This window comes from Actinophytocola sp., assembly GCF_036002505.1.
GTDB lineage: Bacteria > Actinomycetota > Actinomycetes > Mycobacteriales > Pseudonocardiaceae > DASYTH01.
Map to the genome: position 1 here is coordinate 1 of NZ_DASYTH010000232.1, position 43205 is coordinate 43205.

Genomic DNA, 43205 nt, shown 5'->3' on the forward strand with positions numbered 1-43205 from the left:
GGCACGCTCACGATCAACGAGTTGAACACGATGCCCGGGTTCACCCCGACCTCGGCCTACCCGAAGATGTGGGAGGTCACCGGCGTCGACTACCCGACGCTGCTGGCCACGCTGATCGACACCGCGATCGCCCGGGGCACCGGACTGCGGTGAATGACCCATTCACTGCGTCAGGTGCAGTGAATGGGTCATTTATCGCACCCCGACCACCCGCCCGGCAACCTCCGAAACCCCTTGCAACACACCGGTTCCGGTGCCCACCGGCACGGTGAGCGCGACGTAGACACTGCGCTGGACCAGGTACCACGTGGTCGACCGGTCGCCCTCGATGGGGAGCCAGTTGACCCCGGAGATCAGCCGGAGCTGGGCGGTCGGGGTCAGCTCCGGCGGCCGGTTGAGCCCGCAGCGCAGCACCACCGGGTCGCCGCCGTCGCCCCAGGCCGCGGTCGCCGGCGGCGCGGGTGCCGCGAGCGGCAGCCGGTGCAGCGTGGTCGCGCCGCTGGTCAGCGCGTCCGGCAGGGCGCTCAGCAAGGACCCGCAGGCGGCGGAACCGGCGTCCGGGGCGTCCACCGGAACCAGTGGCACCGGGCCGGTGCGCGGCGCGGCCGGGGTCGACGAGGGTGCCGGGTGCGCGTCCGTCCCGGAGCCGAGCACCTGGGCGAGCACGACCACGCCGATGAGCAGCAGGGCGGCGAGGGCGACCGCGATTCCCAGGGCGGCACGGGAGAGGGGCACGCGGTCAAGGAGAACACAGGGTCAGATGTGCACCACGGGGCAGGTCAGGGTGCGGGTGATACCGTCCACGCTCTGGATGCGGGCGACCACGAGCTGGCCGAGCAGATCCACGTTGTCCGCCTCGGCACGCACGATCACGTCGTAAGGCCCGGTGACATCCTCCGCGGTCGTGACACCGGCGATCTCGGCGATCTTCTCGGCAACCACCGCTGCCTTGCCGACCTCCGTCTGAATCAGGATGTATGCATGGACCACGGCGCGCCCCTTCGTGTCTGACTGTGCCCAGGAGGTAGGAACGTGTTGGGCAACGTACCGCAGTTGACCATCGTTCGGCGATCCGACTTTTCGAGCAGGGAGGCATTATGCGGGCGGAACCTCCCGGCAAAGGCATGACGGTCGCCGACTTAGGCGAGTTCGGCCTGATCCGCCGGGTGACCGAGAGCCGCAGGCAGCCGGCCGGGACGCTGCTGGGGCCGGGCGACGACGCGGCCGTGGTCGCCGCACCCGACGGCCGGGTCGTGGCCAGCACGGACGTGCTGGTGGAGGGGGTGCACTTCCGGCTGGACTGGTCCAGCCCGGAGCAGGTCGGACGCAAGGCCGTCGCGGTGAACCTGGCCGACGTCGCGGCCATGGGTGCGGTGCCGACCGGTGTGCTGGTCGGGCTCGCCTGCCCGCCGAAGACGCCGGCCGGCGTGATCGACCAGCTGGCCGCCGGGCTCTGGGCCGAGGCGACGAGGGCGGGCGTCGGCGTGGTCGGGGGTGACATGACGAGCACAGGAAGCGGCGACGTCATGGTCGTATCGGTCAGCGCGCTGGGGGACCTCGAGGGCCGGGCGCCGGTGACGCGGGGCGGGGCGCTGCCCGGCGACATCCTCGCCGTGTGCGGCCGGCTCGGCTGGGCGGCGGCCGGGCTCGCCGTGCTGGGCCGGGGTTTCCGCTCACCGGTCGGCGTGGTCAACGCGCACCGGGTGCCGGAGCCGCCGTACGCCGCCGGTCCGCAGGCGGCGCTGGCCGGGGCCACCGCGATGATCGACGTCTCGGACGGGCTGCTGGCCGACCTCGACCACGTCGCGGAGGCCTCGAACGTGGCCATCGACGTGCAGACCAACCTGATCGAGGTGCCGCAGCGGCTGGTCGACGTCTCGTCCGCGCTCGGCGCCGACCCGCGGCACTGGGTGCTGACCGGCGGCGAGGACCACGCCCTGGCCGCGACGTTCCCCGACCCGCACGGGATCCCCGAGGGCTGGACCACGATCGGCACGGTCACCCGCGGCCGCGCGGTCACCGTGGACGGCAAACCGTACGAAGGTCCCGCCGGCTGGCAGCACTGGAGATGACACTTCACGTTAAATGGCTCGTGTGGACATTCGTGTAGTGGCCTATGACCACCCCGACGCGGCGGTGATGACCAAAGAGGTGCAGCAGGAGTACGTGGTCCGGTACGGCGGGCCGGACGACACGCCGGTTGATCCGGCCGAGTTCGCGCCGCCGCTGGGGTTGTTCCTGGTGGGCTACCTGGACGGGCAGCCGGTGAGCTGCGGCGGGTGGCGCGCGCACGAGGACGGAACCGTTGAGCTGAAACGAATGTACGTGCGCGCGTCGCTCCGGGGACGGGGCTTGGCCCGGGCCCTGCTGGCCGAGCTGGAGCTCACCGCCAAGCGCACCGGCCACCACCGGGTCATCCTGGAGACCGGCCGCGGCCAGCCCGAGGCGATCGCGCTGTACCGGTCCGCCGGCTACACCGACGTGCCCGAATTCGGCTATTACGCAGGTTGGCCGTTGAGCGTCCACCTCGGAAAGGACCTCGGGTAACCATTCGATAGGGTTTCGGCCCGTGGCACCACGACCGCTGTCCGAGATCGTCGAGACCGGCTGGGCGGAGGCGCTCGCTCCCGCCGCCGACCGAATCGCCGCGATGGGGGAGTTCCTCCGGGCGGAGGTCGCCGCCGGGAGGCGCTACCTACCGGCCGGGGAGAACGTGCTCCGCGCGTTCAAGCAGCCGCTCGCCGACGTCCGGGTGCTGATCGTCGGGCAGGACCCGTACCCGACGCCCGGGCATCCGATCGGGCTGTGCTTCTCGGTGGCGCCGGACGTGAAGCCGCTGCCGCCGAGCCTGGTGAACATCTTCACCGAGCTGCACGACGACCTCGGCTACCCGACGCCGTCCACCGGCGACCTCTCGCCCTGGGCCGAGCGCGGCGTGCTGCTGCTCAACCGGGCGCTGACGGTGGAGCCGCACAAGGCGAACTCGCACCAGGGCAAAGGCTGGGAGGAGGTCACCGAGCAGGCCATCCGCGCGCTGGCCCACCGGGGCGGCCCGCTGGTGGCCATCCTCTGGGGTCGCAACGCCCGCAATCTCAAGCCGCTGCTCGGGGTCGTGCCGTGCATCGAGTCGGCGCACCCCAGCCCGCTGTCCGCGCGCAACGGGTTCTTCGGCTCCAAACCGTTCAGCCGGGCCAACGCGCTGCTCGAGCAGCAGGGCGCCGAGCCGCTCGACTGGAAGCTGCCTTGACCTCTTCCTAACTTGAGGTCGCACCATGGGGGCATGTCCTTCACTCAAGCTGAGCTCGACTATCTGGGTACGCAGCGGCTCGGCCGCTTGGCGACCGTTGCCCCCGACGGCACGGTTCAGGTCAGCCCGACCGGGTTCTTCTACAACGCGACGCTGGGCACGATCGACATCGGCGGGCACGGCATGGGCGCCAGCAAGAAGTTCCGGAACATCGCGACGGGTGGCCGGGCGGCGTTCGTGGTCGACGACATCGTGTCGGTGGATCCGTGGCAGGTCCGAGGCGTCGAGATCCGGGGCAGCGCGGAGGCGCTGACCGGGCAGGAGCCACCCATGCCGGGTTTCTCCGGCGAGATCATCCGGATCCACCCGCGGCGGATCATCAGCTGGGGCGTCGAGAGCTCGAACCACTACCGCGCGAACGCCCGGAACGTCGGGGCGAACGCCTGACAACGCGAACCGGCGCCGGTTGAGCCACCGGCGCCGGTCGTTGTCTGTGAGCCGCTCTAACCTCGGGTGACCTTGCCCGCCTTGATGCAGGACGTGCACACGTTCATCCGCTTGCGGGTGGAGATGCCGATCTTGGCGTGCACGGTCTGGATGTTCGGGTTCCACCGCCGGCTGGTGCGCCGGTGCGAGTGCGAGACCGACTTGCCGAAGCCGGGCTTCTTGCCACAGACGTCGCATACGGCAGCCACGTCAACACTCCTTCTGTACTGCATGCGCCCCCACGGCATGCGCCTGCAAGCCCGTCCCAGATCGGGCAGTCAGTACAGGGTAACCGTCGCTCGTCGGGTGGTCCAAACCGGCCCCCGGCTACCCTGCCGGTGTGCTCGAGGCTCTTGACGCAGGTGAGGTGCGGCGCTGGGCCGCGGCCTGCGTGCAGGCGCTCGAGGCGCACCGGGACGCGATCGACCGGATCAACGTCTACCCGGTGGCGGACAACGACACCGGGTCCAACCTCCTGCACACGCTGCGGTCGGCGCTCGAGCACGTCGTGCACTTTCCCGGGGAAGGTACTGCGGGCGCGACACTTACTGCGCTGGCGAAAGGTGCCCTGGCCGGCGCGCGCGGCAACTCCGGGGTGATCATCTCCCAGTTCCTCCGCGGCCTGGCCGAGTCGACAGCCGACGCCACCGTGCTCACCGGGGCGGACCTGTGCGCGGCGCTCGCCCGCGGCGCGGTGATCGCGGGCGCCGCGGTCGCGGATCCGGTGCCCGGCACCATGCTCAGCGTGCTGGACGCGGCCGCGACCGGCGCCGGGTCCGCCGGCCCGGACACCCCGCACGCCGTGGTGGAGTCGGCGACCAGGGCCGCGGCCGAGGCGCTGGACCGGACCCCGTGGCAGCTTCCGGTGCTGGCCGAGGCGGGTGTCGTCGATGCCGGTGGCCGGGGCGTGCTCGTCCTGCTGGACGCGCTGCTCGCGGTGATCTCCGGGGAGCCGGCCGCGCTCGCCGCCACGGTCCGGGCCTCCGCGGAGCCGCCGGCCGCTGTCGCCGTTCCCGCCCGGGTACCGGAGCCGGACAGCTCGCTGGTCGCGCGCCGGGAGGGCGGTTCGGACCAGTACAGCTACGAGGTCATGTACTTGCTGGAGGGAAGTACCAACTCGGCGACAGTACTGCGCGATCGGCTGGTGGGGCTGGGCGACTGCGTGTCGGTGGCCGGCGACGGCTCCGGGCTGTGGACCGTGCACGTGCACTGCAACGACGTGGGCGCGGCGATCGAGCGCGGCGTCGAGGCCGGGCGGCCGCACCAGATCCGGGTGGCCCGGTTCGCCGACGCGCCCTCGCCGGAGGCCTCCCGGTTCACCCGGGACCGGGCCGTGGTCGCGCCGGTGCGCAGCGCCGAGCTGGCCGAGCTGCTGGCCGGCGAGGGCGTCGCCGTGCTCACGGTGACCGGTGGCGACGACCGGACCGCCTACCAGCTGCTCGAAGTGATCACCGGCACCGGCGCCGCACACGTCACCGTGCTGCCTGCCGACCGGGACCTGACCGCGGTCGCCGACGAGGCCGCGATCCGCGCCGTCGCCGCCGGCCAGGACGTCGTGGTGGTGCCATGCTCCTCACCCGTTCAGGTCCTCGCCGCGGTCGCCGTCCACGACCCGCGCCGCCGCTCCGGCGACGACGTGGTGCGCATGGCCGAGGCCGCCGCCGCCACCCGCCGCGGCGAGGTCACCATCGCCGCCGAGGACGCGATCACCTGGGTCGGCCCCTGCGCGGCCGGCGACGTGCTCGGCTTCGCCGACGGCGAGGTGGCCGTCATCGAACCCGGCCCGGCCACCCTCGACGCCCTCGACCTCGCCGCCCGCGCCGTCATCGACCGCATGCTCGGCATCGGCGGCGAGCTGGTCACCGCCCTCCTCGGCGCCGACGCCCCCGACGGCCTCGCCGGCGAGCTCGAGGACTTCCTCCGCCAGGAACACCCCGAAGCCGACCTCGCCGTCTACCGAGGCGGCCAAACCGACGCCGTCCTCATCCTCGGCGTCGAATAGCGCGGGGCCTGTGCCCGTATCGTGCCGGCATGTCGCGCATCCGGGTAGCCGTGTCGCGCGTTCGCGTAGCCATGACCCGCGTTCGCGTAGCCATGAATCGCGTTCGTGTAGCCGACTAGTTGGGTGATCGCCACACGGTGGCGCTGATTTCCCAGGCATCGTTCTGCTGGCTCAGAAAGGTCATGGCCACGATGCGGCCGCCCGGTGCGGTTTGGAGACAGAACTTGTCCTGCCGGTCGAACTTCGCGTCTTTGGTTCCGTGCGTGGCGAGCAGGTTGGCGCAGTCGGTGGCGGTTGGTTCGGCCGGTCCCGTCCACCGGGCCAGCCGGGACCCGGTAAAGGGCGATGCTTCGACGTTGTGGCTGGAGGAATAGGCGACCACGTTGACCGAGATGTCGTTGACCGTGCCCAGCTCGGGTGGATCGGCGGCGAAGTCGATTCCGCGGCTGCTCAGTAGAATTGTCTCTTGCCACAAGGGTTTCGCGGGAGCTGGTGGGCCGCCGCCCGGTTGTGCAGTGGTGGACGGTCCGCTGTCGGTGGTGGCGGTGGGCGACGTCGGATCGTCTCCGGCGGTCGCCTTGCCTCCCAGCGAGTCACCGTAGATTCCCAGGTATACGGCTCCCGCGCCGACCAGCCCGACCAGAATCTGAACCGTCCGCGAGGTGATCCCGGGAATTTCGAAGCCGGCGAGCTTCAAGCCACCGCCGACGAGAGCTGCGACGATGCACACGATTCCGATCGTCACCAGCTGGCCGTTCACCGAAACGGCACCCCCCGAGCTCCGATTTCCTCGGCCACGAGCCTACGGCATGCGGGATTACTCGCCGGTGGCGCCGTCGATACCCTCCCGGAGAAAGTCGGCGTGGCCGCTGTGGCGGGCGTATTCGGTGATCATTAGGAGCAGGATGCGGCGGAGGGAGACCGGTTCGCCGGTGCGTTCGCGGATGCCGGTGGCGTCGAGGGACCCGGTGCGGGCGACGATCTCGCGGGAGTGGGCGCACTGGGCCCGCCAGGTGGCCAGCGCGTCGTCGAAGTCGCCGGACAGGTCGCCGAAGTCCTGGTCGGGGTCGTCGTCGGAGTAGTAGAGGAGGTCGACGTCCTCGCCGGCGAACTGGCGGTGGAACCACCACCGTTCGACTCCGGCCAGATGCCGGACCAGACCGTGCAGGGTCATCGTGGACGGTGGCATGGTCTGCTCGGACAGCTTCTCCTTGGCCACGCCGGCGCACTTCAGCTCGACGGTCCTCCGGTAGAACTCGAGGTAGTCGATCAGCAGGTCGCGCTCGGTGCCGACGAAGGGCGGCTTCGGGCGCTCCTCGGTCGCCCAGAGCGGCGAGTAGTTGCCCTCCGGGACGGGTGTCTTCGCCATGCCGGCCAGCCTGCCACCGGGCACCGACAAACGCTGGCGTTGACGTATGGGTCAATGTTTAGCATCGGGTGTATGCGAATCGGGGAGCTGGCCCGCACGGCCGGCACGACGACCCGCGCGCTGCGGTACTACGAGACCCAGGGCCTGCTGCACGCGCCGCGCCGGTCGAACGGCTACCGCGAGTACGACGAGTCCCACCTGCGGCTGGTCCGGGAAATCCAGACGCTGCAGGCGGTCGGGTTCGCCCTGGAGGACACCCGGCCGTTCGTGGAGTGCCTGCGCGCGGGCAACGAGTCCGGCGACGCGTGCGCGGACTCGGTCGCGGTCTACCGCCGCAAGCTCGCCGAGGTGGACGCCTGCCTCGAACGGCTGTCCGAGGTCCGCGCGGAGATCGCGGCGAAGCTCGCCGCCTCGTCCCTCGGCGGCGAGCCAGTGTTGAATAGTTCGCTCCGCAAGCTTCGCTCAGTCACGAGAGCCTGCCACCAGAGGGAGGAAGCATGTCCACGCCGATCACGGTGACCGACGCGACGTTCGCCGAGCGGGTGCTCGAGAGCGACACGCCCGTGCTGGTCGACTTCTGGGCCGAGTGGTGCCCGCCCTGTCGCATGATCGCCCCGGTGCTCGCGGAGATCGCCGCCGAGCGCGCCGGCTCGCTGACCATCGCGAAGATCGATTACGACGAGAACCCGCTGATCGGGCAGAAGTACGGTGTCCGCGGACTGCCCACGCTGCTGCTGTTCGTGGGCGGCGAGCCGGTCCGGTCCTTCGTCGGCGCCCGCCCCAAGGCCCGGCTGCTCGCCGAACTGGACGACGCCCTCCGGGAGCCTGTCGCCTCCTAGCGAGATAATCGGGCTCGATGGTTTCCCTGAACGACCAACTCGAGCCGATCCTCGGCGGCAAGTCCGCCAAGGCGCTGGCGGCCGCGTTCGACATCCGCACCGTGCACGACCTGCTGCGGCACTACCCGCGGCGGTACGACGAGCGCGGCCAGCTCACCGACATCGCCGGGCTCGAGCTGGGCGAGCACGTGACGATCCTCGGCCGGGTGCTGAGGTCCGACCAGCGCCGGCTGGAGCGCAAGAAGGTCTGGCTCACCAAGGTCGTGGTCACCGACGGGCACCGGACGCTGGAGTGCGCGTTCTTCGGGCCCCGGCACCTGTCGAACGCGCTCAGGGTCGGGCGCAGCGCGCTGTTCGCCGGCAAGGTGTCGATCTTCAACAAGAAGCTGCAGCTCACCAACCCCGAGTTCCACCCGATCGACGGGGACACCGAGGACACCGACATCGAAGGGTTCATCGGCCTGATCCCGGTCTACCCGGCCACCGCGAGCCTGCAGACCTGGCAGATCGCCAAGTGCGTCCGCCAGGTGCTGGACATGCTCGACGAGGTCGAGGACGCGATGCCGATGGAGCTGCGGGCGAAGCTGAGCCTGGCCGACTACGGCGAGTCGCTGCGGGCCATCCACGTCGCGAAGGACTGGCCCGCGGTCCAGGCGGCGCGGGAGCGGCTGAAGTGGGACGAGGCGATGGCCGTCCAGCTCGCGCTCGCGTTGCGGCGCAAGGCGGCCGGTGCCCGGCCGGCGCCGGTCTGCCGGCGGGTCGACGGGGGCATCCGGGCCGCGTTCGACGAGCGGCTGCCGTTCACGCTCACCGCCGGCCAGGTCGAGGTGGGCGCGGCGGTCGCGGCCGACCTCGAGGTGGAGCACCCGATGAACCGGCTGCTGCAGGGCGAGGTCGGCAGCGGCAAGACGGTGGTGGCGCTGCGGGCGATGCTGCAGGTGGTGGACGCCGGGCGGCAGGCGGCGCTGCTGGCGCCGACCGAGGTGCTCGCCGCGCAGCACGCCCGGTCGCTGCGCGAGCTGCTGGGCGAGTTGGGCCGGGGCGGCGAGCTCGGCGGCGCGGAGAACGCCACCAGGATCACCCTGCTCACCGGTTCTTTGTCGACGGCCCAACGGAAGCAGGCGCTGCTGGACGCGGCGAGCGGGGCGGCCGGGATCGTGGTGGGCACGCACGCGCTGATCCAGGACCGGGTCTCGTTCGCCGATCTCGGCCTGGTAGTCGTGGACGAGCAGCACCGGTTCGGGGTGGAGCAGCGGGACGCGCTGCGGGCCCGGGCGGGGGAGAACGTCAGCCCGCACGTCCTGGTGATGACGGCCACCCCGATCCCGCGCACCGTGGCCATGACGGTGTACGGCGACCTGGAGACCTCGGCGCTGCGCGAGCTTCCGGCCGGGCGGTCCCCGATCGGCACCACAGTGGTGCCGGCCGCGGAGAAGCCGGCCTGGCTGGACCGGGCCTGGCAGCGTATCCGCGAGGAGGTCGCCGCCGGTCACCAGGCCTACGTGGTGTGCCCGCGGATCGGCGACGAGGACGAAGAGTCCACTTCGGACGATTTCGGCAACCGCCCGCCCCTGGCGGTGAACGACGTGGCGCCGATGCTGACCGAGGGTCCGCTGTCCGAGCTGCGGGTGGGGGTGCTGCACGGCCGGCTGCCCGCCGACGACAAGGACGCCGTGATGCGCGCGTTCGCCGCCGGCGAGCTGGACGTGCTGGTGGCCACGACCGTGGTCGAGGTCGGCGTGGACGTCCCCAACGCCACCGCCATGGTCATCATGGACGCCGAGCGGTTCGGCGTCAGCCAGCTGCACCAGCTCCGCGGCCGGGTCGGCCGGGGCTCCGCGCCGGGTATCTGTCTGCTGGTCACCGAGATGCCCGCCGGCACCGCCAGCCGTACCCGCCTGGACGCCGTGGCCTCCACAGTGGACGGTTTCGAGCTGGCCCGGCTGGACCTCGAGATGCGCCGCGAGGGCGACATCCTCGGCGCCGTCCAGTCCGGCCGCCGTTCCGCGCTGAAGCTGCTTTCCTTGCTGCGCGACGAAGACCTCATCGCCCGCGCCCGCGAGGAGGCGCAGGCCCTCGTCGCCTACGCCCCCTCGCTGGAGTACTTCCCTGGCCTCGCCCGCATGGTCGCCGACCTCGTCGACGACGACCGCGCCGAGTACCTCGAGAAAGCCTGACGGTTCCGTATCGCTCCCCGTCAGGCGAAGCCCTTTCGCCAAGCGCCGATGAATTCCCGGTACACGAATTTCTGGTACGAAGTCCGAGTCATGGCGAGCTTCTTGGTAAATATGAGACCACGCAGGAGAAGCGGTCGCATAATAGGCAACCCGATCGATGTGTCTCCCACCGAGGCGACGTCGCCGAGGATCTCCTTCTCGGTTTCGTTCAGCTCGGCAGCCTTGAGCCCCAGGTCGTGCAGGAGCCGCTCACGCACGCGATCGAGGTCCAGTTTGAAGCGGATCTTGTCCTCTTCAAGAATGCACCGAGATATTGCCCCGCCGTAAATTGGTCGCTCGGTCTCGGTACTCGTTCAACCGCCCGCAGGCCAGTTGCAGCCACCGCTCATCTTGATGGCGGCCCCGCTCTCTTGAGGTCCACAGCCGTCCGCCGAGGAGCGGAGGTTCCAGTTCGAGCAGGCGCAGCCGGTCCCGATGCCGGGTGGTGGATACCTCTGATCTGCCGTATGACGTCGAGAATCTCCTGGTCCGACGCTCCGCCGTCGACCAGGTCAAAAGTAATGCAGAAGTCGCGGCGTACCGGATGAGCCTGATAGACGATCTGCTTGACTCGTGCTCTGGCTTCGTAACGTAGTGACCGCGCCAATGTAGCTTGCCGAACTTTGCCATCTTGAAAGTTGCTCCAACTGGCAATCTTTTCCAGCATTGTCCGCGTGGCGCCCGCTGACTGCTGTTCGCGATCGCAGCTGGTAGTCGTGTCGATGTAGCTGCTGAGCAGGACGGCGCCTTTCGACTCGAGCGTATCGAACAGGGCACGTTCGGCGCTGTCCAGTACCGTCGCGTCGGTGGACGTGAAGGTGAGGGGCCGGACAATACCGAGCTCGAAGAGAAACTGGAGCATTCTCGGCTGAGGGCCGTAGTCTTCGGGCCGGGGATCAAGTCGGGTGGGGTGAGGTACCAAGACTTCGTCGAAGAAGATCAGTGACTGAACGACTTCTGCGTAGCATTGCCGGGCAAAGGGGTCCAGCGGTGCCTCGCCTCGGTTCTGGGTGAGCACGAACTCTTCGGCACTGATGAAGGACGTCACGTCTAGCACGGTGCGACTCAGTGCTGACATCACTCACCCAAGCTCTCCTCGGTCCGCGACAGCGTCAAGAACCACGCGACGCAGGCCGGGTCACCGGAGATCGTTTCATCGAAGGTCGGTTCCGGCTGCGCCAGGAACGCTGATGTCAGTGGTATCGGGTTTCCGCCATCACCGTTTTGCGCCGAACGGCCCATCATCACTGCCAGGCCGATGCCGGCCACTCCGTCCCACACCTTCTGGCGGTGTCGGTAGAAGACATCGAACTGGTCACCGGGTGTCCCCGTCCAGGTCGTGAGGTCGATGGCCGTGCGGACCATATCGAGTGTTTGGGAGGTGGTGCGCAGCTTCATCTCGCAGCCGGTGCGAGCAAGCTCGCGCTCGAAAGCGCGCGCGGGTGAGCCCTTGCTTCGGGTAACCGAGACTCGCACCGGCATGTCCCGTTGCGGCGGAGGCAGCGCGCGAGAGCCGTTGACCGTCACCCGCGTGGCCCAGTGAATGCTGATCGACTCGCCCCTGGCCAGTTCGGGTGCCAGCACATAGGCACCGGTGGGTGTTCCGTCGTCCAGCCGGCAGACAACACTGCAGAACTCCGGGCTCGACGGGTTCACGAACTCGGCGGTGCCGTCGATGGGGTCAATCACCCAGGTCGGACTTCCCTGCCGGGGAAGCCGGCTGTCTTCCTCCTCGGCGACGAAACCCGACCCGGGGAAGAGGCTCAGGATGGACTCGACGATCACGTCCTGAACCGCGACATCGGCCTCCGACAGCAGCGTCCGATCCGCCTTCTCGACCACGTTGAGGGTGGGGAGCCTCCGCCGGTAGTCGCGAAACAAGGGAAGCAGGCGGCCGTCGAGCGTCGTCCACAGGGAATCGAGATCCACGTTCGTCCTTCACCGGTCCCCCGACATCGAGATCGTCAGGGTACCGCCGGATGCCCCGCGGCGGCCGCAGCGGACACCCGGTCCCAGACGTTCATTGTCGAGTTGGTCAGGCAGACGGCGGACGACGTCGACCGGGTCCACGACCGGTGACGGTCAAACGGGGTCTGACGCGATGAATGCCTCATTCGGTGCGTCTGTCGCACCGAATGAGGCATTCATTCGCGGTAGGGCTACTTGCCGTTGGTGGGGGCTTTGACTTCGGCCGGCTTTGGTTGGCTGGTGGTGAGGGAAGTCTTGACGTCGGCGGTGACCAGTTTGCCCTGCTGGGCGAAATGGGTGCGGGCGTCTTCGAGGAGGCGGAAGGTGGTGTTGACCTGTTCGGAGACGTGGCGCTCGATGTCGGTGGCCTTGCGGACGCGTTCGGTCGCTTCGGCCAGGCGCTGCTCAGCATCTTCGATGATCTTGGCGGCGCGGATCTTGGCGTTGCCCTGCTCCTCGGCGAGTTCGCGTTCGATGCGGGCGCGCTTTTCGCCCAGCGCCTTGTCGCTGGATTCGCTGCGCTGCTTGGCGTCGTCGAGCAGCATGGCGGCCTGCTCGCGCGCGGCGGCCTCCTGCTTGGCCAGGACCGCTTCAACCGTGGCGCGCTTTTCGGTGATGGCCTGGTCGGCGGCGGCGCTGCGGCGTTCGGCGTCCTGGATGGTCTCGTCGGCGAGCTCGCGGGCGGCCGCTTGCTGGGCGGCCAGCTCGGTTTCGACCTTGGCGCGCTTGTCGGCGAGGGACTTGTCGCTGGCTTCGCTGCGCTGCTTGGCCTCTTCGAGGATGCGCGTGGCCTGCTTCTGGGCGGTGGCTTCGCGTTCGGCGAGCTCGCGCTCGAGCGTGGTGCGGCGGGCGGCCAGGGCCTCCTCGACCGCGGCGGCCTTGCGCTCGGCGTCGGAGGCGATCTGGGCGGCGCGTTCCTTGGCTGCGGCGGTCCGGGTCTCGAGCTCGGCCTCGAGCTCGGCGCGTTTCGCGGTCAGCGCGGCCTCGGTCTCGCGCTCGAGGACGGCGCGGCGCTCGGCGGCCTGGGCGTCGAGCACGCCGCGGGCCCCGGTGGCGTCGGCGTCCAACTCGGCCCGGCGTCCGGCGGCCTCGGCGTCGAGCGCGGCGATGCGCTCGTCGTTGGCGCGCGCCTGACGCTCCGCCTCGGCCCGGGCCTCGGCCAGGAGTTGGCCGTGCTCGGCCCGCGCGGCCGTGCGCAACTTCTCCTGCTCGGCCTGCAGCGCCGCCTGGCTCTGGGCGTGCTCCGCCTCGAGCTGGCCGCGTAGCTGCTCGGCCTCGGCCAGCAAGCCGTCGTGCCGGTCCTTCAGCTCGCGCGCATAGGACTGCGCCTGCTCGCGCACCCCGGCGGCGTACTCGTCGGCGGCGGACTTGGTGGCCACCACGTAGCCGTCGGCCTCGGCGCGGGCCTTGGCCGCGTGCTCGTCGGCGGCGGTGCGGGTGCCGGTGGCGTACTGGTCGGCCTCGCTGCGGGTGGCCGACGCGTGCGCGTCCGCCTTGGCGCGGGTCGACTTGCTGTAGTTGTCGGCGTCGCCGCGGGTGGTCCGGCTGTACTCGTCGGCCTTCGCCTTGAACTCGGCGATCTCCTCCTCGGCGAGCTGCATCATCAGCCGGACGCGCTCGGTCATGCCCTCGGTGCTGTTCGGGCTGGCGCTGATCCGGGCCAGGCGTGCGCGCGACTCCATGAGCTGCTGCTGCACGCTGCCGAGGGCCTTGGTCAACTCGGCCACTTTGGCGACGGCCTCGTCGCGGCCCTTCGCCGCATGGCGCAGGTCGTAGGTCAAGCGGGTAACCCGCTCGTTCACCTGGCGCTGGTTGTATCCACGGATAACGGTGTCGAAATGGGGCAAACGCGGAGTGGCGTCGGAGTCACCGGCAGGCATGTTGCCCCACTTTAGTAGGTCACCCCTAGGTGTAAAGACCGGGTCTGGTTAAGGCACCGTGAAGGCCACCCTGCCTGCGCCAGGCGGCAGGGTGGCCTTCGGTCGCGCTAATCACCTCACCGGTTGCGGTGACACCCATTCGATCTTCGGGCTGGCCGGCGGAACCTGCTGCGCCCGGCGCACCGCCCGGGACGGCCACCAGTTGGCCCTACCCAGCAGGCACATCAGCGACGGCAGCACCAGCACCCGGATGATCATTGCGTCGAGGAACACCGCGGTGGCGAGCCCGACGCCCATCTCCTTCATTTCCACCATGTCCAGGAACGCGAACACGGCGAACACGGACATCATCACGAACGCCGCGCTGGTGACCACGCCGGCCGAACGGGTCAGGCCGTACTCGACCGCGTCCCTGGTGGGCATCCCGCGCAGCGCCGCCTCGCGAATCCGGCTGACCACGAACACGTGGTAATCCATGGACAACCCGACGAGCACCACGAAAACAAACAACGGAATCCACGCGATGATCGCGCCGTTGGAGTGGAAGTTGAGCAGGCCCTCCGCCCAGGAGTGCTGGAACACCAGGCTCAGCACGCCGAACGCGGCGCCCGCGGACAGGGCGTTCAGCAGCAGCGCGGTCAACGCCACCGCGAGCGAGCGGAACGTGAACGCCATCACCAGGAACGTCAGCAGCAGCACGAATCCGACGACCAGCGGCAGCTTGTCCGACTGGTGGTCCTGGAAGTCGCGGTTCGTGGCGACGTCACCGCCGACTGCGTGCTCGACCCCGGCGACCGTGCCGATCGTGAGCGGCACCAGCTCGTCCCGCATCACCTGCAGCGAGTGGGCGGCCTCCGCCGAGTTCTCCTCGTGCGGGGTGCCGATCGCCACCGTGCTGACCCGGCCGTCCTTCGACGTCCGGACCTCCGGCCGGGTGTCCTGGGCGAACAGCGGGTTGCCGGTGGTGCGGTCCACCAGTGCGGTCAGCGCCGCGCGCACCTCGCCGGAGCGCTCCGCCGGCCCGCGCACCGCGACCACGTGGCTGGTTCCCTTGCTGGGGAACGCTCCCGTCATCCTGTCGTAAGAGGACACCACGGGAATGGTGCGCGGCAACGTGTCCGTTCCGGCCGAGCGCAGCGTGATGTTCAACGCCGGCACGGCGAGCGCCACCATCGCCGCGGTGGACAGCAGCAGCGTCACCGCCGGGTACTTCAGCGCCGGCTTCAGCAGCGCCGGCCAGACCCGCGGCGGGCCCTGCCGATTCGTCAGCCGCCACAGCAGCGGCACCCGCGGCCGGTCCACCCGCCGGCCGAGCTTGGCCAGCAGCGCGGGCAGCACGGTCAGCGAGCCGAGCATGGCCACCGCCACCACGATGATCGAGCCGGTGCCGAGCGAGGCGAAGATCGCGTCGTTGGCGAGGTAGAGCCCGGCCATCGAGACGATCACGGCCACGCCGGAGACGACCACGGTCCGCCCCGCGGTGGCGGCCGCCGCCTCCACGGCGGCCACGTGGTTACCGTTGCCCAGCCGCTCGCGTTCCTCCCGTTCCCGCTTCAGGTAGAACAGCGAGTAGTCCACCCCGACCGCCATGCCCATCAGCAGGATGATGCTGTTCACCGAGTCGATCGCCGGCACCACGTGCGAGGCCAGCGCCGAGAGCCCGATCGCCGCGGCCACCGCGCACATCGCCAGCAGCACCGGAACCCCGGCCGCGATGATCGCCCCGAACGCGATCAGCAGGATCAGCAGCGTAACCGGCAGGCTCAGCAGCTCCGCCCGGCCGAGGTCGTTACCCACCTGCTCGTTGATCCCCTGGCCCAGCGACGGTCCGCCGACCTCCTCGACCCGCAACTCCGGATGGGCTTTCTGAACCGCCGCCGTCGCGTCCAGCAGCGGGGTCACCCGCTTGCTCGCGGTGCCCCGGTCCCCGCTCATGGTGATCGGCACCAGCAGCGCTTCCCCACTCTTCGCCACCACCGGCGCGCCCACCTCGGCCACGTCCGGAAGCCCCCGCATCCGGTTCGTCACCTCCGCCGCCGCGGTCCGGGCCGCCGCCTGGTCGAGTCGCCCCGACGGCGCCGTGATCAGCACGTTCTCCCGCGCTGGATCGCCGAAGTTCCCGTCCTTCACGATCGCCGACGCCTGCCCCGACTCACCGCCCCAGGTGTCCTCCTCGCTCACCTGCCGGTTCCCCGCCATGCCCCCCACGGCAAAGCACACCGCGACGAACACCACCCACAACCCGATAGCCCGCCACGGATGCGTAGCACTCCACCGCGCCACCCGCACCGTTCCCGGCACTCGTTTTCCGCCCACCGCGCCAGCCCTTTCCCTCAGTCCGCCAAGTGTTTCGATCGTCGCGACACCGAGGGACCGGCACACGGGTGCACGCCCCCAAACCCGGGGTGGGGCCAGCCCTACCTTCTCCTAATCGGGCGAACCTGCCCACCGTGTTCGGCCGAGCACGGTACGCTACGGGCGTTGTCGCCGAGAGGGGAAATGACGGGCTTTCGGGTGCAACCCGAATGGATCACAAAATATGCCGACGTGATCCGCGCGCAGAGCGGGCATGCGGAAAAGCCCACGACTATGCAGACCAACATCTGGCCATGACCTGGCCGGAAGAGGGCCTGCTTTCGTACTGGTGGGGCCGCATGACCGGTTGCAGGCCGCGGCCGCAAACCACATGGCCGACTTGGCAAAAGTAAGTGACATGTCGCAGGGACAGTTACAGGCTACAGCCCGAGGGCAATCCGTGCGATCTTGCGAAGTTGGCGTCTCACGTCGGCGTGTTGGCCTGCTGCGTCGCTGTGTTGGCCGATCACGAGGGCAGCTGGTGACGTGCGGCCACCGGCGCGGAACCAGAAACCATCCGCATTCCCACCAGCGGCCAACACGCCAACGCCAGGTGCCAACACAGCGACGCCAGCGGCCAACACACCCGGATTACCGGGAGGCGATGGCGGTCCAGGTGGTTTGGTGGAACTGCTGGCCGGTGATGGGTGGGCGGGCGGAGACGTTCCAGACCAGGGCGGCGAAGCGGGGGGTGGCGGCGACGCCCATGTAGTCGCCGTAGAAGATCGCCGTGCCGGAGGCGAGGGCGGCCCACTGGACGGGGCTGGCCGGGCCGACCGTGTGCTCGAAGCCGAAGGTCCGTCCATTGTCGACGGAGGCGATGTAGTTCTGGTCCACAGTGGACGCGGTGCCGTTCTGTGCCCGGGTGCGGTAGGTGACGTGGACGGCGCCGGCCGCGGCGGCCACGTCGGGGGTGAACCGGTCGAGCCCGGCGACACGCGGGTCGACCTGGGCAGGGGCGCTCCAGGTGCGGCCGCCGTCGCGGGACACCGACAGCGCGATGTTGTTCAGGCCGTCCGGGTTGAACCGGGTGTCCTGCCAGGTGACGTACATCCGGTCGGTGGACGGGTCGATCGCCGCTGCGGGCAGGCCGCCGGTGCGCATGCCGGGCACCCCGGAGCCGCGGAACTCGCCGACGGTGACCGGCGCGGACCAGGTCAGGCCGCCGTCCCGGGAGGTCTGCGAGTTCTCGACGTCGGCGGTGCCGATGACCTGGTCGTAGACGACGGTCAGCGAGCCGTCGCGCTGCACCATCGGCAGCACGCCCTCGGTGTCGGCGTCCGGCGCGCTGATCGGGATCTGCGGGCTCCAGTGCTCGCCGCGGTCGTCGGAGAAGCTGACGATGCCGGGTGAGTGCGTGACGTCCCCGGTGGTGACGAACTTCGACCACACCGAGTAGAGCCGGCCCTGGTGCGGGCTGGCTGCCGAGTTGTCCACCACGAGCCAGTTCTTGTCGTGGAAGATGTTGATGTCGTTGTCATCCACGACCAGCACCGGCGGGCCGAAGGTGAGGCCGCCGTCGTCGGAGCGCTGCACGGTGACGGCGCTGCGCGGGTCGTTCGCGTTGAACGCGATGGTCTGCAGGTACACCGCACCGTCACCGCCGAACGTGACCACCGCGTCGGACGCCCGGTCGAACGGACCGCCCACGGCGATGGTCAGCAGCGGATAGTTGCCCGCCGCCCAGGTCTGCCCGCCGTCCTGCGAAACCGCGTAGCCGAGGTCGACGGATCCGCCGTCGCGGTACCGGCCCTGCTGGAACGTCGTGACGATCACGTTGGGGTTGTTGGGGTCGATGGCGACGTCCGGTTCCGTCTGGGTGTCCGGCTCGGCGCCGTTGATGGCCGGCAGGGTGTCCCGGCTGGCCCGCTGAACGTTGGTGATCTTGTCGAACCCGCCCGCGGCCTGACCGGCGAGCGGGCTCGTCGCCACCGCGGCGTGGGCCACCCGCCTCGCCTCCATGCGTTGCTGGAACGCCAGATGTGCCTTTTCGGCCGCTGCTCTTGCCGGGATCTGGACCGGTGCAGCGGTGGTGACCGCGGGTTGGACGAAGGCGGTGACGGCGATGACGGGAATGATCAATGAGAGCAGGCGAAGTGCACGCATGTCATCGCAGTCTGCTCTCCCCGTCCGTCCTTGGCCAACCCTTAACCGTTATGGCAAATGGTGAACGTTGCTCATCCTGACGAACCGGACTAGACGAATTTTATGGACAAACGCACAGCAATTGTCGGTGTCACAACAATTTTGGCGGCGGCCGTGGTGTCCGCTCCCGTGCCGGCCGCCGCCGAGCCCGTGTCGGGTTACGTCGTCGTGCTGCGCCAGGCCGGGCAGGCCCAGGCGCTCGCCCAGCGTGCCGGTGCCCGCGCCGATCACGTCTACGACGCCGCGTTACCCGGCTTCTCCGCGCGGCTGAGCCAAAGCCAGGTCAGGAGCCTGGCCAAGGACCCGGCCGTGTCCTACGTCGTGCCGGACACCCCGGTGCGCGCGCTCGGCGAGCAGCCCAACCCGCCGTCCTGGGGCCTGGACCGCATCGACCAGCGCAACCTCCCGCTCGACCAGCTCTACCGGTTCGCCAACACCGCCGACAACGTCAACGCCTACGTGATCGACACCGGGATCCGCGCCACGCACCGGGACCTCGCCGGGCGGGTCTCCGGCGGTGTGGACATCGTCGACAACGACAACAATCCCGACGACGGCAACGGGCACGGCACGTTCGTCGCCGGGATCATCGGCGGCGCCCAGTTCGGCGTGGCCAAACGGATCCACCTGGTGCCGGTCCGGGTGCTGGACAACTCCGGCGCCGGCACGATCGCCAACGTCATCGCCGGCGTCAACTGGGTCGCCCGCAACGCCCGCAAGCCGGCCGTGGTGAACATGAGCCTCGGCGGCCAGGCGAACCAGGCGCTGGACGACGCGGTGCGCGCCGCGATCGCCGCCGGCGTCACGTTCGTGGTCGCGTCCGGCTCCTCGGCCAGCGACGCCGGCAACTTCTCGCCGGCCCGGGTCCGCGAGGCGATCACCACCTCGGCCACCCGGATCGACGACTGCGTGTTCCCGCCGTCCAACTTCGGCCCGCTGATCGACCTCTACGCACCGGGCGCGAACATCACCAGCGACTGGTTCACCTCGGACACCGCCACGATCACGCTCAGCGGCACGTCCTGGTCGACCCCGCACGTGGTCGGCGGGGCGGCGCTGTTCCTGGCCACCAACCCCGCCGCCACGCCCGCTCAGGTGGCCAGCGCGCTGATCACCAGGTCCACCAAGGGAGTTCTCTGCAATGTGCCGGCGAACACGGCCAACCGCCTGCTCTACACCGGCCCCTGAGGTTCCCGCCACATCCGCCAGAAGGGCGGGCCGTCCGGCATGAAGAACGGCTCGCCCATGAGCCGGTATCCGTGCCGCAGGTAGAGATCGCGGGCCCGGGGGCTGCTGGCCTCCAGGTACGCCGGGGTGCCGGCCCCGTCGAGCCGCTGGTGATGTTGCCGCATCAGCAGCGATCCGACCCCGGCACTCTGGCAATCCGGTTGCACCGCAAGGAAAGCCAGGTGGTGGTGCGGGTCGTGCGGGTGGTGCGCCTCGAAGTGGTCGTCCAGGACCTGGAACCGGTCCAGCCATGGCCCGCACGCCGCCGCCACCCGCGCCGCATAGTCGGGCGGCGGCGGGTAGTCCGCGCCGTGGAACCAGACCGCGGCCGCCGTGACGTCCGCGGTGACCTCCACGTGCCCGTGCGTGAACGCGTGCTCGACGAAGATCAGGAAGTCCGCGGTGAGCCGGTCCAGCCGGTCGGCCGGGTCGGGCAGCAGCCAGGCGACCACCGGCAGTGGCAGGAACGCCTCGGCGATCAGCACGGCCACCCGCTCCGCCTGATCCGGCCCGGCGCGGACGACCTCGGACGCGGTGGTCACCGCGCGATCACCTCGGTGTCGGCGGACGCGCTCACCGTGACGCTGCGCGCGCCGAGCCCGATGGTGGCGTAGACCTCCGGCCGGCTGGACCGCAGCACCAGGCCCCAGATGATGCCGAGCAGCACCGTGATCAGGTACACGATCGGCACGCCCCAGCGCAGCGGGTGGTCCTCCGGAACCCCGAGCAGCGTGGCGAAGTTGCGCAGGCCGAAGAACACCACGATGGCCAGCGCCACGGTGGCCAGCCACGGTGCGACCGCACGCCGCCAGGTGGTCTCGCCGGACGGGTTGCGCGCGAAGAACACGCCCACCGCCACCGACGTGATCAGGATCAGCAGCAGCACGCCCATCCCGCCGGCGGTGCCGCCCCAGTAGAACAGGTTCACCACCGGGTTCCAGCCGCCGATCGCGTAGATGACGATCACCGCGAGCCCGACCGCGGTCTGGATCATCGAGCCGACCACGGGCGAGCCGGTCCGGTGCGAGGTCCGGCCCAGCGCCGGCGGCAGCACCCGCTCCCGCCCGAGCGCGAACATGTAGCGCGCGGTGGTGTTGTGGAAGGAGATCATCGCGGCCAGGATGCTGGTGACCAGCAGCGCGTGCCCGACGTCGGCGATCCAGGTGCCGATGTGCTGCGCGGCCAGGTTGAACGGCAGCTCGCTCTGCTGCTGGCCGGACTGCGCCACGATCTGGTCCGGCCCGACCGCCACGCTCATCGCCCACGAGCCGAGCGCGTAGAGCCCGGCGATCAGCGCAACCGACAGGTATGTCGCGGTGGGCACGGTGCGCCGCGGGTCCCGGGCCTCCTCGCTGAACACCACCGAGGACTCGAACCCGACGAAGCCGAGCACCGCCAGGGCCAGCACCGCGCCGATGCCCGAGGTGAACAGGTTCCCCGGCGCCAGCGTGTCGAACGTGATCGTGCCGCCCGCCGGGTTGCCCAGGTCGGCGATGCTGAACACGAGGATGACCAGGACCTCGGTGACCAGCAGCACGGCCAGCACCTTGCTGTTCACGTCCACCTGCTGCAGCCCGAGCACCGCCACGATGGCCCAGGCGACCAGCGCGATCACCCACCACTTGACGTCGAGGTCGAACCACTGCAGCAGCAACGGCTGGGTGGCCGCGCCGATCAGCCCGTACAGCCCGACCTGCAGCGCGTTGTACGCCAGCAGGGCCACCCACGAGCCGCCCACCCCGAGCGGTTTGCTGAGCCCCTGGCTGATGTAGGCGTAGAACGCGCCGGCGTTGACCACGTGCCGGGCCATGGCCACGTAGCCGACCGAGAACAACCCGAGCACGAGGCCGATGATGATGAAGGCCAGCGGGATGCCGATCAGCCCGGTGACCGCGAAGCCGGTGGTGACCACGCCGGCCACCACGGTCAGCGGCGTGGCCGCGCTCATCACGAAGAACAGCACGGACGGAATGCCCAGGCGGTCCTCGGCCAGCGCCAAGGACAAATTGCTCTGGGTTCGGGGATAGGACATGTGGGGACTCCAGGTGGTTGTCGGGGGAAGCTCTACATCCGGTGGTGCAGAACGGCTTCGCCGATGGCGGCCTCGGTTTCGGCGACGAGCACGCGCAGCGGCCCGGGCAGGCTGTTGATCAGCAGCCGCTGGTAATCGGCGATGTCGATGGCCGCCTCGGCTTTCAGGTACTTGTCCAGTCCGGTGGCCCGGATCAGCCCGGCCAGCACGACGTCCGGCAGCACGATGGCCTCGCGCCGGGACAGCTTCTGGGCGAGCCGGACCACCGGCCAGGCCGCCGCGTTCAGGTCGACCGGCCGGTACACGATCGAGCGGCGGAACCGCCTGGTCTCCGCCAGCCGCACCAGGCCCTCGCGCACCATGCGCTGGGCCACCAGTTCGTAGGCGTTGCGGCCGAGATAGCGCAGCCAGTCCCGGACCGGCCGCGGCTCGGGCTCGCCGAGCACGTCCTCGAGCACCAGATGCACCAGCGCGTCCGGCACCGGCCGGCGGTCCATGACGACCACGTGCGCGCGCTGGATCGTGATCTTGCGGAACAGCATGAGCTCGCCGAGCAGCGATGCGGCCAGCCCGATCCCCGCGGCTCGTTCGGTGAGCCGCGCCTTACCGGTCACGTCGTCGTGCGCGGCGAGAAAGAAGTCGTCTGCCAGCAGCAGTTCGCGCGGCGCCCAGCCGGGTCTGGTCCCGTTGGCCTCGTTCACCACGTCCCCAAGCTCGAGTAAGGCCGACAACCCTAGCGCCTTGATCCGTTTCGGCGATTCGGCCGATCGGGGGATGTCGTGGGTAAACGCTGCGTCCCGAATCCGAGTCTCGTGGGTGTTCGCCTGGCTCGCCGCGGTGGTCGGGTCGCGTTGGCGGGCGGCGGTGGGGCTGTGGCTGGGTCTCAAGAAGGCTGGGGAAGGGGCCGGGGATCCGTGCTGGTCCTCCCCGGTCGCTTTGGGAGGGTGGCTGGGGGAGCGTTTGGGTCCAGTTGATCTTCCAGGGGTGGTTTGGCGGGCCATGATCACCGTTTCGGAACGAAAAATGCTTGAAATCCAAGCACTTTCGTTCCCAAACAGTGATCATGAAACCTCCTGTCACCACCCCGCCAACGCCACCCGACCCACCGACCAGCTGGCGCCCGCACCCGGCCGAGGTTCGTCCTCTGTGGACTCGTTAGTCGACGGGTATGGAATTCACGTGCCTGACCTGGGGGATCTGCCGGGATCAGCGACAATCAAGGTAGCGTTCGTGTCCCGATCGACCGACTTCAGGAGGTAGCCGGATGTTCCGCAAGGTGCTCGTCGCGAATCGCGGGGAGATCGCCATCCGGGCGTTCCGGGCCGGCTACGAGCTGGGCCTCGGCACGGTCGCGGTGTTCCCGTACGAGGACCGGACCTCCGCGCACCGGATGAAGGCGGACGAGGCGTACCTGATCGGCCGGCCCGGCCACCCGGTCCGCGCCTACCTCTCGGTCGAGGAGATCATGGGCGCCGCCCACCGGGCCGGGGCGGACGCGATCTACCCGGGCTACGGCTTCCTGTCCGAGAACCCGTCGCTGGCCCAGGCCTGCGAGGACGCCGGCATCACCTTCGTCGGGCCGAGCACCGACGTGTTGGAGCTGACCGGGAACAAGGCCCGGGCGGTGGCGGCGGCGCGCGCGGCCGGGCTGCCGGTGCTGCGCTCCTCGGCGCCCTCGGCCGACCTGGACTCGCTGCTGGTGGCGGCCGGGGAGATCGGGTTCCCGCTGTTCGTCAAGGCGGTGGCCGGCGGCGGCGGGCGGGGCATGCGCCGGGTGGCCGAGCGGGCGATGCTGCGCGAGTCGATCGAGGCGGCCATGCGGGAGGCGGAGTCGGCGTTCGGCGACGCCACGGTGTTCCTCGAGCAGGCCGTGGTCGAGCCGCGGCACATCGAGGTGCAGATCCTGGCCGACGCAGCCGGGAACGTCATCCACCTGTTCGAGCGGGACTGCTCGGTGCAGCGCCGGCACCAGAAGGTGATCGAGATCGCGCCGGCGCCGGACCTGGATCCCGTGCTGCGCGCGCGGATCTGCGCCGACGCGGTGGCCTTCGCCCGGCACATCGGCTACCGGAACGCCGGCACCGTGGAGTTCCTGCTCGACCCGGCCGGCAACCACGTGTTCATCGAGATGAACCCGCGGATCCAGGTGGAGCACACGGTCACCGAGGAGGTCACCGACGTCGACCTGGTGCAGTCCCAGCTGCGCATCGCCAGCGGGGAGACGCTCGAGGACCTGGGCCTGCGCCAGGAGGACATCCGGCTGCGCGGCGCGGCGCTGCAGTGCCGGATCACCACCGAGGACCCGGCGAACGGGTTCCGCCCGGACACCGGGATCATCAGCGCCTACCGCTCGCCGGGCGGGGCCGGCATCCGGCTGGACGGCGGCGAGGCCAACGCCGGGACGGCGGTGGGCGCGCATTTCGACTCGATGCTGGTGAAGCTGACCTGCCGGGGCCGGGACTTCGGCCTGGCCGTGCTGCGCGCCCGGCGGGCCGTCGCCGAGTTCCGGATTCGCGGCGTGGCCACGAACATCCCGTTCCTCCAAGCCGTCCTGGACGACCCGGACTTCAAGGCGGGCAACGTCAACACGGCGTTCATCGAGCAGCGCCCGCACCTGCTCACCGCACGGCACTCGGCCGACCGGGGCACCCGGCTGCTCACGTACCTGGTCGACATGACCGTGAACAAGCCGCACGGCCCGCGGCCCAAGGTGATCGACCCGGCGGACAAGCTGCCCCCGGCCGACCTGACGCTCGCGCCGCCGGCCGGCTCCCGGCAGCGGCTGGCCGAGCTGGGGCCGGAGGGTTTCGCGGCGTGGCTGCGGGAGTCGCGCGCGGTGTGCGTCACCGACACGACGTTCCGCGACGCGCACCAGTCGCTGCTGGCCACCCGGGTGCGGACCAAGGACCTGCTCACCGTGGCGCCCCAGGTGGCGCGGCTGACCCCGGAGCTGCTGTCGCTGGAATGCTGGGGCGGGGCGACCTATGACGTGGCGTTGCGGTTCCTGGCCGAGGATCCGTGGGAGCGGCTGGCGGCGCTGCGGGCCGCGGTGCCGAACATCTGCCTGCAGATGCTGCTGCGCGGGCGGAACACGGTGGGGTACACGCCTTATCCGACCGAGGTGACGACCGCGTTCGTGCAGGAGGCGGCTTCCACCGGGATCGACCTCTTCCGGATCTTCGACGCGCTGAACGACGTGGAGCAGATGCGGCCGGCGATCGACGCGGTGCGGGAGACCGGAACGGCGGTCGCCGAGGTCGCGCTGTGCTACACCGCCGACCTCGCCGATCCGGCCGAGCAAATGTACACATTGGACTACTACCTGAAGCTGGCCGAGCAGATGGTCGGCGCCGGCGCGCACGTGCTGGCGATCAAGGACATGGCCGGGCTGCTCCGCCCGCCGGCCGCAGCCCGGCTGGTTTCCGCGCTGCGCAAGGAGTTCGAGCTGCCGGTGCACCTGCACACGCACGACACCGCGGGCGGACAGCTGGCCACCTACCTCGCCGCCATCCAGTCCGGAGTGGACGCCGTGGACGGCGCGGTGGCTTCGATGTCCGGCACCACCTCGCAACCGTCGCTGTCGGCGATCGTTGCGGCCACCGACCACAGTGACCGGGAGACCGGGCTGTCGCTGACCGCGGTGTCCGACCTCGAGCCGTACTGGGAGATCGTGCGCCGGGTGTACGCACCGTTCGAGGCGGGGCTGCCGTCGCCCACCGGCCGGGTGTACCACCACGAGATCCCCGGCGGCCAGCTGTCCAACCTGCGCACCCAGGCGATCGCTTTGGGGCTGGGGGACCGGTTCGAGGAGATCGAGGCCATGTACGCGGCCGCCGACCGGATGCTCGGCCGGCTGGTCAAGGTCACCCCGTCGTCCAAAGTGGTCGGCGACCTGGCGCTGCACCTGGTCGGCGCCGGCGTCGACCCGAAGGAGTTCGAGGCCGACCCCGGCCGGTTCGACGTCCCCGACTCGGTGATCGGCTTTCTGCACGGCGAGCTCGGCGACCCGGCCGGCGGCTGGCCGGAACCCTTCCGCACCAAGGCGCTGGCCGGCCGCCCCGCGCCGCGCGGCGTCGCGCCGCTGACCGACGAGGACCACGCGGGCCTCTCCGCCGACCGCCGCGCGACCCTGAACCGGTTGCTGTTCCCCGGCCCCACCAAGGAGTTCCTCGCCCACCGCGCCCAGTTCAGCGACACCAGCGTGCTGGCCAGCAAGGACTTCTTCTACGGCCTGGAGCCGCGCAAGGAGTACACCGTCGGCCTCGACAAGGGCGTCACGCTGCTGATCGAGCTGGAGGCCATCGGCGAAGCCGACGAGCGCGGCATCCGCACCGTGATGGCGAACCTGAACGGCCAGCTCCGCACCATCCAGATCCGCGACCGCTCGGTGGCCGCCGACGTCCCTGTCGCCGAGAAGGCCGACCGTGCCAACCCGGGCCACGTCGCCGCCCCGTTCGCCGGCGTGGTCACGCTCGCCGTAGCCGAAGGCGAGGAGGTCAAGGCCGGCGCCACGGTGGCCACCATCGAGGCGATGAAGATGGAGGCCGCCATCACCGCCCCGAAATCCGGCACGGTGGAACGCCTCGCCATCACCCCCGTCCAGCAGGTCGAGGGCGGAGACCTCCTCGTCGTGCTCGGCTAAACCCCGCCTGGTGGCCGGTCATGATCGCCGTTCGGGGACCGAGGTGCTTGATTTTCAAGCACTTTCGTCCCCAAACGATGATCACACCACTGACAGCGGCCGCACCCGCCGCCCCGATCGGCGGCTCCGGGTCGACGTGGGCCAGGGGCAGCTGGGCACCGCGATCGTGACCGTGATCTAACCGGCGTCCGGCCACCCGGCTTGCGTGGTGACCACGGTCAGCCGCTGGGTGGCTCGGGTGAGGGCGACGTACAGGGTACGTGGACCGGTGGTGGACTCGGTGATCAACTCGCCGGGCTCCACGACCACGACCGCGTCGTATTCCAAACCCTTGGCCTCCAAGCCGTCGACCACGTGCAGCCGGGCGGCTTCCAGATCGGCCACAATGGACCGAACGGTGTCCACCCGGGACGCTGCGGTGATCACGCCGACCGTTCCGTCCACTTCGGACAATAGCTCCTTGGCTGCCGCCACCACGGAGTCGGCCAGCTCGGCGGGTGTTGTGACCCGGACCGAGGGCGCGATTCCGGTGCTGCGCACGGCATGCGGCAGCTGATCGGCCGTGGCCACCGAGCCGACCACGCGGGCGGCCAGGCCGAAGATCTCCGCGGAGTTGCGGTAGTTCGTGCGCAGGGTGAACCGCCGCCGTACGGTCCGCGGGCCGAGCGCGCCGGTCCGGGCCCGCTCCGCCTCGGCCGGGTCGGGCCACGAGCTCTGCACCGGGTCGCCGACGATCGTCCAGCTCGCGTACCGCCCGCGGCGGCCGATCATCCGCCACTGCATGGGGGAGAGGTCCTGCCCCTCGTCCACCACGATGTGCGAGTACTCGTCGTAGTGGTCCGGGCGCCGGTAGGCCGATCCGGTGTGCCGGCCGGACCAGGTGTGCACCTCGAGCGCCCTTCCGTCCTCACGCCGCCGGCGGCGCTTCGGCGGCCGGCCGAGCAGCACGCGCAGCTCGTCCAGCAGCGCCACGTCCGCCACCGTCGGCCCGCGGCCCCGGTCGGCCCAGGACGCGGCCAGCGCGGTCACCTCGCCCGTGGTGAGCTGGTTGCCGGCGGCGCGGGCCAGCCGGGCCCGGTCGCCCAGCCAGCCGAGCACCTCGGCCGGCCCGACGATGCGCCACCACACCACCACGAACCGGTGGAAGTCGATCCGCTCGCCCAGCTCGGTGATCAGCTCGTTCCGGCGTGCCGCCGCGGCCGTCGTGTCACCGTCTTCCATTCGGAACGACTCCGCTTTGCGCCACAGCGCTTCCAGCAGCGCCTCCGCGGCATCCACACGCGACTCGTTGGGCGGCCGGCCGGTGGCGTGCACCGCGCGGCGCACCCGGGTCAGCTCCCGGCCGGTCAGCCGGAGCACCTCGCCCCGGTACACGATGCGCAGCTCCTCCGGCGCACCCGGCGGCGTGTCCCGCATCGCCTGCTTGAGCACCCGCCGCATGCGCAGCGAGCCCTTCACCGCGGCCACCGCGGCCGGGTCCACGTGCGTGGCGGCGACGCCGTCCAGCACGTCACCCACCGCGCGCAGCTCGACGGTGTCCTCGCCCATCGACGGCAGCACCCGGGAGATGTAGGAGGTGAACGCGGTCGACGGGCCGATCACCAGCACGCCGGAGCCGCCCATCCGCTTCCGGTCCCGGTAGAGCAGGTAGGCCACCCGGTGCAGGGCCACCGCGGTCTTCCCGGTGCCCGGCCCGCCGGTGATCTCGGTCACGCCGCGCCAGGGCGCCCGGATCACCTCGTCCTGCTCCTTCTGGATGGTGGCCACGATGTCGCGCATGGTCTCGCCGCGCGCCCGGGCCAGGCTCGCCATCAGCGCGCCCTCGCCGACCACCGCCATCCCGTCCGGCCGCAGCTCCGGCATCAGCAGGTCGTCGTCGATGTCCACAACGGACTGACCGGTGGACCGGATCACCCGGCGCCGCACCACGTCCATCGGCTGCTCGGCGGTGGCCTGGTAGAACGGCGCGGCCGCGGGCGCGCGCCAGTCGGTCACCAGGTTGTCGAAGTTCTGGTCCCGCACGCCGAGCCGTCCGACGTGCATGGCCTCGCCGGAGGTGTCGTCCAGTCGCCCGAACACCAGCCCCTCGTGCTCGGCGTCCAGGCTGCGCAGGATCTGGTTGGCCTGGTAGACCATCACGTCCCGCTCGAACAGCATCGCCGCCTGCTCGTACACGGCCTCGTTGCGCGCCCCGTGCGCAAGCCGGTCACCGCGGTCCCGCATGGCCTCCGCCTCGGCCCGCATCTCGTCGACACGCGTGTAGACCTGATCGACATGTGCCTGCTCAGCCGCAATCTCGATCTCTCTGGCAGAGGTCTGCGACACCCACGCTCCCCACAACCGGTTCTATGAACAGGAACAAACAGCGTACGTGAACCGGATGTTCCGCGGGGGACGTGTCGGGATACCTGGGACGATGACGGGGTGACGCGCATCGTGGCCGGGGTCGCCGGGGGACGCCGGCTCGCCGTGCCGCCCAAGGGCACCCGGCCGACGTCGGAGCGGGTCCGGGAGGCCCTGTTCAGTGCGGTCGAGGCGGCCATGGACCTGGACGGCGCGCGGGTGCTCGACCTCTACGCGGGCTCCGGCGCGCTCGGCCTCGAGGCGCTGTCCCGAGGGGCCGCGGCCGCGACGTTCGTGGAGTCCGACCGGCCGGCGATCTCCGTGCTGGAGAAGAACATCGCCGCGGTCGGGCTGCCCGGCGCCGAGGTGCGCCGCGGCACCGTCCGCTCGGTGCTGGCCACCACCCCGCCGGCGCCGTACGACCTGGTGCTGGCCGACCCGCCGTACCGGATCGACCCGCGCGAGGTCGACACCGTGCTCGCCGCGCTGACCGGCTGGACCGCCCCCGGCGCGTTGATCATCCTCGAACGGGCGCAGCGGTCGGGCCCGCCGGGATGGCCGGAACCGTTGCGGCCCATGAAGGTTCGCCGGTACGGGGACACCGAGCTGCACTTTGCCCGGATGGGTGATCGAGACCACGGCGACACCTCGTAGCCGTTCACCGCTGATACCGTCCGGCGCCATGAGGCGAGCGGTGTGTCCCGGCTCCTACGATCCGCCCACCAACGGTCACCTGGACATCCTCGAGCGGACCTCCGGCCTGTTCGACGAGGTCGTGGTCGCCGTGCTGATCAACAAGAGCAAGCAGGGCCTGTTCACCGTGGACGAGCGGATGGAGATGCTCCGCGAGATCAGCGCCCCGCTGGGCAACGTCCGGGTCGACTCCTGGCACGGCCTGCTCGTGCACTACTGCCAGCAACACGGCATCCAGGCCATCGTCAAAGGCCTGCGCGCGATCGGCGACTTCGACTACGAGCTGCAGATGGCGCAGATGAACCAGCAGCTCACCGGCGTCGAGACGCTGTTCATGCCGACCAAACCGCCGAACAGCTTCCTGTCCAGCTCGCTGATCAAGGAGGTGGCCACGTTCGGCGGCGACGTGTCCCACCTGCTCCCCGAGCCGGTGCACAAGCGCCTCATCCAGCGCCTCGGCCGGGGTGACTAACGTTCGGCATGTTGGCCCCTGACGTCGCCATGTTGGCCCCTGGCGTCGCTGTGTTGGCTTGTGGCGTCGCCATGTTGGGCAAATGCGCGGTCGGGGTCACGGTCAGCCGTGTCCGGCCTTGTCGTCACCAGCCAACACGCCTACGCCAGACGCCAACACAGCGACGTGGCGCGCCAACACAGCGGCCCACCACCCCCCTACAACACCAGCTTCATGCCGACGTGGCTCGCGGTGAACCCCAGCCGCTCGTAGAACCGGTGCGCGTCCGCCCGGCTGGCGTCCGAGGTGAGCTGCACCAGCACGCAGCCGCGGGACCGCGCCTCGCCGACCGCCCATTCGATCAGCCGCTGCCCGAGTCCGGCGCCGCGCTGGTCGGTGCGCACCCGCACGGCCTCGATCTGCGCCCGGGTCGCGCCCACCCGGGACAGCCCGGGGATGAACGTGAGCTGCAGCGTGCCGACCACCTCGTCGCCCGCCTCGGCCACCGCGAGCAGCTGCCGCGGGTCGGCGTCCAGCTGGGCGAACGCCTCGGCGTAGCGCGGATCGCCCGGCCGCTCTCGCGTGGCCCCGAGCGGGTCGTCGGCCAGCATCGCCACGATCTCCGGCACATTCTCGGCCCGCGCCCGGCGGATGGTCACCTCGCTCATGGCCCCAGGCTGACACGCGGGGTCGCGCCTCCCGCTCCCGAGGGGGTCCGGCGGGCAGACTGTCACCTGGAGTGATGTGTCGGGAGGAGCCGCCGTGTACCGGGTGTTCGAGGCGCTTGACGAGCTGGTCACGATCATGGAGGAGGCCAGAGGCCTGCCCATGACCTCGAGCTGCGTCGTGCCCCGCGGCGACGTGCTGGAGCTGCTCGACGAGATCCGCGACGCGCTGCCCGGCGAGCTCGACGACGCCCAGGACGTGCTCGACCGCCGCGACGAGATCATCGGCAACGCCGAGCACCAGGCCCAGCAGACCATCAGCAAGGCCAACCTCGAGGCCGAGCAGACGTTGAACGACGCCGACGCCGAGGCCGACCGCCGGCTCGCCGAGGCCACCGTGCACGCCGACCGCATGGTGGCCGACGCGCGCGACGAGGCGGACCGCACGGTGGCCGCCGGCCAGGCCGAGTACGACACGCTGGTCGGGCGGTCCAAGGCGGAGGCGGAACGGATGCTCCAGGCCGGCCGGGAGGCCTACGAGCAGGCGGTCGAGGACGCCCGCATCGAGCAGGCCCGGCTGGTGTCGCAGACCGAGGTCGTGCAGGCCGCGCACGCCGAGTCGGCCCGCATCCTGGACGCCTCCGCCGAGGAGGCCGGCCGGCAGCGCGCCGAGTGCGACGAGTACGTGGACGGCAAGCTCGGCGAGTTCGAGGACCTGCTGGCGCACACCCTGCGCACGGTCAGCAAGGGCCGCACCCACCTCCGGGGGCAGTTGAACGGCGTCGGGTCCGGCGTCGCCCCCTTCGACTATCGGGCTTGATTTCCCGCCACCGCGGACATCCCGTAAACTTGAGCGGTTGGCCGCGCGAGGGTTGACCACGCGGCGAAAGCAAGCCACCTGGGAGCACTGACTGAGTTCGCTATGTCCGGACAGCGTCACAGCGGAGCCCGCCCGGCCGTGACCAGTCCCTGGGTGATCGACACCCGGGAACTGGGTCGCCGGCCGGGTACGAGCCGCGCCCTGAACAGGACCGCACCCGCGGTCGCCGCCCTCGGCGTCGAGGGCGTCGTCGCCGTGCCCGCCGGCGCCGCCGTCGAGTTCGACCTGCTGCTCGAGGCGGTGGTGGAGGGGGTGCTGGTGTCCGGCACGGCCAGCGCGCCCACCGCCGGCGAATGCTCCCGCTGCCTCGACCCGATCTCCGGACGGGTCGAGATGGAGATCACGGAGCTCTTCGCCTACCCGGACAGCACCACCGACGCGACCACCGATGACGACGAGGTCAGCCGCCTGGTCGACGACCTCGTCGACCTGGAGCCGGTCGTTCGGGACGCCATCGTGCTGGCGCTGCCGGCGGTCCCGCTGTGCACCCCGGACTGTGCCGGACTGTGCCCGGACTGTGGCGGCAAGTGGGCCGACCTCGGTCCCGATCACCGGCATGAGACCATTGATCCCCGATGGGCCGCGCTAACGGAGCGGTTCGACGTGGATCGCGACCGATAGGTACGTGGGTTTTGTGGAGGAGAAATAGTCGTGGCCGTCCCCAAGCGTAGAATGTCGCGCTCGAACACGCGCTCGCGCCGGTCGCAGTGGAAGGCCACCGCACCGCATCTCGTCGAGTGCTCGAACCGAGCCTGTCGCAAGCCCAAGCCGCCGCACGTGGCCTGCCCGAACTGCGGCCAGTACGACGGTCGCCAGGTCATCGCACCCGCCTGATCCCCGCGGCGAAGGCAGTTCTCCGCATGGGGGGTCGGGCGAACCGTGGATCGTCTGACGATCATGGCTCGCTACTCAAGGCGCTCGACGTCGATTTGGGCGCCGAGCTCTTCACCCTTGCGCTGACACACCGTTCCTACGCCTACGAGAACGGCGGGTTGCCGCCCAACGAGCGCCTGGAGTTCCTGGGCGACGCGGTGCTCGGCCTCGTCGTCACCGATCACCTGTACCGCACCCATCCCGACCTCGCCGAGGGTCAACTGGCGAAGCTGCGGGCCAGCGTGGTCAACATGCACGCGCTGGCCGGCGTGGCCCGCGGCCTCGGCGACGGCGGCCTCGGCGCGCACCTGTTGCTCGGCAAGGGCGAGGAGCTGACCGGCGGCCGGGACAAGGCGAGCATCCTGGCCGACGGGATGGAGGCCGTGATCGGCGCGGTCTACCTGCAGCACGGCATCGACACCGCCCGGAAGCTGGTGCACCGGCTGTTCGACGCGCTGCTCGCCGAGGCGCCGCTGCGGGGTGCCGGCCTGGACTGGAAGACCAGCCTGCAGGAGCTCACCGCCTCGGCCGGCCTCGGTGTGCCGGAGTATCGCGTCCAGGAATCGGGACCCGACCACCGCAAGGAGTTCTCCGCCACCGTCGTGGTCAACGGCGAGGAGTACGGCACCGGTGACGGGCGCACCAAGAAGGAGGCCGAGCAGAAGGCCGCCGAGGTCGCCTGGCGCACCCTCAACGAGAAGTTCAAGTCCGGGGACTGATTCCGTCGGTGCGCTAGGGCAGAATCCCCGCCGTGCCAGAGCTTCCAGAGGTTGAAACGGTTCGGCGCGGGCTCGCCGACCACGTGGCCGGCCGGATGATCAACCGGGTCGAGGTGTTCCACCCCCGCTCCATTCGCCGGCACCTGTCCGGCGACGTCGACTTCGCCGGCCGGCTCGCGGGCCGCCGGGTGCGGGCCGCATCGCGCCGCGGCAAGTACCTGTGGCTGGAACTGGATTCCGGCGAGGCCGTGCTCGCTCACCTGGGGATGAGCGGCCAGATGCTCATGCGCCCGGCCGGGACGCCGGACGAGACGCACCTGCGGATCCGGCTGCACTTCGCCGACGACGGGCTGGAACTGCGCTTCGTCGACCAGCGCACGTTCGGCGGGCTGTCGATCGAGGAGCTCACCGAGGTCGACGGCACCACGGTGCCGGTGCCGGTCGCGCACATCGGCCGAGACCCGATGGACCCCGCGTTCGACCCCGAGGCTGCGGTGAAAGCGTTGCGCCGCAAGCACACCGAGGTGAAGCGGGCGCTGCTGGACCAGACTGTGGTGTCCGGGATCGGCAACATCTACGCCGACGAGGCGCTGTGGCGGGCGAAGCTGCACTGGGCCCGGCCGACCGAGAAGCTGGCCGCGGCCAAGGTGCGCGAGCTGCTGACCGCGGCCACCGAGGTGATGAACGAGGCGCTGCGGGCCGGCGGAACGTCGTTCGACGCGCTCTACGTCAACGTCAACGGCCAGTCCGGCTACTTCGACCGATCGCTTGCCGTGTACGGCCAGGAGGGCCTGCCGTGCCCGCGCTGCGGCCGCCCGATCCGGCGGGAGCCGTTCATGAACCGCTCCTCGTACTCGTGCCCGCGCTGCCAGCCGCGGCCGCGCTCCGGGCCGCCGCGGACACCCGGCCGGACGGCGTCGTGATACACCTCACACCCACCGAATGGGGGGTGCTGAAGTTGCTCGTCCGTAACCGCGGCACGCTCGTCGGCCACAAGCCGCTCCTGCACGAGGTGTGGGGGCAGGCCTACGCGTCGGAAACTCACTACCTGCGGGTATACCTCGCCCAGCTCCGCCGCAAGCTCGAGCCGCAGCCGTCCCGTCCCCGGCATCTGCTCACCGAAGCCGGCATGGGCTACCGGTTCGAGCCCTGAGACCGTAACCGCACGGTAGCCAGCTCGTTCACCACAGTGGTACAGGCCCATTTGGACGTCACCCGTGTGGGTTAGTAGTATTCGCCGCGATCTTCGTGATCGTGACGTCTCGTGTGCACTTGCTGGCTATCTGGAGGTGTCCCTGGTGTCATACGCAGCGATCAGGCCGGTGCACGTGGCCGATCTGTTATCGCGTGAGGGTCACCCTCTCGCCGCGCGTGTGACCGCCGCCCGGGAGGCCAGAGGCCGCGAGCCCGAACCACCCAAGGACTTCGACGCCGGCGCCGCCGCCCGCCGCACCCTCGGTGTGGCCGCCGGTGCCGCGCTCGTCATCGGCTCCGTCGTCGCCGGCGCGTTCGGCTTCACCCACAGCCCCACCACCGCCCCGAGCGCCTCCGGTGAGCCCGTCGGCACCGCCCCCGGCAAGGGCGCCCCCGCCGCCCCGAACGCGGCGGCCGCCCCCCAGACTCAGGCGCCCCAGTTCACCAACACCGCCGCCACCGAGGGCCTCACCCAACCCGCCGCCGCCCCCGACGGCCGGATCGGCACCCCCGCCAAGGTCGCCCCACCCAAGGCCGCCCCCGCCCCCAAACCCGCCGCGCCGGCGGTCCCCGCACCTCCTGCCGCCCCGGCCGCCCCCAGTGCCCCGTCGGCCGGCCCGGTGCAGACCCTCGCCGAGCCCGTCGCCTCAACGGTCGGCGGCTCCACCCTCTCCAACACCCTCGCCCCGGTCACCCAGACCGTCGACAACACCCTGCAGCCGGCCCTGTCGCTGATCGGCGGCCTGCTCGGCGCCGGCCGCTAGCCCGGCCACCAACAAGATCCAAACGGATCGGGCGCTCTCCCGCTGGGAGAGCGCCCGATCCGCTATCTGGAGGCCCGAGCCCTAGCAGGGCGAGTCAGGCACTCCTATGTGGTCGGTGGTGGCGGGGACGACGAGGGTGGCGGAGGCGGTGGGGGAGGAGGAGGTGGTGGCGGCGGAGGCGGCTCGTTGATCGTCGTGGTGGTCACCGGGCGCATCGTTGTGGTTGTTGTTGTGGTGCGCCTACGAGTCGTGGTTGTGGTCGAGCCGGTCGTGGTCGGGGTGGGGCTGGAGGCCGCCGTCTCTGTCGTACTCGTCGGCTCCGGGGTGGTTTCCGTCGGAGACGTGGTGGTCACCTGGATGGGGGCGTTGACCGGCTGCGGAGTCTGGGGGTGCTCGTCGCGGCCGCCGGCGAGCGCCGCGACGGTGGCGAAGACCGTGGAGACGACGATGCCGGAGACGGCGAGCGTGGCGTAGGGCGCGCGACGGGCTCCGAACCGCTCTTCGGCCGGGCGGTCGGCGGGGGGTTCGGGCATGCGGCTTCTTTCTCCTGACTCGCCGTCGTGCGTGCGTTACTCCGGGCGGCGCATCACAGCGCGGTAACGTATCACCAGTACGTACCGTCAACCGCTGCCCCCCCGGGAACTCACGGCCTGTATGCGAGACGACGACAACGCCCGGCTGACGGCCTGGGTGCACGGACAGGTGCAGGGGGTCGGGTTCCGCTGGTGGACCCGGCGCCAGGCGCTGGAGCTCGGGCTGTCCGGTTACGCGGGCAACCTCGAGGACGGCCGGGTGGAGGTGGTCGCCGAGGGGCCGCACGCCGACCTCGCGCGGCTCCTCGACGCCCTGCGCTCCGGAAACGCACCCGGCTGGGTGGACACCGTCGTGGAGCGCTGGTCCGAGCCGAAGGGCAACCACACCGGCTTCGTGGAGCGGTAGGGCTCAGTAGCCCCCGCCGCCGCCGTACCCGCCGCCGTCGCTGGTCGGCGCCGGCGCGTCGGAGGCGCTGACGATCACCGCGTGCCAGGTGAAGTCGACGCCGCCGAAGCTGTCGGTGGCGTTGTGGCCGGAGGTCGGCTTGTCCTGGCTGTCCAGGCTGAACGTGTAGATCGGGTGGCCCTGGTAGGTCAGCTGGTTGGTCCCGTCGTCGGGCCGCGCGACCTTGCCCAGGTTGGTGCCCAGGACGTTGTCCGGGGCCTTCGCCGGTTGCCAGAGCTGCGTGCAGTCGGCCACGCACTTGATGGCCCCGGACTGGTCGGAGTCGGTGAAGTAGAGTGTCTTGCCGGCGGTGTCCACCAGCACGGTGCCGACGCCGGGCACGTCCTTGGTGCCCACCGGTCCGTTCGCCGTGCCGCCCCCGCTGCCACCCGGTGAGCTGCCGGTTTGATCCGAGCCGCAGGCTGACACGACGAGCGCCACCGCGATCAGCAGGCCGCCCCCGATGTACCGCGTGTTCACGTGGAAGTCCTCTCCGCCCCGCGACGATGGGTTTCGGCGCCACCCGGAGCTACGCGCCGAACCGGGAGCCGGTTCATCAGAGGTTGAGTTGAACCGGTGCCCAGGAACCGGCGTAATAGTGCGTTGTGGGGAACACCCCTGAGCAGGATGACGATCTCGTGCGGGAGTTGTACAGCCGGTACCGGCGGCCGCTGCACGGCTATGTGCTGCGGGCGGTCGGCGGTGACCACCAGCGGGCCGAGGACGTGGTCCAGGAGACGCTGCTGCGCGCCTGGCGCAACGCGGAGATCCTGGACGCCGAGCATGCCGGGCCGTGGCTGTACACCGTGGCGCGCAACCTGATCATCTCGGGTTACCGGCGGCAGAGTGCGCGGGTGGCCGAGGTGCCCATTCAGGAAGGCGACTTCCCGCGCGCCACGGACGATTTCGACCGGGTGCTGCAGGGGTGGCAGGTGGCTGAGGCGATGCGGGCGCTGTCGAAGGATCACCGCGCCGTCATCGGCGAGCTGTTCTACCGCAGGCGCACCGTCGCGGAGGCGGCCGCCGCGCTGGGCATTCCGGCCGGCACCGTCAAGTCGCGCTCGTTCTACGCGCTCAGGGCCCTACGTGACGCACTCGAGGAGAGGGGGGTGACCGAACCATGACCTGCACACACACCTCGACGCTGGGGGTGTACCTGCTCGGCGCGCTCGAGCCGGAGGACCGTTCGACGTTCGAGGCGCATCTGTCGGGCTGCGACATGTGCCGCTCGGAGCTGGTCCGGCTCGCCCCGCTGCCCGGCCTGCTCAACCAGATCACGCTGGCCGACTTCGAGGACGTGCCCGAGGTCCCGCCCATCGAGCCGGTCATGCCGAGCATCGAGCCGGCCCCGCCGGTGGCCGAGCTGCCCGGACCGGTGGCCGAGCTGCCCGGACCGGTCGTGCTGGACCTGCCACCCGTGCCCACCGGCGTGCCCCCCGAACCCCGGCTCCGGCGGCGCTACTGGCTGATCGCCGCGGCCGCCGCGCTGGTGGTCGTGCTCGCGGTCAGCGGCATCGTCACCTACCAGGCGCTCAACGGCCCGGCCGGCAACGATCACGAGACGGTCACCTGGTCGGCCACCAACTCCGCCACCGGGGCGCACGCCGACGTCGAGCTGTCCCACCGGCCATGGGGCACCCACGTGAGCATCTGGATGGCCAACATGCCGCCCGGCCGGCACTGCAAGCTGGTGGTGCGGGCCCGGTCCGGCTACCGCAACGTGGACGGGTACAAGGAGATCGCCGGCTGGTGGGGCACCGACGCCTACGACCCGCGCGAGGCGATCCCCGGGGCCACGTCGATCGACGTCGCCGACATCTACAAGCTGGAGTTCGTCGACGACAACGACAACGTCATGGTCGACATGCACCGGCCGGGCTGACCCGCCTCCCACGGATGCGCGCGGTGCGCAGGTACCCTCAGGCGGATGGGAGTCGTGATCCGCAACCGAGAGGTCAGCGCCTAGTGCACCTCAAGAGCCTGACGCTGAAAGGCTTCAAGTCCTTCGCATCGGCGACGACGCTGCGCTTCGAACCGGGCATCACCTGCGTCGTCGGCCCCAACGGCTCCGGCAAGTCCAACGTGCTGGACGCGCTGAGTTGGGTCATGGGCGAGCAGGGCGCCAAGTCCCTGCGCGGCGGCAAGATGGAGGACGTCATCTTCGCCGGCACCGCCGGCCGGGCGCCGCTCGGCCGGGCAGAGGTCACGCTGACGATCGACAACTCCGACGGCGCGCTGCCCATCGAGTACACCGAGGTCTCGATCACCCGGCGGATGTTCCGGGACGGGGCCAGCGAGTACGAGATCAACGGCAACAGCTGCCGGCTGATGGACGTCCAGGAGCTGCTCTCCGACTCCGGCATCGGCCGGGAGATGCACGTCATCGTCGGCCAGGGCCAGCTCGGCGCCATCCTGGAGTCCAAGCCGGAGGGGCGCCGGGCGTTCATCGAAGAGGCCGCGGGTGTGCTCAAGCACCGCAAGCGCAAGGAGAAGGCGCTGCGGAAGCTGGACGCGATGCAGGCCAACCTGACCCGGCTCACCGACCTCACCAGCGAGCTGCGCCGCCAGCTCAAGCCGCTGGGCAAGCAGGCCGAGATCGCCCGCAAGGCGCAGGCCGTGCAGGCCGAGCTGCGCGACGCCAAGCTCCGCCTCTACGCCGACGACCTGGTCACCCAGCGCGGCGAGATCGCCAAGGAGGCGGCTGACGAGGCCAGCGCCCGGGCCCGGCGCGCCGAGGTCGAGCAGGCCCTCGAGGTCGCCCAGGCCAGGCAGACCGAGCTGGAGGACCAGCTGGCCGTGGACGCGCCACAGCTGGCCAAGGCGCAGGACACCTGGTACCGGCTCTCCGCGCTGGAGGAGCGGCTGCGCGGCACCGTCCGGCTGGCCATGGAGCGCGCCCGGCACCTGTCCACCGAGGTCGAGGTGCCCACCGGCCGGGACCCGGAGGAGCTCGAGGTCGAGGCCGAGACCGCCGAGATCCGGGAGAACGAGCTGGCCGAGGCGGTGCAGGCGGCCCGGACTGAACTGATGGGCTGTACCGACCGGCGCACCGAGCTGGAGCAGGCGGTAACGGCGGCGGAACGGGCCCATTTGGCGGCGGTGCGGGCCATCGCGGACCGCCGCGAGGGTTTGGCCCGCCTCACCGGCAAGGTGGATGCCTTACGCGGCAAGAGCAACGACACCACCACGGAGATCGAGCGGCTGTCCACCGTGCTCGCGGAGGCCGGTGAGCGGGCCGATGCAGCACAGCGGGAGCTGGAGGACGCCGCGGCGCAGAGCGGCTACTCCGAGGACGACGACGCGGGCCTGGCCGAGCGGCACGAGCGCGCGGTCGCCGCGCACGACATCGCGGTGGCCCGGGTCGACGAGCTGGTCGCGGCCGAGCGGGCGGCGGAGAAGGAGATCGCCGCGTGGAAGGCCCGGGTCGACGCGCTGTCCCTGGGCCTGAGCCGCAAGGACGGCGCGGGCGCGCTGCTAGCCGCGGGTGACCGGCTGCCCGGGCTGCTCGGCTCGGTGGCCGCGCTGCTGAGCGTGGAGCCGGGCGCCGAAGCCGCGCTGGCCGCGGCCCTCGGCCCGGTGGCCGACGCGGTCGCCATGGCCGCCCCGGACGACGCGATGGCCGCGCTGTGGTTGTTGCGCAACAACGACTCTGGCCGGGCGAGCCTGCTCGTCGGCGGAGTGTCTACTGTGGACCGTTCTAGCTGGCCGGCGCTGCCGGACGGCGCGCGCTGGGCGGTGGACCTGGTGCGGGCTCCGGAGGCGCTGCGTCCGGCCGTGTGCCGCGCGCTGGACCGGTTCGCCGTGGTCGGCACCCTGTCCGAGGCCCGCGACCTGGTCGCCGCGCACCCCGAGGTGCACGCGGTGACCCGGGACGGCGACGTGCTCGGCGCGCACTGGGCGGTCGGTGGTGCGGAGCGCAAGCAGAGCATGCTCGAGGTCCGGGCCGCCGTGGACGACGCCAGCGCCCGGCTGGCTGCCGCCGAGCGTGCGGTGGAGCAGGCCGGCGCCGCGCTGGACGGGGCCCGGGCCGAGCGGCAGGCCCGCGCCGGCGAGGTCGCCGCGACCCGGGAAGCGTTGCAGGAAGGCAAGATCCGCGCCGCGCGCGCGGTGGAGCGGCTGGACCGGCTGCGCAAGGCCGTGGCCGCCGCGCAGGCCGAGGTGGAGCGCACTCAGTCGCAGCGGGCCAAAGTGGAGCTCGCCCGCGAGGAGACCCTGGCCACGCTGGCCGAGCTGGAGGACCGGCTGGGTGCCGCGCAGGAGCAGCCGCTCGAGTCCGAGCCGGACACCGCCGAGCGGGACGAGGCATCCGCGGCGCTGTCCGCGGCCCGCCAGGAGGAGATGGACGCCCGGCTGGTGCTGCGGACCGCCGAGGAGCGGCACCGCGCCGTCCAGGGCAGTGCCGAGAACCTGCGCCGGGCCGCGCGGGCCGAGCGCGAGGCCCGCGAGCGCGCCGCCCGGGCCGCCGCCGCCCGCGCGCGCGGAGCGGCCGTCGCCAACGCCGCGGTGCGCGGTGGCGAGCTGGCCCTCGAGCGGATCGCGGTGTCCCTGCGGCAGGCCGCCCAGGAGCGCGACGCCGTGGCGAGCGCCCGCGCCGAGCGTGAACGGGTCCTCGCCGACGTCCGCGGCAGCGTCCGGGAGCTGGCCACCCAGCTGGAGAAGCTGACCGACGCCGTGCACCGCGACGAGGTGCTCCGGGCCGAGCAGCGGCTCCGCCTGGAGCAGCTGGAGACCCGGATCGCCGAGGAGTTCGGCATGGGCCTCGACGACCTGGTCGCCGAGTACGGCCCGGACGTGCCCGTGCCTCCCGGACCGCTGGAGATGGCCGAGTACCAGGCCGTCCTGGACAGCGGCGAGAACGTCTTCCCGCCCGCGCCGATCCCCTACGACCGGGACACCCAGGCCCGCCGGGCCAAGCGCGCCGAGCGCGACCTCACCCTGCTGGGCAAGGTCAACCCGCTGGCCCTCGAGGAGTTCGCGGCCCTGGAGGAGCGCTACAAGTTCCTGTCCACCCAGCTCGAAGACCTCAAGGCCACCCGCCGCGACCTGCTGACCGTGGTCAAGGAGGTCGACGACAAGATCCTCGAGGTGTTCACCTCCGCCTACACCGACGTGGCCCGCGAGTTCGAAACGGTCTTCGCCACCCTGTTCCCCGGCGGTGAGGGCCGCCTGGTCCTCACCGAGCCCGAGGACCCGCTCACCACCGGCGTCGACGTGGAGGCCCGCCCACCCGGCAAGAAGATCAAGCGCCTGTCCCTGCTCTCCGGCGGCGAGAAGTCCCTGGTCGCGGTCGCCATGCTGGTCGCGATCTTCCGCGCCCGCCCCTCGCCGTTCTACGTGCTCGACGAGGTCGAGGCCGCCCTGGACGACGTCAACATGCGCCGCCTCATCGGCCTGCTCGAAGAGCTCCGCACCAGCTCCCAGCTGATCATCATCACCCACCAGAAGCCGACCATGGAGATCGCCGACGCCCTCTACGGCGTCAGCATGCAGGGCGACGGCATCACCCAGGTCATCTCCCAGCGCCTGCAACGCCCCGTGGGCGAAGACGCGATGAGCGCGTAGCAGAACGGGTGTCGCTCTCCCACGACCGGCTTGGTATGTGCGAGCGTGTGTGTGGCCGACGTGGTGTCCCTTATGGAGCGTCCGGTCTACACCTACCCGCAGGTAGACCGGTTACTCGAGCTGTCGGAGGGCACCTCTCATCGGTGGCTGAACGGTTACCGGCGACGAAGTGTCTGGTATGAGCCGATCCTGCGGTCGGAGCCGAGCGATACCAGGTGGGTGACCTGGGGGGAGTTCGTGGAGGCGCGGCTGTTCGCTGGTTACCGCGATGTTGACCGGATCGATACCAAGCAGCTGCGTGTCTACGTGCAAGAACTTCGCAGACGATTCAATGTCCGCTATCCCCTCGCCTACGCGGCTCCCTACGTGCGAGCCGAGGGCCGACGCCTGATGTGGGAAGCCCAGCAGGTCGCCGGGCTGCCCGACCGCTTTGCCGTTGAGGTCGGTTCCAACCAGATCATGCTTGCCCCCTGGGTCGAGTCCTTCGTTCAGTCGGTCGACTTCGACGAATCGGAGGGAGTCGCGCGTAAGCTGCCGCCCGACCCGGATTTCCCCGATGTCTATGTTGACCCGTTGCTGCGTGGTGGTGAGCCGACAATCGCCGGCCACAACGTGCGGGTGCGTACCGTCGCCAGCTTTGTTCGTTGTGGTGAGGACCCCGCTGAGGTGGCCGAATGGTACGGCCTGAACCTTGACGAGGTCCGCCAAGCCGTGGGCTATGACCAGGTGCACGCCGCGATCGGGTGAAAGAAACGTGCGCGTGAAGCTGCCCTCGCCACCCGCCACCACGAAGCCACGCCTGCGATCAAGCACGAGCTGCGGGTCGTTCATCTTGCCCCAACCGAGCGGGACGCGAACCGCTGGGACTTCATGCGGCTTCTCGCTCGACACTGGGACAAGCTCGAGGAGCTGGCGGCGCATCGTGGCCCGGCCTGGCTGGCGCTGCGCGGCGACCGTCATCGGCATTCGGAGTACAAGCCTGGCGAACCACCGCGGCTACCACCTCGCCACCGTCCAGCACCGCAGGCCGAGACGCAATGAGCGCGTAGGGGCGTCTGCCCTACGCGCTCATCGGGATGATCTTCAGGCTGTGGTCCGGGCGTTCGCCGACCGGAAGTTGAGGAACGCGGCCACGCCGGACACGACCGCGATGACGAGACCCACGAACAGGCCGAAGCTGGCGCCCGCGGAGCCGCCGAAGCCGGACGCGCTCGGGAACGTGAGCCAGCGGATGACGATGAACACCAGCGCCAGGCCGCTGAGACCGAGCCAGATCATGGCCAGGTTGGGCACCTCCGTGCCGAAGTGCGGCAGGATCACGACGACCCCCGCCGCCACCAGCAGCAGGCAGGCGAACCAGGCCAGGAAGCCAGCGTTCCAGGCGCTGACGCTGGTGTCGATCCCGAGCCCGAGGCCTTCCACGCCGAAGGAGACCGAGTACCAGGGGAAGAAGCTCACGATGAAAGCGAGGGCGCCGGCCCCGATACCGGCCCACTCGAGCGGCGTGACGCGCTTGGCGTCGAAATTGACCATGGGATGCGGCCCTCTCTATAAGTCCTTGTGAACGCAGGACTGACCTCCCGCGTCACGGGAGTATCGGGGGCCGAGGCGGGGTCTTAGGGGTTCTCAGCGCACCGTTGCCCTATGGGGCACCGAAGTCCGCCCCATCAAGCCG

At 70.6% G+C, this 43205-nt stretch carries 42 protein-coding genes and 2 pseudogenes; 26 read left to right on the forward strand and 18 right to left on the reverse strand.

Annotation, left to right across the window (positions count from 1 at the left end):
- Positions 1 to 153, forward strand: a pseudogene (locus VGR06_RS20915) (D-alanine--D-alanine ligase A); the annotation flags it as partial.
- 39 nt (positions 154 to 192) lie between these two features.
- Here the strand turns inward: VGR06_RS20915 and VGR06_RS20920 are convergent.
- Together VGR06_RS20920 and VGR06_RS20925 are read right to left on the reverse strand one after the other, a co-directional pair.
- The gene (locus VGR06_RS20920) at positions 193 to 735 is read right to left on the reverse strand and encodes a DUF3515 domain-containing protein (RefSeq protein ID WP_327560807.1); all 543 of its coding nucleotides are present in this window, start codon (positions 733 to 735) and stop codon (positions 193 to 195) included.
- 21 nt (positions 736 to 756) lie between these two features.
- Positions 757 to 990 carry an Lrp/AsnC ligand binding domain-containing protein gene (locus VGR06_RS20925; RefSeq protein WP_327560808.1) on the reverse strand — a complete coding sequence of 78 codons (234 nt, stop codon included), beginning with the start codon at positions 988 to 990 and terminating at the stop codon, positions 757 to 759.
- Between the two features lie 107 nt (positions 991 to 1097).
- On the opposite strand from VGR06_RS20925, the gene VGR06_RS20930 reads away from it, so the two are divergent.
- Genes VGR06_RS20930 through VGR06_RS20945 form a run of 4 tightly spaced genes read left to right on the forward strand, consistent with a single transcriptional unit; the run spans position 1098 to position 3694 of the window.
- Complete coding sequence (locus VGR06_RS20930) at positions 1098 to 2072, forward strand: thiamine-phosphate kinase (protein ID WP_327560809.1); 975 nt, start codon at positions 1098 to 1100, stop codon at positions 2070 to 2072.
- 22 nt (positions 2073 to 2094) lie between these two features.
- Positions 2095 to 2547, forward strand: a complete 453-nt coding sequence (locus tag VGR06_RS20935) for a GNAT family N-acetyltransferase (protein ID WP_327560810.1) — start codon at positions 2095 to 2097, stop codon at positions 2545 to 2547.
- 22 nt (positions 2548 to 2569) lie between these two features.
- The gene (locus VGR06_RS20940; RefSeq protein WP_327560811.1) at positions 2570 to 3247 is read left to right on the forward strand and encodes a uracil-DNA glycosylase; all 678 of its coding nucleotides are present in this window, start codon (positions 2570 to 2572) and stop codon (positions 3245 to 3247) included.
- A gap of 33 nt (positions 3248 to 3280) precedes the next feature.
- Positions 3281 to 3694 (forward strand): PPOX class F420-dependent oxidoreductase, encoded by a 414-nt coding sequence (locus VGR06_RS20945; protein WP_327560812.1) that lies wholly within the window; start codon positions 3281 to 3283, stop codon positions 3692 to 3694.
- Positions 3695 to 3750: 56 nt separating this feature from the next.
- On the opposite strand, the gene rpmB is transcribed toward VGR06_RS20945, so the two are convergent.
- Positions 3751 to 3942, reverse strand: coding sequence for a 50S ribosomal protein L28 (rpmB, locus tag VGR06_RS20950; RefSeq protein ID WP_327560813.1), 192 nt, complete (start codon positions 3940 to 3942; stop codon positions 3751 to 3753).
- Between the two features lie 131 nt (positions 3943 to 4073).
- Between rpmB and VGR06_RS20955 the strand changes: the two genes are divergently transcribed.
- On the forward strand, positions 4074 to 5735 hold the full coding sequence (locus tag VGR06_RS20955) for a DAK2 domain-containing protein (protein WP_327560814.1): 1662 nt from the start codon (positions 4074 to 4076) through the stop codon (positions 5733 to 5735).
- Positions 5736 to 5850: 115 nt separating this feature from the next.
- On the opposite strand, the gene VGR06_RS20960 is transcribed toward VGR06_RS20955, so the two are convergent.
- Positions 5851 to 6495, reverse strand: a complete 645-nt coding sequence (locus VGR06_RS20960) for a hypothetical protein (protein WP_327560815.1) — start codon at positions 6493 to 6495, stop codon at positions 5851 to 5853.
- 57 nt (positions 6496 to 6552) lie between these two features.
- The gene (locus tag VGR06_RS20965; RefSeq protein WP_327560848.1) at positions 6553 to 7104 is read right to left on the reverse strand and encodes a DinB family protein; all 552 of its coding nucleotides are present in this window, start codon (positions 7102 to 7104) and stop codon (positions 6553 to 6555) included.
- Between the two features lie 72 nt (positions 7105 to 7176).
- Here VGR06_RS20965 and VGR06_RS20970 point away from each other — a divergent pair, with 72 nt between their 5' ends.
- Genes VGR06_RS20970 through recG form a run of 3 tightly spaced genes read left to right on the forward strand, consistent with a single transcriptional unit; the run spans position 7177 to position 10120 of the window.
- Complete coding sequence (locus VGR06_RS20970) at positions 7177 to 7623, forward strand: MerR family transcriptional regulator (RefSeq protein ID WP_327560816.1); 447 nt, start codon at positions 7177 to 7179, stop codon at positions 7621 to 7623.
- Positions 7602 to 7943 (forward strand): thioredoxin, encoded by a 342-nt coding sequence (gene trxA, locus VGR06_RS20975; RefSeq protein ID WP_327560817.1) that lies wholly within the window; start codon positions 7602 to 7604, stop codon positions 7941 to 7943. Before VGR06_RS20970 ends, trxA begins: the two co-directional genes overlap by 22 nt.
- A gap of 17 nt (positions 7944 to 7960) precedes the next feature.
- On the forward strand, positions 7961 to 10120 hold the full coding sequence (gene recG, locus VGR06_RS20980) for an ATP-dependent DNA helicase RecG (RefSeq protein WP_327560818.1): 2160 nt from the start codon (positions 7961 to 7963) through the stop codon (positions 10118 to 10120).
- 20 nt (positions 10121 to 10140) lie between these two features.
- Here recG and VGR06_RS20985 read toward each other — a convergent pair whose 3' ends face one another.
- From VGR06_RS20985 to VGR06_RS21010, 6 genes are all read right to left on the reverse strand, one after another.
- Positions 10141 to 10377, reverse strand: a complete 237-nt coding sequence (locus tag VGR06_RS20985) for a hypothetical protein (RefSeq protein ID WP_327560819.1) — start codon at positions 10375 to 10377, stop codon at positions 10141 to 10143.
- 128 nt (positions 10378 to 10505) lie between these two features.
- Entirely contained in the window at positions 10506 to 11207 is a 702-nt protein-coding gene (locus VGR06_RS20990) for a hypothetical protein (RefSeq protein WP_327560820.1), read from the reverse strand.
- A 29-nt stretch (positions 11208 to 11236) separates the two neighbouring features.
- A complete protein-coding gene (locus VGR06_RS20995; protein WP_327560821.1) occupies positions 11237 to 12088 on the reverse strand; it encodes an inositol monophosphatase family protein in 852 nt (283 codons plus the stop codon).
- A gap of 230 nt (positions 12089 to 12318) precedes the next feature.
- On the reverse strand, positions 12319 to 13929 hold the full coding sequence (locus tag VGR06_RS21000; protein WP_327560822.1) for a hypothetical protein: 1611 nt from the start codon (positions 13927 to 13929) through the stop codon (positions 12319 to 12321).
- A 189-nt stretch (positions 13930 to 14118) separates the two neighbouring features.
- Positions 14119 to 16206: an MMPL family transporter gene (locus tag VGR06_RS21005; RefSeq protein WP_327560823.1), complete on the reverse strand. Its 2088-nt coding sequence runs from the start codon at positions 16204 to 16206 to the stop codon at positions 14119 to 14121.
- A gap of 747 nt (positions 16207 to 16953) precedes the next feature.
- Complete coding sequence (locus VGR06_RS21010) at positions 16954 to 18468, reverse strand: sialidase family protein (RefSeq protein ID WP_327560824.1); 1515 nt, start codon at positions 18466 to 18468, stop codon at positions 16954 to 16956.
- Between the two features lie 156 nt (positions 18469 to 18624).
- Between VGR06_RS21010 and VGR06_RS21015 the strand changes: the two genes are divergently transcribed.
- Positions 18625 to 19695 carry a S8 family peptidase gene (locus VGR06_RS21015; protein WP_327560825.1) on the forward strand — a complete coding sequence of 357 codons (1071 nt, stop codon included), beginning with the start codon at positions 18625 to 18627 and terminating at the stop codon, positions 19693 to 19695.
- Here VGR06_RS21015 and VGR06_RS21020 read toward each other — a convergent pair.
- From VGR06_RS21020 to VGR06_RS21030, 3 genes are read right to left on the reverse strand one after another with little or no spacing between them, the layout of a single operon-like run.
- Complete coding sequence (locus tag VGR06_RS21020) at positions 19680 to 20276, reverse strand: GNAT family N-acetyltransferase (RefSeq protein ID WP_327560826.1); 597 nt, start codon at positions 20274 to 20276, stop codon at positions 19680 to 19682. The two genes, VGR06_RS21015 and VGR06_RS21020, sit on opposite strands and share 16 nt — an antisense overlap.
- Positions 20273 to 21766 carry an APC family permease gene (locus VGR06_RS21025; RefSeq protein WP_327560827.1) on the reverse strand — a complete coding sequence of 498 codons (1494 nt, stop codon included), beginning with the start codon at positions 21764 to 21766 and terminating at the stop codon, positions 20273 to 20275. The genes VGR06_RS21020 and VGR06_RS21025 overlap by 4 nt, the downstream gene beginning before the upstream one ends.
- A gap of 32 nt (positions 21767 to 21798) precedes the next feature.
- Positions 21799 to 22497, reverse strand: coding sequence for a GOLPH3/VPS74 family protein (locus VGR06_RS21030; protein ID WP_327560828.1), 699 nt, complete (start codon positions 22495 to 22497; stop codon positions 21799 to 21801).
- 533 nt (positions 22498 to 23030) lie between these two features.
- Between VGR06_RS21030 and VGR06_RS21035 the strand changes: the two genes are divergently transcribed.
- Positions 23031 to 26408, forward strand: a complete 3378-nt coding sequence (locus VGR06_RS21035; RefSeq protein WP_327560829.1) for a pyruvate carboxylase — start codon at positions 23031 to 23033, stop codon at positions 26406 to 26408.
- Between the two features lie 177 nt (positions 26409 to 26585).
- On the opposite strand, the gene VGR06_RS21040 is transcribed toward VGR06_RS21035, so the two are convergent.
- Positions 26586 to 28733, reverse strand: coding sequence for a HelD family protein (locus VGR06_RS21040; RefSeq protein WP_327560830.1), 2148 nt, complete (start codon positions 28731 to 28733; stop codon positions 26586 to 26588).
- Positions 28734 to 28832: 99 nt separating this feature from the next.
- On the opposite strand from VGR06_RS21040, the gene rsmD reads away from it, so the two are divergent.
- Both rsmD and coaD read left to right on the forward strand, forming a co-directional pair.
- A complete protein-coding gene (rsmD, locus tag VGR06_RS21045; protein WP_327560831.1) occupies positions 28833 to 29405 on the forward strand; it encodes a 16S rRNA (guanine(966)-N(2))-methyltransferase RsmD in 573 nt (190 codons plus the stop codon).
- Between the two features lie 28 nt (positions 29406 to 29433).
- Complete coding sequence (coaD, locus tag VGR06_RS21050; protein WP_327560832.1) at positions 29434 to 29916, forward strand: pantetheine-phosphate adenylyltransferase; 483 nt, start codon at positions 29434 to 29436, stop codon at positions 29914 to 29916.
- Between the two features lie 197 nt (positions 29917 to 30113).
- Here coaD and VGR06_RS21055 read toward each other — a convergent pair whose 3' ends face one another.
- Positions 30114 to 30563, reverse strand: coding sequence for a GNAT family N-acetyltransferase (locus VGR06_RS21055; RefSeq protein WP_327560833.1), 450 nt, complete (start codon positions 30561 to 30563; stop codon positions 30114 to 30116).
- Positions 30564 to 30657: 94 nt separating this feature from the next.
- On the opposite strand from VGR06_RS21055, the gene VGR06_RS21060 reads away from it, so the two are divergent.
- From VGR06_RS21060 to VGR06_RS21100, 9 genes and pseudogenes are all read left to right on the forward strand, one after another.
- On the forward strand, positions 30658 to 31380 hold the full coding sequence (locus tag VGR06_RS21060) for a DivIVA domain-containing protein (RefSeq protein ID WP_327560834.1): 723 nt from the start codon (positions 30658 to 30660) through the stop codon (positions 31378 to 31380).
- Positions 31381 to 31482: 102 nt separating this feature from the next.
- Positions 31483 to 32061 carry a YceD family protein gene (locus tag VGR06_RS21065; RefSeq protein WP_327560835.1) on the forward strand — a complete coding sequence of 193 codons (579 nt, stop codon included), beginning with the start codon at positions 31483 to 31485 and terminating at the stop codon, positions 32059 to 32061.
- Between the two features lie 30 nt (positions 32062 to 32091).
- The gene (gene rpmF / locus VGR06_RS21070) at positions 32092 to 32274 is read left to right on the forward strand and encodes a 50S ribosomal protein L32 (protein WP_327560836.1); all 183 of its coding nucleotides are present in this window, start codon (positions 32092 to 32094) and stop codon (positions 32272 to 32274) included.
- A 26-nt stretch (positions 32275 to 32300) separates the two neighbouring features.
- On the forward strand, positions 32301 to 33032 hold the full coding sequence (gene rnc, locus VGR06_RS21075; protein ID WP_327560837.1) for a ribonuclease III: 732 nt from the start codon (positions 32301 to 32303) through the stop codon (positions 33030 to 33032).
- 32 nt (positions 33033 to 33064) lie between these two features.
- Positions 33065 to 33955, forward strand: coding sequence for a bifunctional DNA-formamidopyrimidine glycosylase/DNA-(apurinic or apyrimidinic site) lyase (mutM, locus tag VGR06_RS21080; RefSeq protein ID WP_327560838.1), 891 nt, complete (start codon positions 33065 to 33067; stop codon positions 33953 to 33955).
- Positions 33937 to 34185: pseudogene (locus VGR06_RS21085) on the forward strand (winged helix-turn-helix domain-containing protein); the annotation flags it as partial. The gene mutM and the pseudogene VGR06_RS21085, both read left to right, overlap by 19 nt.
- A gap of 220 nt (positions 34186 to 34405) precedes the next feature.
- Positions 34406 to 34990 carry a hypothetical protein gene (locus tag VGR06_RS21090; RefSeq protein WP_327560839.1) on the forward strand — a complete coding sequence of 195 codons (585 nt, stop codon included), beginning with the start codon at positions 34406 to 34408 and terminating at the stop codon, positions 34988 to 34990.
- 249 nt (positions 34991 to 35239) lie between these two features.
- Entirely contained in the window at positions 35240 to 35464 is a 225-nt protein-coding gene (locus tag VGR06_RS21095; RefSeq protein WP_327560840.1) for a hypothetical protein, read from the forward strand.
- Positions 35465 to 35644: 180 nt separating this feature from the next.
- Positions 35645 to 35929 carry an acylphosphatase gene (locus VGR06_RS21100; RefSeq protein ID WP_327560841.1) on the forward strand — a complete coding sequence of 95 codons (285 nt, stop codon included), beginning with the start codon at positions 35645 to 35647 and terminating at the stop codon, positions 35927 to 35929.
- A gap of 3 nt (positions 35930 to 35932) precedes the next feature.
- On the opposite strand, the gene VGR06_RS21105 is transcribed toward VGR06_RS21100, so the two are convergent.
- The gene (locus tag VGR06_RS21105; RefSeq protein ID WP_327560842.1) at positions 35933 to 36448 is read right to left on the reverse strand and encodes a hypothetical protein; all 516 of its coding nucleotides are present in this window, start codon (positions 36446 to 36448) and stop codon (positions 35933 to 35935) included.
- Between the two features lie 158 nt (positions 36449 to 36606).
- Here VGR06_RS21105 and VGR06_RS21110 point away from each other — a divergent pair, with 158 nt between their 5' ends.
- The 4 genes from VGR06_RS21110 (at position 36607) to VGR06_RS21125 (ending at position 42277) form a co-directional block, all read left to right on the forward strand.
- Positions 36607 to 37092 carry a sigma-70 family RNA polymerase sigma factor gene (locus tag VGR06_RS21110; protein ID WP_327560843.1) on the forward strand — a complete coding sequence of 162 codons (486 nt, stop codon included), beginning with the start codon at positions 36607 to 36609 and terminating at the stop codon, positions 37090 to 37092.
- Positions 37089 to 37850, forward strand: a complete 762-nt coding sequence (locus tag VGR06_RS21115; RefSeq protein WP_327560844.1) for a zf-HC2 domain-containing protein — start codon at positions 37089 to 37091, stop codon at positions 37848 to 37850. The genes VGR06_RS21110 and VGR06_RS21115 overlap by 4 nt, the downstream gene beginning before the upstream one ends.
- 83 nt (positions 37851 to 37933) lie before the next feature.
- Entirely contained in the window at positions 37934 to 41530 is a 3597-nt protein-coding gene (gene smc, locus VGR06_RS21120; RefSeq protein ID WP_327560845.1) for a chromosome segregation protein SMC, read from the forward strand.
- A 51-nt stretch (positions 41531 to 41581) separates the two neighbouring features.
- Positions 41582 to 42277 (forward strand): DUF433 domain-containing protein, encoded by a 696-nt coding sequence (locus VGR06_RS21125; protein WP_327560846.1) that lies wholly within the window; start codon positions 41582 to 41584, stop codon positions 42275 to 42277.
- A gap of 336 nt (positions 42278 to 42613) precedes the next feature.
- Here VGR06_RS21125 and VGR06_RS21130 read toward each other — a convergent pair whose 3' ends face one another.
- On the reverse strand, positions 42614 to 43063 hold the full coding sequence (locus VGR06_RS21130) for a hypothetical protein (protein WP_327560847.1): 450 nt from the start codon (positions 43061 to 43063) through the stop codon (positions 42614 to 42616).
- Positions 43064 to 43205 lie beyond the last annotated feature (142 nt).

Coding starts and splice junctions, on each gene's coding strand:
- VGR06_RS20930 (WP_327560809.1), top strand. CDS start 1,098: ATGCGGGCGGAACCTCCCGGCAAAGGCATGACGGTCGCCGACTTAGGC.
- VGR06_RS20945 (WP_327560812.1), top strand. CDS start 3,281: ATGTCCTTCACTCAAGCTGAGCTCGACTATCTGGGTACGCAGCGGCTC.
- VGR06_RS20965 (WP_327560848.1), bottom strand. CDS start 7,104: ATGGCGAAGACACCCGTCCCGGAGGGCAACTACTCGCCGCTCTGGGCG.
- VGR06_RS20970 (WP_327560816.1), top strand. CDS start 7,177: ATGCGAATCGGGGAGCTGGCCCGCACGGCCGGCACGACGACCCGCGCG.
- trxA (WP_327560817.1), top strand. CDS start 7,602: ATGTCCACGCCGATCACGGTGACCGACGCGACGTTCGCCGAGCGGGTG.
- recG (WP_327560818.1), top strand. CDS start 7,961: ATGGTTTCCCTGAACGACCAACTCGAGCCGATCCTCGGCGGCAAGTCC.
- VGR06_RS21005 (WP_327560823.1), bottom strand. CDS start 16,206: ATGGCGGGGAACCGGCAGGTGAGCGAGGAGGACACCTGGGGCGGTGAG.
- VGR06_RS21010 (WP_327560824.1), bottom strand. CDS start 18,468: ATGCGTGCACTTCGCCTGCTCTCATTGATCATTCCCGTCATCGCCGTC.
- VGR06_RS21025 (WP_327560827.1), bottom strand. CDS start 21,766: ATGTCCTATCCCCGAACCCAGAGCAATTTGTCCTTGGCGCTGGCCGAG.
- VGR06_RS21035 (WP_327560829.1), top strand. CDS start 23,031: ATGTTCCGCAAGGTGCTCGTCGCGAATCGCGGGGAGATCGCCATCCGG.
- coaD (WP_327560832.1), top strand. CDS start 29,434: ATGAGGCGAGCGGTGTGTCCCGGCTCCTACGATCCGCCCACCAACGGT.
- VGR06_RS21055 (WP_327560833.1), bottom strand. CDS start 30,563: ATGAGCGAGGTGACCATCCGCCGGGCGCGGGCCGAGAATGTGCCGGAG.
- VGR06_RS21065 (WP_327560835.1), top strand. CDS start 31,483: ATGTCCGGACAGCGTCACAGCGGAGCCCGCCCGGCCGTGACCAGTCCC.
- rnc (WP_327560837.1), top strand. CDS start 32,301: ATGGGGGGTCGGGCGAACCGTGGATCGTCTGACGATCATGGCTCGCTA.
- VGR06_RS21100 (WP_327560841.1), top strand. CDS start 35,645: ATGCGAGACGACGACAACGCCCGGCTGACGGCCTGGGTGCACGGACAG.
- VGR06_RS21115 (WP_327560844.1), top strand. CDS start 37,089: ATGACCTGCACACACACCTCGACGCTGGGGGTGTACCTGCTCGGCGCG.
- VGR06_RS21130 (WP_327560847.1), bottom strand. CDS start 43,063: ATGGTCAATTTCGACGCCAAGCGCGTCACGCCGCTCGAGTGGGCCGGT.